This window comes from Roseateles sp. YR242, from assembly GCF_900109745.1.
GTDB lineage: Bacteria > Pseudomonadota > Gammaproteobacteria > Burkholderiales > Burkholderiaceae_C > Roseateles.
Genome location: NZ_FOAV01000015.1, coordinates 56,524 through 113,817 on the forward strand (window position 1 = coordinate 56,524; position 57,294 = coordinate 113,817).

Annotated in this window: 49 protein-coding genes and 1 pseudogene (2 of these 50 cut by a window edge); 23 read left to right on the top strand and 27 right to left on the bottom strand. The window is 65.0% G+C overall.

Annotated features, from left to right (window positions below; translation table 11 throughout):
* Nucleotides 1–169 carry the 5' portion of a methyl-accepting chemotaxis protein gene (locus tag BMY53_RS21655; RefSeq protein ID WP_092948581.1) on the bottom strand. 1,376 nt of this gene lie to the left of the window's left edge, so only the first 169 of its 1,545 coding nucleotides appear in the window; the start codon lies at nt 167–169; the stop codon falls past the left edge of the window.
* 334 nt (nt 170–503) lie between these two features.
* Entirely contained in the window at nt 504–1,226 is a 723-nt protein-coding gene (locus BMY53_RS21660) for a YggS family pyridoxal phosphate-dependent enzyme (RefSeq protein ID WP_092948583.1), read from the bottom strand.
* Between the two features lie 25 nt (nt 1,227–1,251).
* Here BMY53_RS21660 and BMY53_RS21665 point away from each other — a divergent pair, with 25 nt between their 5' ends.
* The 5 genes and pseudogenes from BMY53_RS21665 to BMY53_RS21690 form a co-directional block, all read left to right on the top strand.
* Nucleotides 1,252–2,295 (top strand): type IV pilus twitching motility protein PilT, encoded by a 1,044-nt coding sequence (locus BMY53_RS21665; RefSeq protein ID WP_092948585.1) that lies wholly within the window; start codon nt 1,252–1,254, stop codon nt 2,293–2,295.
* 538 nt (nt 2,296–2,833) lie between these two features.
* Nucleotides 2,834–3,970 carry a PilT/PilU family type 4a pilus ATPase gene (locus tag BMY53_RS21670; RefSeq protein WP_092948587.1) on the top strand — a complete coding sequence of 379 codons (1,137 nt, stop codon included), beginning with the start codon at nt 2,834–2,836 and terminating at the stop codon, nt 3,968–3,970.
* 177 nt (nt 3,971–4,147) lie between these two features.
* Nucleotides 4,148–5,050, top strand: a complete 903-nt coding sequence (locus BMY53_RS21675; protein ID WP_092948589.1) for an NAD(P)-dependent oxidoreductase — start codon at nt 4,148–4,150, stop codon at nt 5,048–5,050.
* A 761-nt stretch (nt 5,051–5,811) separates the two neighbouring features.
* On the top strand, nt 5,812–6,726 hold the full coding sequence (locus BMY53_RS25680; RefSeq protein ID WP_143074179.1) for a hypothetical protein: 915 nt from the start codon (nt 5,812–5,814) through the stop codon (nt 6,724–6,726).
* Nucleotides 6,727–6,914: 188 nt separating this feature from the next.
* Nucleotides 6,915–7,163: pseudogene (locus tag BMY53_RS21690) on the top strand (phage tail protein); the annotation flags it as partial.
* Nucleotides 7,164–7,190: 27 nt separating this feature from the next.
* Here BMY53_RS21690 and BMY53_RS21695 read toward each other — a convergent pair.
* The 3 genes from BMY53_RS21695 to BMY53_RS21705 form a co-directional block, all read right to left on the bottom strand.
* Nucleotides 7,191–7,808: a BON domain-containing protein gene (locus BMY53_RS21695; protein WP_310732126.1), complete on the bottom strand. Its 618-nt coding sequence runs from the start codon at nt 7,806–7,808 to the stop codon at nt 7,191–7,193.
* Between the two features lie 133 nt (nt 7,809–7,941).
* Nucleotides 7,942–8,511, bottom strand: a complete 570-nt coding sequence (locus tag BMY53_RS21700) for an SIS domain-containing protein (RefSeq protein ID WP_092948594.1) — start codon at nt 8,509–8,511, stop codon at nt 7,942–7,944.
* A 60-nt stretch (nt 8,512–8,571) separates the two neighbouring features.
* Nucleotides 8,572–8,961, bottom strand: a complete 390-nt coding sequence (locus BMY53_RS21705; protein WP_092948596.1) for a YraN family protein — start codon at nt 8,959–8,961, stop codon at nt 8,572–8,574.
* Between the two features lie 34 nt (nt 8,962–8,995).
* Here BMY53_RS21705 and rsmI point away from each other — a divergent pair, with 34 nt between their 5' ends.
* The 4 genes from rsmI (at nt 8,996) to htpG (ending at nt 15,039) form a co-directional block, all read left to right on the top strand.
* Nucleotides 8,996–9,895, top strand: coding sequence for a 16S rRNA (cytidine(1402)-2'-O)-methyltransferase (gene rsmI, locus BMY53_RS21710; RefSeq protein ID WP_092948598.1), 900 nt, complete (start codon nt 8,996–8,998; stop codon nt 9,893–9,895).
* 113 nt (nt 9,896–10,008) lie between these two features.
* Entirely contained in the window at nt 10,009–11,472 is a 1,464-nt protein-coding gene (gene tldD, locus BMY53_RS21715; protein ID WP_092948697.1) for a metalloprotease TldD, read from the top strand.
* Between the two features lie 404 nt (nt 11,473–11,876).
* Nucleotides 11,877–13,025 (top strand): 3-deoxy-7-phosphoheptulonate synthase, encoded by a 1,149-nt coding sequence (locus tag BMY53_RS21720; RefSeq protein WP_092948600.1) that lies wholly within the window; start codon nt 11,877–11,879, stop codon nt 13,023–13,025.
* A 112-nt stretch (nt 13,026–13,137) separates the two neighbouring features.
* A complete protein-coding gene (htpG, locus tag BMY53_RS21725; protein ID WP_092948602.1) occupies nt 13,138–15,039 on the top strand; it encodes a molecular chaperone HtpG in 1,902 nt (633 codons plus the stop codon).
* Between the two features lie 55 nt (nt 15,040–15,094).
* Here htpG and BMY53_RS21730 read toward each other — a convergent pair whose 3' ends face one another.
* The 3 genes from BMY53_RS21730 to BMY53_RS21740 form a co-directional block, all read right to left on the bottom strand.
* The gene (locus BMY53_RS21730) at nt 15,095–16,114 is read right to left on the bottom strand and encodes a serine/threonine protein kinase (protein WP_092948604.1); all 1,020 of its coding nucleotides are present in this window, start codon (nt 16,112–16,114) and stop codon (nt 15,095–15,097) included.
* Between the two features lie 56 nt (nt 16,115–16,170).
* Nucleotides 16,171–17,040 (bottom strand): DUF2726 domain-containing protein, encoded by an 870-nt coding sequence (locus BMY53_RS21735; protein WP_092948606.1) that lies wholly within the window; start codon nt 17,038–17,040, stop codon nt 16,171–16,173.
* A gap of 160 nt (nt 17,041–17,200) precedes the next feature.
* A complete protein-coding gene (locus BMY53_RS21740) occupies nt 17,201–18,007 on the bottom strand; it encodes a GNAT family N-acetyltransferase (protein WP_255370322.1) in 807 nt (268 codons plus the stop codon).
* A gap of 444 nt (nt 18,008–18,451) precedes the next feature.
* Here BMY53_RS21740 and rplM point away from each other — a divergent pair, with 444 nt between their 5' ends.
* The 3 genes from rplM (at nt 18,452) to erpA (ending at nt 19,910) form a co-directional block, all read left to right on the top strand.
* The gene (gene rplM / locus BMY53_RS21745) at nt 18,452–18,880 is read left to right on the top strand and encodes a 50S ribosomal protein L13 (RefSeq protein WP_092948608.1); all 429 of its coding nucleotides are present in this window, start codon (nt 18,452–18,454) and stop codon (nt 18,878–18,880) included.
* 9 nt (nt 18,881–18,889) lie between these two features.
* The gene (rpsI, locus tag BMY53_RS21750; protein ID WP_092948610.1) at nt 18,890–19,282 is read left to right on the top strand and encodes a 30S ribosomal protein S9; all 393 of its coding nucleotides are present in this window, start codon (nt 18,890–18,892) and stop codon (nt 19,280–19,282) included.
* 250 nt (nt 19,283–19,532) lie between these two features.
* Complete coding sequence (gene erpA, locus BMY53_RS21755) at nt 19,533–19,910, top strand: iron-sulfur cluster insertion protein ErpA (RefSeq protein ID WP_092948612.1); 378 nt, start codon at nt 19,533–19,535, stop codon at nt 19,908–19,910.
* Nucleotides 19,911–20,095: 185 nt separating this feature from the next.
* Here erpA and BMY53_RS21760 read toward each other — a convergent pair whose 3' ends face one another.
* Nucleotides 20,096–21,217 carry an anhydro-N-acetylmuramic acid kinase gene (locus BMY53_RS21760; protein WP_092948614.1) on the bottom strand — a complete coding sequence of 374 codons (1,122 nt, stop codon included), beginning with the start codon at nt 21,215–21,217 and terminating at the stop codon, nt 20,096–20,098.
* 86 nt (nt 21,218–21,303) lie between these two features.
* Nucleotides 21,304–22,677, bottom strand: coding sequence for a M23 family metallopeptidase (locus BMY53_RS21765; RefSeq protein WP_092948701.1), 1,374 nt, complete (start codon nt 22,675–22,677; stop codon nt 21,304–21,306).
* 462 nt (nt 22,678–23,139) lie between these two features.
* Between BMY53_RS21765 and tyrS the strand changes: the two genes are divergently transcribed.
* The 3 genes from tyrS (at nt 23,140) to BMY53_RS21780 (ending at nt 27,525) form a co-directional block, all read left to right on the top strand.
* A complete protein-coding gene (gene tyrS, locus BMY53_RS21770; protein ID WP_092948615.1) occupies nt 23,140–24,396 on the top strand; it encodes a tyrosine--tRNA ligase in 1,257 nt (418 codons plus the stop codon).
* Between the two features lie 311 nt (nt 24,397–24,707).
* Entirely contained in the window at nt 24,708–26,501 is a 1,794-nt protein-coding gene (locus BMY53_RS21775) for a glycoside hydrolase family 15 protein (RefSeq protein ID WP_092948617.1), read from the top strand.
* Nucleotides 26,502–26,637: 136 nt separating this feature from the next.
* Entirely contained in the window at nt 26,638–27,525 is an 888-nt protein-coding gene (locus BMY53_RS21780; protein ID WP_255370324.1) for a transporter substrate-binding domain-containing protein, read from the top strand.
* Between the two features lie 230 nt (nt 27,526–27,755).
* Here the strand turns inward: BMY53_RS21780 and BMY53_RS21785 are convergent, their stop codons facing one another.
* From BMY53_RS21785 to gspG, 14 genes are all read right to left on the bottom strand, one after another.
* The gene (locus BMY53_RS21785) at nt 27,756–28,874 is read right to left on the bottom strand and encodes an acyltransferase family protein (protein ID WP_177200994.1); all 1,119 of its coding nucleotides are present in this window, start codon (nt 28,872–28,874) and stop codon (nt 27,756–27,758) included.
* A gap of 327 nt (nt 28,875–29,201) precedes the next feature.
* The gene (locus tag BMY53_RS21790) at nt 29,202–32,738 is read right to left on the bottom strand and encodes a S41 family peptidase (RefSeq protein ID WP_092948621.1); all 3,537 of its coding nucleotides are present in this window, start codon (nt 32,736–32,738) and stop codon (nt 29,202–29,204) included.
* 54 nt (nt 32,739–32,792) lie between these two features.
* The gene (locus tag BMY53_RS21795) at nt 32,793–33,692 is read right to left on the bottom strand and encodes a 5'-nucleotidase (RefSeq protein WP_092948623.1); all 900 of its coding nucleotides are present in this window, start codon (nt 33,690–33,692) and stop codon (nt 32,793–32,795) included.
* 39 nt (nt 33,693–33,731) lie between these two features.
* Nucleotides 33,732–34,940 carry a type II secretion system inner membrane protein GspF gene (gene gspF, locus BMY53_RS21800; RefSeq protein ID WP_092948625.1) on the bottom strand — a complete coding sequence of 403 codons (1,209 nt, stop codon included), beginning with the start codon at nt 34,938–34,940 and terminating at the stop codon, nt 33,732–33,734.
* Between the two features lie 2 nt (nt 34,941–34,942).
* Nucleotides 34,943–36,376, bottom strand: a complete 1,434-nt coding sequence (gspE, locus tag BMY53_RS21805; protein WP_092948627.1) for a type II secretion system ATPase GspE — start codon at nt 36,374–36,376, stop codon at nt 34,943–34,945.
* A 19-nt stretch (nt 36,377–36,395) separates the two neighbouring features.
* Complete coding sequence (gene gspD / locus BMY53_RS21810) at nt 36,396–38,663, bottom strand: type II secretion system secretin GspD (RefSeq protein WP_255370325.1); 2,268 nt, start codon at nt 38,661–38,663, stop codon at nt 36,396–36,398.
* A 2-nt stretch (nt 38,664–38,665) separates the two neighbouring features.
* Nucleotides 38,666–39,535, bottom strand: a complete 870-nt coding sequence (gene gspN, locus BMY53_RS21815; protein WP_092948631.1) for a type II secretion system protein N — start codon at nt 39,533–39,535, stop codon at nt 38,666–38,668.
* A complete protein-coding gene (gene gspM, locus BMY53_RS21820; protein ID WP_092948633.1) occupies nt 39,532–40,029 on the bottom strand; it encodes a type II secretion system protein GspM in 498 nt (165 codons plus the stop codon). Before gspM ends, gspN begins: the two co-directional genes overlap by 4 nt.
* Nucleotides 40,026–41,342 (bottom strand): type II secretion system protein GspL, encoded by a 1,317-nt coding sequence (gene gspL, locus BMY53_RS21825; RefSeq protein ID WP_092948635.1) that lies wholly within the window; start codon nt 41,340–41,342, stop codon nt 40,026–40,028. The genes gspM and gspL overlap by 4 nt, the downstream gene beginning before the upstream one ends.
* A 109-nt stretch (nt 41,343–41,451) precedes the next feature.
* Nucleotides 41,452–42,546, bottom strand: coding sequence for a type II secretion system minor pseudopilin GspK (gene gspK, locus BMY53_RS21830; protein WP_092948637.1), 1,095 nt, complete (start codon nt 42,544–42,546; stop codon nt 41,452–41,454).
* The gene (locus BMY53_RS21835) at nt 42,543–43,157 is read right to left on the bottom strand and encodes a prepilin-type N-terminal cleavage/methylation domain-containing protein (RefSeq protein ID WP_177200995.1); all 615 of its coding nucleotides are present in this window, start codon (nt 43,155–43,157) and stop codon (nt 42,543–42,545) included. Before BMY53_RS21835 ends, gspK begins: the two co-directional genes overlap by 4 nt.
* A gap of 89 nt (nt 43,158–43,246) precedes the next feature.
* Nucleotides 43,247–43,630, bottom strand: a complete 384-nt coding sequence (gene gspI, locus BMY53_RS21840) for a type II secretion system minor pseudopilin GspI (RefSeq protein WP_255370326.1) — start codon at nt 43,628–43,630, stop codon at nt 43,247–43,249.
* Nucleotides 43,627–44,085, bottom strand: coding sequence for a type II secretion system protein (locus BMY53_RS21845; RefSeq protein ID WP_092948641.1), 459 nt, complete (start codon nt 44,083–44,085; stop codon nt 43,627–43,629). Before BMY53_RS21845 ends, gspI begins: the two co-directional genes overlap by 4 nt.
* A gap of 36 nt (nt 44,086–44,121) precedes the next feature.
* Nucleotides 44,122–44,556, bottom strand: a complete 435-nt coding sequence (gene gspG / locus BMY53_RS21850; RefSeq protein WP_092948643.1) for a type II secretion system major pseudopilin GspG — start codon at nt 44,554–44,556, stop codon at nt 44,122–44,124.
* 64 nt (nt 44,557–44,620) lie between these two features.
* Between gspG and BMY53_RS21855 the strand changes: the two genes are divergently transcribed.
* Nucleotides 44,621–45,268, top strand: coding sequence for a hypothetical protein (locus BMY53_RS21855; protein WP_092948645.1), 648 nt, complete (start codon nt 44,621–44,623; stop codon nt 45,266–45,268).
* Between the two features lie 206 nt (nt 45,269–45,474).
* Here BMY53_RS21855 and BMY53_RS21860 read toward each other — a convergent pair whose 3' ends face one another.
* Both BMY53_RS21860 and ilvA read right to left on the bottom strand, forming a co-directional pair.
* Complete coding sequence (locus tag BMY53_RS21860) at nt 45,475–46,599, bottom strand: nicotinate-nucleotide--dimethylbenzimidazole phosphoribosyltransferase (protein ID WP_092948647.1); 1,125 nt, start codon at nt 46,597–46,599, stop codon at nt 45,475–45,477.
* Nucleotides 46,600–46,919: 320 nt separating this feature from the next.
* Nucleotides 46,920–48,494 carry a threonine ammonia-lyase, biosynthetic gene (gene ilvA, locus BMY53_RS21865; RefSeq protein WP_092948649.1) on the bottom strand — a complete coding sequence of 525 codons (1,575 nt, stop codon included), beginning with the start codon at nt 48,492–48,494 and terminating at the stop codon, nt 46,920–46,922.
* 508 nt (nt 48,495–49,002) lie between these two features.
* On the opposite strand from ilvA, the gene BMY53_RS21875 reads away from it, so the two are divergent.
* Entirely contained in the window at nt 49,003–49,425 is a 423-nt protein-coding gene (locus BMY53_RS21875) for an OsmC family protein (RefSeq protein ID WP_092948653.1), read from the top strand.
* 93 nt (nt 49,426–49,518) lie between these two features.
* On the opposite strand, the gene coq7 is transcribed toward BMY53_RS21875, so the two are convergent.
* On the bottom strand, nt 49,519–50,136 hold the full coding sequence (coq7, locus tag BMY53_RS21880; protein ID WP_255370329.1) for a 2-polyprenyl-3-methyl-6-methoxy-1,4-benzoquinone monooxygenase: 618 nt from the start codon (nt 50,134–50,136) through the stop codon (nt 49,519–49,521).
* A 418-nt stretch (nt 50,137–50,554) separates the two neighbouring features.
* Between coq7 and BMY53_RS21885 the strand changes: the two genes are divergently transcribed.
* From BMY53_RS21885 to BMY53_RS21910, 6 genes are all read left to right on the top strand, one after another.
* The gene (locus tag BMY53_RS21885) at nt 50,555–51,595 is read left to right on the top strand and encodes a porin (RefSeq protein WP_092948657.1); all 1,041 of its coding nucleotides are present in this window, start codon (nt 50,555–50,557) and stop codon (nt 51,593–51,595) included.
* A 303-nt stretch (nt 51,596–51,898) separates the two neighbouring features.
* Nucleotides 51,899–52,960, top strand: coding sequence for a porin (locus tag BMY53_RS21890; protein WP_092948659.1), 1,062 nt, complete (start codon nt 51,899–51,901; stop codon nt 52,958–52,960).
* Nucleotides 52,961–53,169: 209 nt separating this feature from the next.
* On the top strand, nt 53,170–54,147 hold the full coding sequence (locus tag BMY53_RS21895; RefSeq protein ID WP_092948661.1) for an ABC transporter permease: 978 nt from the start codon (nt 53,170–53,172) through the stop codon (nt 54,145–54,147).
* 1 nt (nt 54,148) lies between these two features.
* On the top strand, nt 54,149–55,363 hold the full coding sequence (locus BMY53_RS21900; RefSeq protein WP_092948663.1) for a M20 aminoacylase family protein: 1,215 nt from the start codon (nt 54,149–54,151) through the stop codon (nt 55,361–55,363).
* 113 nt (nt 55,364–55,476) lie between these two features.
* Nucleotides 55,477–56,454, top strand: a complete 978-nt coding sequence (locus BMY53_RS21905) for an ABC transporter permease (RefSeq protein WP_092948665.1) — start codon at nt 55,477–55,479, stop codon at nt 56,452–56,454.
* A 13-nt stretch (nt 56,455–56,467) separates the two neighbouring features.
* Nucleotides 56,468–57,294: the 5' portion of an ABC transporter ATP-binding protein gene (locus BMY53_RS21910; protein ID WP_092948667.1), read on the top strand. It continues 166 nt past the right edge of the window; the window shows 827 of its 993 coding nt (coding positions 1–827); its start codon is at nt 56,468–56,470; the stop codon falls past the right edge of the window.

Sequence of the window (57,294 nt, forward strand, 5' to 3'; positions counted from 1 at the left end):
TGGCCGCGGAAATCTTCACCAGGCTCGAATTGGCGGTTTGATCCAGGTCGTGGGAGAGGCGGCTGGCGTTGTGGGCGCCATAGGCACCAATGACGATCAACAGCAGGATGAGCAGTGTGTAGCTCAGCGTCAGGCGTTGCCCGATCCGCAAGCGGGACAAAAACGACATGGATTCCCTCGCATGGAATAAGTTCTTGGTAATGAGAAAGCGGCGCAGGACGCACCCTCTGTCTGCAGCGGCTTCGGTGAAATCATCAACGCCCTGGATCGGGGATCGCCATGTCGGTTTTGGAGGGGCGTGAATTCTGACGCGCGACTTGCAACTGAATGAAAAAGCCGTATCGATGTCTTGCGGGTTCACCCTATTAGGGTTGTTACTGCAATGAAAGCAAAACGTCTCCAAATGATGGAAACGCCATGACTTTTGGGGGTCAGTTGTTGCCGTTGCGCGTACGTTCCAGTTCCGCGTGGTTACGGCTTGAGGGCCGGGCGGGCGCCCGGATTCAGGGTGCCGTCGCGGCGGCCTGCGCGGCGGAGGAGGGGCGTTGGCCGAAGATGGCGGAGCCCACGCGCACGAGAGTGGCGCCCTCAAGAATGGCGGCTTCCAGGTCGGCACTCATGCCCATGCTCAGGGTGTCGAGCGCCAGGCCATCCTGGTTGAGTTGCTGCAGTAACCGGGCGAGCGCGCGGTGGGGTTGACGCTGGGCGTCCAGGGTGTCGGCCGGCTCGGGGATGGCCATCAGGCCGCGCAACTGCAGATGTGGCAGGGCTGCCACTTCTCGGGCAATGGCGGGCAGTTCTTCCGGTGTCAGGCCGCTCTTGCTGGTTTCGCCGCTGATGTTGACCTGCAGGCAGATCTGCAGCGGGGGCAGGTGGGCGGGGCGTTGATCGGAGAGGCGCTGGGCGATCTTGAGGCGGTCCACGCTGTGGACCCAGTCGAAGTGTTCGGCCACGACGCGGGTCTTGTTGCTTTGCAGCGGGCCGATCATGTGCCACTCGACCTGGGCGCGGATATCCGCCAGGGCGGCGATCTTGTCGATGCCTTCCTGCACGTAGTTTTCGCCGAAGCGGTGTTCGCCCGCCTGGAAGGCGGCACGCACATCTTCGGCCGGAAAAGTTTTTGTTACCACCAGCAGCGTGACGCTGTGCACGGGCCGCGACGCCTGTTCACAAGCAAGGCCCATGCGGCCGCGCAGCTGTTGTATGTTCTCGGAGATCGTCGCCATAATCGACCAGGCTATTGCTTATCCCATGGACATTACTCAACTGCTGGCATTCTCGGTCAAGAACAAGGCCTCTGACCTCCACCTCTCGGCCGGACTGCCGCCCATGATCCGGGTGCATGGCGATGTGCGCCGCATCAACGTCGAGCCGCTGGAACACCGGCAGGTGCACGACATGGTGTACGACATCATGAGCGATGCGCAGCGCAAGGCCTATGAAGAGACGCTGGAATGCGACTTCTCGTTTGAAATCCAGGGGCTGGCGCGGTTCCGGGTGAACGCGTTCAACCAGAACCGTGGTGCGGGCGCCGTGTTCCGGACCATTCCGTCCAAAATCCTGACGCTGGAGAACCTGAACGCGCCGAAGGTGTTCGCGGAGCTGGCCTTGAAGCCGCGGGGCATGGTGCTGGTGACCGGCCCGACGGGTTCGGGCAAGAGCACGACGCTGGCGGGGATGGTGAACCATCTCAACGAAAACGAGTATGGCCACATCCTCACCATTGAGGATCCGATCGAGTTCGTGCACGAGTCGAAGAAGTGTCTGGTGAACCAGCGGGAAGTGGGGCCGCAGACGATGAGCTTCTCGAACGCGCTGCGTTCCGCCCTTCGTGAGGATCCGGATGCGATCCTGGTGGGTGAAATGCGGGACCTGGAAACCATCCGTCTGGCCCTGACGGCTGCAGAAACAGGCCACTTGGTCTTTGGCACGCTGCACACGTCTTCCGCTGCGAAGACGGTGGACCGGATCGTGGACGTGTTCCCGGCAGCCGAGAAGGACATGGTCCGGGCGATGTTGTCCGAGTCGCTGGTGGCGGTCATCTCCCAAACGCTGTGCAAGACCAAGGACGGCAGCGGCCGGGTGGCGGCGCACGAGATCATGCTGGGGACGTCGGCCATCAAGAACCTGATTCGCGAGAACAAGGTGGCGCAGATGTATTCGTCCATCCAGACGGGTAACAGCCTGGGGATGCAGACGCTGGACCAGAACCTGACCGAACTGGTTCGCCGCAACATCATCGCGCCGTCAGAGGCGCGGGCGAAGGCGAAGTTCCCGGAGAATTTCCCGGGCTGATCGTTTTTGCGTTCTCGGGTTTTTTTGGGGGCCCTTTCCTCGGTTTTCTTTGGGGGAGGGCATTTGTCTTTTCGAGGTTCCCTTGGGGCCTGGGTTTCTGGGCATGCGCCGGAAAGCGCCGGCTCGGCACCCTTTTCCTCCATGTCCCTCCTGTCCCGCTCCGCGGGCCATTCCTTCCTGATACTTACGGAAAAGGGCACCGAACCGTCACTTTCCGAAACCGGTGACTGCACTGGTTGTCATTCAGTGCGGTGCGGTGCAGTGCGGTGACATCGAGTCCCGAAGGTGTCTTTTTCAACCCCCCGTTACCGTTGTGGCAACTACCGAGAGATGTTGCGGTGCGGAAGAGCGGAAAATGTAAATGCGGCAGGTCTGGCCATGGGCAGGGCGTGAGGTCTTGGTCCAAAAGCCAGCTGCGGTCGAATTTGTCGCATCGGGAAATGAGTTTCCCGTGCCACATGGATAGACCGCAAAGCCCCCGCCGCCTATCCTTACCTACTTATTTCGCTACGGCCTCCCGCCCGACAGGACCGCTTTTATGGAACGCGACCAGGCTACCAAGTTCATCAACGACCTGCTGCGCCTGATGGTGTCGCGCAAGGGCTCCGACCTGTTCCTCACTGCGGATTTCCCGCCCGCGATCAAGGTGGACGGCAAGGTCACCAAGGTGTCGCCCCAACCGCTGACGGGCCAACACACCCTGCAACTGGCCCGTTCCATCATGAACGACAAGCAGGCCGCCGACTTCGAACGCACCAAAGAGTGCAACTTCGCCATCTCCCCCCAAGGCATCGGCCGCTTCCGCGTGAATGCCTACATCCAGCAAGGCAGCGTGGCCCTGGTGCTGCGGACCATCCCGGCCACCCTGCCCACCATCCAGTCCCTTGAGCTGCCCGCCATCCTCCAGGAAGTGGTGCTCACCAAGCGCGGCCTCGTCATCCTCGTCGGCGCGACCGGCTCCGGCAAGAGCACCTCGCTGGCCGCGATGATCGACCACCGCAACGAGACCACCTTCGGCCACATCATCACCATCGAGGACCCGGTCGAATTCGTGCACCCGCACAAGAACTGCATCGTCAGCCAGCGGGAAGTGGGCCTGGACACTGAAGGTTGGGAATCCGCGCTGAAGAACACACTGCGGCAGGCGCCCGACGTCATCTTGATGGGCGAAATCCGCGACCGCGAAACCATGGAACACGCCGTGGCCTTCGCTGAAACCGGCCACCTGTGCATGGCCACCCTGCACGCCAACAGCGCCAACCAGGCGCTGGACCGGATCATCAACTTCTTCCCCGAAGAACGCCGCGCCCAGCTGCTGATGGACTTGTCCCTCAACCTCAAGTCCATCGTCTCGCAACGCCTGCTGCCCCGCCAGGAAGGCAAGGGCCGCGTCGCCGCCGTGGAGATCCTGCTCAACACGCCGCTGATTTCGGACCTCATCTTCAAGGGCGAAGTCGGTGAGATCAAGGAAATCATGAAGCGCTCCCGCGAGCTCGGCATGCAGACCTTCGACCAGGCGCTGTTCGACCTGTACGAGTGGGGCCGCGTGACCTACGAAGATGCCCTGCGCAACGCCGACTCGGTGAACGACCTGCGCCTGCAGATCAAGCTCAACAGCGAACGCGCTCGCAGCGGCGACCTCTCCTCCGGCACCGAGCACCTGTCCATCGTCTGATCCTGCCGTCCGGGGCCCCTCGGGCGCCGAGCCGTGCTCCGAGGGTCTGAATGACACGGAGGCAGGGGGCGGCGCCCCTTATGCCCCTTTTGCCCGTTGTGCCGGTTGCGCCACTCAAGGCTCGCGCCCTTGCGCAGCCAAGCCACAATGGGGTCTCCATCCATTTCGGACTCCTCCATGAGCAGCATTGGCCAGCGCAGCTATACCGCCACCCCTTCATTTCGCGTCGCCTTCCTGGGCCTGGGCGTGATGGGTTTCCCGATGGCAGGCCATCTGGCCACTGCCGGACAGCAGGTCACCGTCTATAACCGTTCGCCTGCCAAGGCCCAGGCCTGGGTGGCCGAGTTCGGCGGTGCGTCGGCGGCTACGCCCCGCGAGGCCGTGCAAGGGGTGGACGTGGTGTTTGCCTGTGTGGGCAACGATGCAGACCTGCGTTCCGTGGTGCTGGGTGAGACGGGCGCGTTTGCCGGCATGAAGCCAGGCGCTGTCTTCGTGGACCACACCACCGCGTCTGCGGAGGTGGCACGTGAGCTGCATGCCGAGGCCAAGGCCCGTGGCCTGCATTTTGTGGATGCGCCGGTATCGGGCGGGCAGGCTGGTGCCGTCAACGGCGCGCTGACGGTGATGTGTGGGGGTGACCAGGCTGCTTTCGACACCATCCAGCCATTGGCCTTGCACATGGGCAAGGCCGTGACGCGTGTGGGCGAGGCGGGGGCGGGTCAGTTGGCCAAGATGGTCAACCAGATCTGCATTGCGGGCATTGTGCAGGGGCTGTCGGAAGCCATTGCCTTTGGCCAGCGCAGCGGCTTGCCGATGGAGCTGGTGCTTGACGTGATCGGCAAGGGTGCGGCCCAGAGCTGGCAGATGGACAACCGTGGCAGGACCATGGTGGCCGACAAATTCGATTTTGGTTTTGCGGTGGACTGGATGCGCAAGGATCTGGGCCTGGTGCTGGACGAAGCGCGCCGCAACGGCGCCCGCCTGCCACTCACCGCCTTGGTTGATCAGTTCTACGCCGACGTCCAGGAGATGGACGGCGGAAGGCTGGATACCTCCAGCCTCATCAAGCGCCTACGCTGATCGTCGAGGGGCCTTGCCTAGGCTCCTCCATGCATCGAGTCGCGCCGAACGCGCCGAGCGCCGTTCAAGCGGGGCTCTGCATGGCTGACTTCATGAGAGGAGCCAAGGGGAATGTCATGGTCAGCATTAATGACCACCCCTACATCCGAGCATGTTTCGAAGGTTTCCAGACACAGCGAATTGACTTCTCATTTTCGGTCGGGAACGCACGACGGACCAGCAAGCGCCCAATCAGCAGTGAACTGGTCATTACAAGCTGGGACACGGACCAGTCGTGCGGGCTGTTCTGATCTGAAGTTTCTCATTCCCCTCACTGCTTTCCAGGACGTTTCCACTTCAAACCTCCTTTGGGGGGATATTTTCGAAGGTCACAACTTTGTAAAACCTAGCTCCATTCAGACATTCAGGGAGAGTTTGATGAAGAGGATCTTTAACTGTGCCTGCAAGGCGTTCATCCAACGGCTGCAAACACACCACGGCCAGACTAAAAGGTGCCGGTGCGTTCGCTTGCGGAATGGTCGGCGGTAAGAAGACCAGTTGGGGGCTTGCTTGCTACGGAGCGATTGACTGGCTCGGGTCAAAGGCGGACGATCGGTGCCTATACGATTACGCATCATGCACTGCCAACGGCCTGATTTCCAGTCCGCAAAGTCCGAACTTCTTTTCATCTAGCCTTGATCGACGCGAGCTGACCATTCCGTCGTTGGAGCTGGCGGTTCAGGCCGAGGATTAATCGCCTGTTCTCTGGGAGATTGAGGAAATTGGGGGTCGTTGAAATAAACAAATCAACAATTGCATATGTCGTCATCGGCGCTGCCGTTGCTTTGAGCGTTGCAGCCTATTTCATCGACTCAGTTGAAATTCATGCCTCGGTGGAGATCGCTAAGGAAGTGGCTTCTTCGCCATGGCCGAACCAACGATCCCCCTCGCCCTCCGATCCCAGCCCTGGTACCAAGCAGCTCGGCGGGGGAAATCAGTCTGCGCAGATCGTTCAGTCTCCAAACCGAGTGATCGCTTCTCAGGAAGATTTCGGTCAAGCAATTCTCCGAGCCATTAATGGCGGATCGCCAGAAGATGCAGGCAAAGCCGCGTTGTACATCTCGGCGTGCCAAAGCGCGAATCAGCTCAGAGACGACATAGAGCGACAACGAGGGCGAACCAACATTCCAAACGACAGGATCGGAAGCCTTGCTGCGGGTGCCGAGGATTTAATTCGCCAATGCCAGACTGTCACAGAGGACATGAAGCAGCACAGGAAGCAGCTTGCGGAAGTTGCACTTCTCGGAGGAGTAAAGGGCATCGCAACGTCTTATGCGCAGATTGTGAACTATGCGCCGGAGGCAGCAATGCGAGGACCGTTGCGAACAAGCCTCCAGGCTGATGCTGCGTCTGGGGACTCAGCGGCCATTTTTGGGCTCGCTTTGCATGGCTACGATCTTGGTCTGAGCAGAGTGGAGGCCAGCGCTTACGTTTATCTCGCAAAGGCCACCAGCAAGAACGCCTATCAAACCGAGATGCTGACGATCGCGACAGACAGAAAGGATTTCCTCCAGCTGACGGACAAGGAGAAGCTAGAGGCGGAGGTACTGAAGAAGAGGATGTTGAGCGAGATGCCGAAGAAACCCGGCCAATCCGCACTGGATGGGACGTCGTCAGTCCAGGCGGCAAATGGATGATGAACCCTTCCGGGACGGAACATTCCGTTCCTCCAGCCCAATGCCGGTTGAGTTTCTCTAGCGCGGGCAGACACAGCAGCGCATGACTTCGCGCGAGGCATCCCGCACATTGGCGGCTCATCTCTGGAGCCGCCAGCACGACAGGGTTCGTCCCGGTGCGGGCTCCCCCTTCTATCGCAAGAAGCCCCATGGCACTCGACTCGTACCACCATGGCGTGCGCGTCATCGAAATCTCCGATGGCGTGCGCACCATCCGGACCGTCTCCACCGTCATCATCGGTCTGATTGCCACGGCATCCGATGCTGACGACGCGACCTTCCCCAACAACAAGCCGGCGTTGATCACCAACGTCAACACGGCCATCGGCAAGGCCGGCACGAAGGGAACGCTAGCCGCCGCGCTGGACGCCAACGCGCTGTACAGCCGGGGGCTCACATCATGGCCCGGCCAGCCGGGGCTCACATCATTGCGGAGCCGAGGGGCGCAGATTCGCGAGTTCGGCTTCGGAAATGATTTCCATGGCGCGAACGACCTTGTTGACACCCTTCACACCACGGGCAATGTCGGTGGCCCGCGCCGCTTCACGTTCAGTCACGCGGCCCATGATGTAGACGTTGCCACGTTCCACCACCAGATAAAAAGCGTTGGACACCAGGTCCTTGGCATCCACCAGGCTGGCCTTGACCTTGGTGGCGATGGCCAGGTCATTGGCCCGGCTCGACAGCGAGCTGAGCATGCCCACGCCCACTTCGTTGAGCACGCTGTTCACGTTCTCGACACCGCGGGCGATGTTCTCGGCCGCCGCACGGTCCTCGTCATTGCGGGTCTCACCCGTCAGCAGCACCATGCGGTTGTAGCTGTTGACGCTGATGTGGACACGGTCTCCCAGCTGTTCACGGATGCGGTTGGACGTCTTGAGTTCGATGCCCTGGTCTTCCAGCTGCGTGCCGGAGGTGCGGCGGTCCGTCACCATCAACGCGCTGCCTGCAGCGCCAGCCAGCACCAGCGGCACACAGGCGGTTTGCAGCAGGCTGGCGGTCACAGCACCGGCCAGAATCAGGGCACGGGTCTTGGTCATCATGTTGGATCCTTGGGGAGAGGCTCGGAAGCTCGAAAAAATGGCGAATGCCGCCAATGGTCAAATGCCGGATCAGGGATGGAGGCCGGCGCTCCGCTAAGAACGTGTGAACCCCCACGTCGGACGACGCATGGGGCTACTCAATGGCACCCAGCAGCTGCACGTCAATGGCATCTGCCAGGCAGTGCGACAGCAAGCGGTGTGCCTCGGCCACACGCGCGAAGCGACTGTGAGGCACGCGCAGCTGAACGTCTGTATCCAGAAGCGTCGACCGCCAGTCGTCATCCTGGGTGCCGCTCAGGGCGATGACGCTCATCTCCTGCCCATGGGCCACCTGCAGCAAGGCACCCGCCGCGCCACTGCCCTGGCTTTCGAACAGCAGCAGCAGGTCACCGGGATGGCCCAGCGTCTGGATCTGGCGCATGAGGGCGGAGGCCGGGTCCGGATATCCCTGGGCCTGCGCATCCAGCGCGATGACGGCCAGGCCCGGCCGCTCCTGCTCAAAGCGGCCCGCCAGCAGGGCCGCCGCGTAGGACGCGTCCGCTGCGGAGATACCCAGCCCGGCGCACCAGACACGGCCACCGGCCGTCAGGGCGTCCACCATCATCTGTGCAGCCACGGCGAGCGGGCGCGACAAGCCTTCCGCGACCTGGTAGAGCAGATCGGCGCTCTCGAAGAATTGCTGCTGTATGCGTTGTTCCAACATGAGGCCGGATGATAAGGCCCTGGAGGGTGGCAGGAGCGGGCAGCTGGTGCTGGAAGCGCGTCAGCAGGAAATGGCTGAACAGTCGAAGGCGGCTGGCAGCCATTCGATGCGGTCGCCATCGATGGCCACGACGTCGAAGCGGCAGGGCGGCACCGTGGCCAGGCGGCTCAGGTAATGGGAAGCGGCGAAGATCAGGCGGCGCTGCTTGGTCGGCGCGACGCTGGCGGCCGCGCCGCCATGGGCATCGGCCTTGCGCGTGCGTACCTCGACAAAGACCAGGGTGCCGTCCCGCGCCCGCATGATGAGATCGATCTCGCCGCCTCGGGCATGAGGGCCGCGCGCCACTCGATAATTGCGGGCATCAAGCCGCATGCCCTGGCGGCACAGAAATTCCAGTGCGCGTGTCTCGGCGTCGTCGCCCAACGCCTTTGTGGAGAGCCTCTTGACCATCCCTTCGTCTCCCCAGACATCCCTGCCTGACCTGATGAGTGCCGCCGCCGCCGCTGCCGCCGGCCAGCAGCAGTATCCAGCGGGCACGCTTTACCTGGTGGCGACACCGATCGGAAATTTGTCCGACATCACCCTGCGCGCCATCCACACCCTGACCCTGGTGGACGCCGTGGCCTGCGAGGACACCCGCGTGAGCGCGCAACTCCTTCGCTGGCTGGGCCAGCACAAGCCGCTGGTCGCCCTCCATCAGCACAACGAACAATCGGCCGCCCAGGCCCTGGTGGCGCGGTTGCTCCAGGGCGAACGCATCGCCTATGTGAGCGATGCCGGCACCCCCGCGGTGTCTGACCCCGGCGCCTTGCTGGTGGCCGCCGCACGTGAGGCCGGCATCCGGGTGTTGCCCCTGCCCGGCGCGAGCAGCACCGTGACGGCCGTCAGCGTGGCGGGAGACACCCGCGCCCAAGGGTTCCAGTTCGTCGGTTTCCTGCCCACCAAGGCCGCCGAGCGCCGCACCATGGCTCAGACACTGACGGGCAAGGGCCACAGCCAGGTGCTGTTCGAAGCGCCCCACCGCATCCGCGAGCTGATAGACCTCCTGGCCGAGCTGGCACCCGAACAACTGCTCACCGTTTGTCGTGAATTGACCAAGCAGTTCGAGACCGTTTACACCGCGCGCTGCGCCGACCTGCCCGCCTGGATGGCCGCCGACCCGCAGCGCGAGCGCGGTGAATTTGTGCTGGTGCTGCATGCGGCGCCCGCCGAAGACGATGCCGGTGAGCTACCGCCGCAAGCCCTGCGCGGGTTGCGCGTGCTGATGCGCGAGCTGCCCCTGAAGCAGGCGGTCAGCCTGGCCGCAGAGCTGAGCGGCTGCCCCCGCAATGCGCTCTACCAGCAGGCGCTGGCCTGGAAAGCCGAGGCCGATCCGGAAGAGTGAGGGTCAGCTTCGCGCCCCGGCGTCGGGCTGCGCGCGCTGCCTGACCCGCATCGGTTGGCCCTGGGGCGGATATGGGCGATGCGCCGAACCGGGCACCTGCCTACAATCAGCCCATGATTTCGCGCGAACCCACTCTCGCCCGTCTGGTCACCGCCCGTGCCCAGTTGTTGGAACCCTTCGGCCTGACCGATGCCTCGCTGGCCCAGGCCTTGCGCCTGATCACCGAGCACCGGGTGGACGATGCCGACCTTTACTTCCAGACCACCCGCGCCGAGGGTTGGAGCCTGGAAGAGGGCATCGTGAAAAGCGGCAGCTTCTCCATCGACCAGGGCGTGGGCGTACGCGCCGTGGCCGGCGAGAAGACCGCCTTTGCCTATTCGGACGACATCTCCGAAGCCGCCCTGCTGGATGCCGCCCGCACCGTGCGTGCCATCGCTTCGGCCGGCCAGAGCAAGCGGGTGAAGGTGCCCAGCGAACCGGTGGTGGCGGCCAGCCGTGCCCTGTACGGTGAAGCAGACCCCATCGCCAGCCTGGACAGCACCCAGAAGGTCGCCCTGCTGGAGCGCACCGAACGCCTGGCCCGCGCCAAGGACCCCCGCATCGCCCAGGTCATGGCCGGCCTGGCAGCCGAACACGAAGTGGTGCTGATCGCCCGTGCCGACGGCACGCTGGCCGCCGATGTGCGGCCGCTGGTTCGCCTGTCCGTCACCGTGATCGCCGAAAGCAATGGCCGCCGCGAAGTGGGCTCCGGTGGCGGCGGTGGCCGCTTCGGTCTGGCCTATTTCACTGACGAGATGATCGCCTCCTATGTGGATCAGGCCGTCACTGCCGCTCTCACCAACCTCGAGTCCCGCCCCGCTCCGGCTGGCGAGATGACCGTGGTGCTGGGCCCGGGTTGGCCCGGCGTGCTGCTGCACGAGGCCGTGGGCCATGGTCTGGAAGGTGACTTCAACCGCAAGGGCTCCAGCACCTTCGCCGGCCGTATTGGCGAGCGGGTGGCCGCCAAGGGGGTCACCGTCCTGGACGATGGCACCATCCCCGACCGCCGCGGCTCCCTGAACGTGGACGACGAAGGCTGCGCCTCGCAGCGCAATGTGCTGATCGAGGACGGCATCCTCAAGGGCTACATCCAGGACGCCATGAACGCGCGCCTGATGAAGGTCAGCCCGACCGGCAACGGCCGTCGCGAAAGCTACGCCCACCTGCCGATGCCGCGCATGACCAACACCTACATGCTGGGCGGGGACAAGCACCCCGAGGAAATCATCGCCAGCATCGACAAAGGTCTCTACGCCACCAACTTCGGCGGCGGTCAGGTGGATATCACATCGGGCAAGTTCGTCTTCTCTGCCAGCGAAGCCTGGTGGGTGGAAAACGGCAAGCTGCAATACCCGGTGAAGGGCGCCACGCTGATCGGCAACGGGCCGGATGCGATGAACCGCGTCTCCATGATCGGCAACGACATGAAGCTCGATACCGGCGTGGGCGTCTGCGGCAAAGAGGGCCAGAGCGTGCCTGTGGGCGTGGGGCAGCCCACTCTGCGCATCGATGGGCTGACCGTCGGCGGCACGGCCTGAGTCGGCTGCCGCAGCGCCAGCACCAGTATCAGCGCCTGCAATCTGCGCATCACCGGATGCGCAAACCTCTCACTGAAACCCCTCCCTGGTTTTGATCAAGGATCGGCGCATACGTCGTGCGCCAGTCACACCTGGCCTATTGACGCGCCATGATGGTCACGGGCAATATCAACGTCATGCGTTTCGTCGGCAAGTTTTATTTTGCGTACTTTTGGTTCTCGCACCGCCCCGGCGGAGGAGAGGCGAACGCATAAGCAGGCGCCAAGAATCCTCAAGAAACCGCCGGGTCCACCACCCGGCGGTTTTTTTTCGCCGGTACGTGGACACTGAAGGCGATGTTGCGGAGTCAGGGTGCCCCAAGGCCGGCCAGCAGCGGCCTCACACACAACAGGAAATCGTCATCCATGAATGCCAAGTCCACTCACCAGTACGGTACCGCCCAGGAGGCGGAGCGCTGGTATTCGCCGCAGGACAAGACCAGCCAAACCGACGACGAACGCATCCTGGACATCACGCCCTTGCCGCCCCCCGAACACCTCATCCGCTTCTTCCCCATCCGTGGCACCGCCATGGAGCAACTGGTGGTGGGAACCCGTCAACGCATCCGACGCATCATGTCGGGGCAGGACGACCGGCTGCTGGTGATCATCGGCCCATGCTCCATCCATGACCCCGCTGCGGCGCTGGAGTACGCCCGCAAGCTGGTGGCGCAGCGCGAGAAGTATGCCGACACGCTGGAGATCGTGATGCGGGTCTATTTCGAGAAGCCGCGCACCACCGTGGGCTGGAAGGGGCTGATCAACGACCCCTACCTTGATGAGAGCTATCGCATCGACGAGGGCCTGCGCATCGCCCGCCAGCTGCTGCTGGACATCAATCGCCTGGGCATGCCGGCGGGTTCGGAGTTCCTGGACGTGATCTCGCCGCAATACATCGGCGACCTGATCTCCTGGGGCGCCATCGGCGCGCGCACCACCGAGAGCCAGGTGCACCGCGAGCTGGCCTCGGGCCTGTCGGCCCCCATCGGCTTCAAGAACGGCACCGACGGCAATATCAAGATCGCCACCGACGCCATCCAGGCGGCCGCGCGGCCGCACCACTTCCTGTCCGTGCACAAGAACGGCCAGGTCGCGATCGTGGAAACCGCCGGCAATCCGGATTGCCACGTGATCCTGCGCGGTGGCAAGGCGCCCAATTACGACGCCCAGAGCGTGGGCGTGGCCTGTGCGGACCTGGAAGGCGCCAAGCTGCCCACCCGGCTGATGGTGGACTGCTCACATGCCAACAGCAGCAAGAAGCATGAGCGGCAGCTGGACGTGTCACGGGACATCGCCGGCCAGATCCGCGAGGGCAGCCGGCAGATCTTCGGCGTGATGGTGGAGAGCCATCTGCAAGGTGGTGCGCAGAAGTTCAACCCTGGCAAGGACGATCCGTCCCAACTGGAGTACGGCAAGAGCATCACCGACGCCTGCCTGGCCTGGGACGACTCGCTGGAGGTGCTGGACGTGCTCAGCCAGGCCGTGGCAGCCGCAAGGTCGCATCAGCTCTCTTGAATTTGCCAAGCCGCGCCCCAATTGCTGAAGCAACCGGGGCGCGGCGGGTCCGCGCGAGGACAATCGTCCTTTTCCCGACCCAATCCATAAACGGCAAATTGCTCGACGAGTGATGGACAAACAAACCCATTCCTTCCAAGCCGAGGTCAAGCAGATCCTGCATCTGGTGACCCATTCGCTCTACTCCAACAAGGAAATCTTCCTGCGGGAGCTGGTGAGCAACGCCTCGGACGCCTGCGACAAGCTTCGTTTCGAAGCGCTGGACAACAACGCGCTGTACGAAGAACAGCCCAACCTGGAAATCCGGGTGTCGTTTGACGCGGCTGCCCGCACCGTCACCATCAGCGACAACGGCATCGGTCTCTCCACCGAAGAAGCCATTGCCCACCTGGGCACCATCGCCAAGAGCGGTACCCGTGAATTCATGGCCCGCCTGGAAGGCGACCAGAAGAAGGACGCCAACCTGATCGGCCAGTTCGGCGTGGGTTTCTACTCCGGCTTCATCGTGGCGGATCGCATCACGGTGGAATCCCGCCGTGCCGGCCTGCCGGCCGATCAGGGCGTTCGTTGGACGTCCGAAGGCACGGGTGATTTCGAAGTCGAATCCATCACCAAGCCCGGTCGCGGCACGGATGTGGTGCTGCACCTGCGCGAGGGCGAGGAGGAATTCCTCAAGACCTGGCGCCTCAAGTCCGTCATCAGCAAGTACTCCGACCACATCTCCCTGCCCATCCTGATGCGTAAGGAAGAGTGGGACGCCGACAAGGCCGAGCAGATCATCCTGGACGAGTGGGAGCCGGTGAACAAGGCTTCCGCCCTGTGGACCCGCAGCAAGAGCGAGGTCACACAGGACGAATACGACAGTTTCTACAAGCAGATCAGCTACGACACGGAAGCCCCGCTGGCGTTCACCCACAACCGGGTGGAAGGCCGCAGCGAATACACGCAGCTGCTCTACATCCCGGCCAAGGCACCGTTCGACCTGTGGAACCGCGACAAGCGCGGCGGCGTGAAGCTCTACGTCAAGCGCGTCTTCATCATGGACGACGCTGAGGCGCTGATGCCGGTCTATCTGCGCTTCGTCAAGGGCGTGATCGACTCTGCAGACCTGCCGCTGAACGTCAGCCGTGAGCTGCTGCAGGAAAGCCGCGACGTGAAGGCCATCCGCGAAGGCTCGACCAAGCGCGTGCTCTCCATGCTGGAAACGCTGGCCAATAGCGAGGACGTGTCCGACAAGGACAAATACGCCCGCTTCTGGAAAGACTTTGGACAACTGCTGAAGGAGGGTGTCGGTGAAGACACCACCAATCAGGAACGCCTGGTCAAGCTGCTGCGTTTTGCCTCCACCCATGCCGACGAAGGCGTGAGCTTCCAGGACTACCTGGGCCGCATGAAGGAAGGCCAGGAGGCCATCTACTACATCACCGCCGACAGCCTGGCCGCTGCGAAGAACAGCCCGCAGCTGGAAGTCTTCCGCAAGAAGGGCATCGAGGTGCTGCTGTTGGCGGACCGTGTGGACGAGTGGATGCTCTCCCACCTCTTCGAGTTCGAAGGCCACTCGCTGCAGTCGGTGGCCAAGGGCTCGGTGGACCTGGGCCAGCTGCAGGACGAAGAAGAGAAGAAGAAGGCCGAGGAAGCGGCCGAGACCTTCAAGCCCATGCTGGAAAAGCTCAAGACCGCGCTGGAAGGCAAGGCCAAGGACGTCCGCGTGACCACGCGCCTGGTCGATTCCCCGGCTTGTATCGTGGTGGAAGAGGGCGATATCAGCGGCCATCTGGCGCGCATGCTCAAGCAGGCAGGCCAGAACGCACCGGCCTCGCAGCCGACGCTGGAGGTGAACCCCGAGCACGCGCTGGTGCGCAAGCTGGGTGACATCAGCCAGCAGGAAGGCACTGATGCGCGCTTCAAGGATCTGGCGCTGGTGCTGTTCGACCAGGCACTGCTGGCCGAAGGCGGCTCGCTGGAGGATCCGTCGGCCTATGTGAAGCGGGTCAACGCGCTGCTGCTGGGCTGAGGATTGACGCCACAAACAAAGGCCGGCATCGAAAGGTGGCGGCCTTTGTGCTGTCTCAGTCCCAACTGGGCATGCCTGACGCCTTGTCCGCCTCGGTCCGCATCACGTCCAGTTGATCGTTCAGCTTGACCACCTGGTCGCTCCAGTAGTTGGGCGTGCCAAACCACGGGAACGCCAGCGGGAAGGCCGGGTCGTCCCAGCGGCGGGCCAGCCAGGCACTGTGGTGGATCATGCGCTGGGTGCGCAGCGCCTCGATCAGGCGAAGCTCGCGCCAGTCGAATTCACGCACGCTTTCATAGCCGTCCAGCAGCGCATCCAGTTGCTGGCGCGCGGCCTCCGGGTCGCCGGACAGCATCATCCAGAGGTCCTGCACCGCCGGGCCCTGCATGGCGTCGTCCAGATCGACGAAGTGCGGGCCACGGTCGGGGGTCCACAGCAGGTTGCCGGGATGGCAGTCGCCGTGCAGGCGCAGGCTGCGCAGATTCGGCTGCGCGTCGAAGGCCGCCTGGATGGCGTCAATGCAGCGTTGGGCGGCGTCATGCCACTGCGGAGCGATGTCGGGCGTCAACGTGTCGCTGGCCTTCAGCCAATCACGCGCCTCGCGTGCCGGTTGCGCACTGTGCCAGGCCACGCGATGTTCAAACGGCCGTTGCTGGCCGACATCATGCAGACGCGCCAGGAAGCGGCCCAGCCAGCGCAGGACTTCCGGGTCTTCCAGCTCAGGCGCGCGGCCACCCTGGCGGGGGGACACGGCGAAGCGGTCGCCCAGCACATGCGCCAGGGTCGTGGCCTGGCCGTCCACCTCCAGGGTGAGCGGCGCCACTACCGGCACCTCCGCTTCCACGAGTTCGCGGGCAAAGCTGTGCTCTTCCAGGATCTGCGCATCGCTCCAGCGGCCGCCGCGGTAGAACTTGGCCACGACCGCGCTGCCGTCCTCGAGATAGGCCTGCAGCACGCGGTTCTCGTAGGAGTTGAGCTGCAGCAGCCGGCCATCGGGGCGCAGGCCCGCATGCTCGAGCGCGTCCAGCATCCGTTCTGGCGTGAGGTGACCGAAGCCGGCCGTAGGTGTGGTCATCAGAAAAAAGAAACGGCGCTGACGCGCCGCTCATCCGGAATACAGAAGTCGCTAGCTTAGCGCCGCAGGTAACGCGGTGCGTCGACCACAACGCCGGCAATGTCGTTCTCGCCGTCGTCCAGGAATTGGGAGTCCGGCATGGACGAGTCGCTGCCGGCCACGCCACCACGCGGCCGGTAGCCGCGCTGTCGCGGCTCGACAGCATGGGGCGGCGGCGCTTCTGCCGGGGCATTGAAACTGTCGAAGCGACTGTCAGGCGCAAAGAACGAATCGCTGAAAACGGGCGACTCGTTCCACAAGGTGTTGCGCGAGGCCACCCGGCGGGACGCGGCGGACGCAGTCGCTGCCGCTGGGGAGGCCGCTGCGGCCGGGGCAGGGGCCACCGAGGGCCGCGCCGGCGTTGGACGCGCTTGCATCGGTTGCGGGCTGCGGGCGCTCTGGTTGCTGTACGGCACCAGCAGTTGCAGTTCCGAGACCGTCGGCATGTTGTCGGCCGACAAGCGCAGGTAGCGGATGCGACAAGCCGCCAGCACCTCCTGCTTGATCTGCAGGCTGCGAGCAGTCCCTGGGCGCTCGGTTTCCAGATCTACCGCCGCCAGCACACGGCCATTGGGGCTGCAGATGGCGAAGTTCACACTGATGCCGCCCAGCAGGTCATACCAATAGCGCACGTCCCGAGCTTCGGTCGGCTGGCAGAAACGCACCAGCGGCAGCTTGGCCATGACGACGTGATGGGGCAGCGCCTCGCGCAGGAGACGGAAGACGCGGCGTTCGTCCGCGCTGAAAACGGGTCGCGCCGTCAGCGACCATTCGGTGGGGAGCGGCTTGCGACGCCGCTGCGGGCGGCGCAGCAGCAGGACGACCAGCAGGCTGAGCATCGCCAGCCCGCACAGTCCCGCAATCAGCCACGGCAGCGTGTTCTGCATGTTCCAGGATTGGAAGAGGAGGGCACTGCAGCCGTCGTTGTGACGGAACGCACATCTTGAGTCGTGCCCGGATCGGCGCGAATGTAGCCGAAACTCGTTACAAAATGCATCCCGCCCCACCCCCCTGGATCAGGTGGCAGGCCAATCTTGTGCTGTACGACTATTGCTTGGCGGACTTGCCGGACGCCTTGCGGCTGATCTTGGACTTCACTTCGGCAACGCCGTCGATGAAGTTGCCCAGCGTGTGCAGGTGGCGTTTGAGCTGGAAGTCCACTTCGGCCATGTGACGCTCTAGCGCCTCGTCCACATGCGAGGACACCGAATCGGGCGGCAGGCGCAGCCAGGCTTCGGATTCACTGCCATCACGCTCCACCTTGGCGCCAGCCTTGCGGGCGATGGCCAGCATGGGGCCGTTTTCGCTCAGGGCGTGGATGAAGAGCGTGTCGATGCCGCGATTGCGGGCGTGCAGGGCGGCGCGCTCGAACAGCCGGCCGCCGAAGCCCCGTCCGCGTGCAGCATTGAGCACCGAGACACCAAATTCCGCCATGGCCGGGCGGCCCTTGATCTGTGGCGTGGGTTCGTAGGCCAGATGTGCCACGGCGATCAACTGCAGCTTGCGGTTGAAGATGCCCAGCACTTCATCACGCGAGAAATTCAGCCCGTCAACGTATTTCTGGATCTGCTCATCCCGTGCGGCATAGCCGAATCGCAGGTAGCGGTCTCGCTCGGCGAGCGACAGCAGGTGCTGCGCAATGCGGCGACGGTGCCGCCGGCCCAGCGGGCGGATGGGAACCCAGTCCGCCCAGCGACGCCAGAATTCGGGCATCCAACGGGATGCCTGTGCGGACAGGCGCTGCGGCAGCCGCACGGGCACCGGCTCCGACGGCACCTGACGGTCGTGTCCCTGCGTGGCCTGGGGGGTCAGGGCAGGGGGGCCGTCGGCGGGCGGGGGCGGGGAGGCGGTCATTGGCAGCTAAGTGATTACCCGGATCGTAGCCAAAGTGCGTCTTTCGCCAAGAGGGTTCATCCGGTATGGCGCTGAAGTGTGACGAATCTCCGGTCGCGGTGTTGGGTCCGTGCTGGATGATTTGGTGAAATGCCCGGCCTGTGCCCGAGGGGCTTCTCGCGGATTTGGTTTTTTGGACTCTTCTGATAGACTCGCGGGCTTTCCCCGGTTTCATGGCAGCCGTGGGACACTTTTGTGAGAGGCCGCACGGCATTTCTGTCCAACTTTTGAGTCAGCTCCTGTGAGCTCTGAGTCTCTGAGTGGGTCAGATTGCAAATAAGCGGCACCGAGCGAGGTGGGGCGTTGGCCCGACGTGCTGTTGACGGATGCTTCTGGGTTCAACTTCCGGGTTGATGTTCAAGGGGTGTGTTGTCCAGCTGATTTGCCTGATTTTGAAAGACTCTCATGAAGACCTTCAGCGCCAAGCCGGCCGAAGTGAAGCACGAGTGGTTTGTGATTGACGCCACCGACAAGGTGCTCGGACGTGTTGCCAGCGAAGTGGCACTCCGTTTGCGCGGCAAGCACAAGGCCATCTACACGCCTCACGTGGATACCGGTGATTTCATCGTCATCATCAACGCAGAAAAGCTGCGCGTGACCGGTAACAAGGCCAATGACAAGGTGTACTACCGTCATACCGGCTACCCTGGCGGCATCCGTGCCACCAAGTTCAAGGACATGCAAGCCAAGTTCCCGGGCCGCGCCCTGGAAAAGGCTGTCAAGGGCATGCTGCCCAAGGGTCCTCTGGGCTACGCGATGATCAAGAAGCTGAAGGTGTACGCGGGCGACACGCATCCGCACACCGCCCAGCAGCCTCAAGTGCTGGAAATCTAAGGAGCGGTGATGATCGGAAACTGGAATTACGGTACCGGCCGTCGCAAGTCGTCGGTGGCTCGCGTCTTCATCAAGAAGGGCACGGGTCAAATCGTCGTCAACGGCCGCTCGATCGAGCAGTACTTTGGTCGTCAAACCTCGATCATGATTGCTCGTCAAGCACTGCTGCTGACGAACAACGGCGAGGCCTTTGACATCAAGGTCAACGTGCACGGTGGTGGCGAATCCGGCCAAGCCGGTGCAGTGCGCCTGGGTATCACCCGCGCCCTGATTGACTACGACGCAGCCCTGAAGCCCGAACTGAGCCGCGCCGGCTTCGTCACGCGTGATGCGCGTGAAGTCGAGCGTAAGAAGGTCGGTCTGCACGGTGCTCGTCGCCGGAAGCAGTTCAGCAAGCGCTGATCGAACTTCCTGGAACTGCCCCGGGTCATCCCGGGCGGCTCCAAGCCAACAAAAGCCGCTGTTTCAGCGGCTTTTGTTTTTGTGGACGCAGGAAGTGATCTTTCGCCTCACGCCTCGTGCGCTTTGATGCCGGTCGGATGTGCGGCCTGCCTCATTGCCAACAGGGCTTTGGCTCGCGAGGGCGGCGCGGCCAGGCGGGCTTTGCCATAATCCCCACCATCTACCGGACTTATCCATCCAGGATCCCAGCATGAGCACAGCAGTTCTCGAATCTCCCGCCACCGAAACCGGCGGCATGCCGGCCCCGCTGGTCTTCACCGACGCTGCGGCAGAGAAGGTGCGCGAGCTGGTGCTGGAAGAAGGCAACCCCGACCTGAAGCTGCGCGTGTTCGTGCAGGGTGGCGGCTGCTCCGGCTTCCAGTACGGCTTCACCTTCGACGAGGCGGTGAATGATGACGACACGCAGATGACCAAGAATGGCGTCACGCTGCTGATCGACGCCATGAGCCTGCAATACCTGATGGGCGCCGAGATCGACTACAAGGAAGATCTGCAAGGTGCCCAGTTCGTGATCAAGAACCCGAACGCCCAGACCACCTGCGGTTGCGGCTCGAGCTTCTCGGTCTGAGCCTGGTCTGAGCACGGGGTCTGAAGTGCTGCGTCCTACCTGCCTCTGCAAGGCGGGAGCGGGCATGTGATGAACCGCCTTCGGGCGGTTCAGTCGTTTCTGCGTTGATGTCCGAAGCGCAGCAGGTCCAAAGCGCATGTCCTGAGCCCGAGGACCCGCTCGCCGGCGTCCACTTCAGGTGCTGATCAAGCGGGGGTGTAGCTACCCAGCACGCGTTCACCGCTGGCGCCTGTCACGGCGGGCAGGTTGCCGCTGAGGTGTCGCACCCAGCGCATGGCCAGCCAGGCAAAAGCGGCCCCCTCCACCTGCATCGGTGGCAGGCCTTGCGCCTCGGTGGTGGAAACGATCAATCGGGGGAGCAGGACCTGCAGGCGCTGCAGCAGGTGCCCATTGAAGGCGCCGCCCCCACAAACCATCAAGTGCTGCCAGGAACCTGGCGCAAAGCGTGCCAGGCTGTCCGCCACGCAGCGTGCGCTCAGTTCCAGCAGGGTGGCCTGCACGTCTACGGGCCGGGCCTGTGGAACATGTCGGGCGAGGTGATCGTCCAGCCACTGAAGGTGGAACAGATCGCGCCCGGTGCTCCTGGGGGGCGGCTGCTGGAAGAAGGGTTCTGCCAGAAGTGCCGCCAGCAGGCTGGGGAGGATCTGGCCCTGAGCCGCCCACTGGCCGCCGGCGTCATAGTCCGTGCCCTGGTGGCGTTGAACCCATCCGTCCATCAGGCAGTTACCCGGGCCGCAGTCGAAACCGCCGCTCGCACCATCGGCCTTCAGCAGGCTGACGTTGCTGATGCCGCCGACGTTGAGCACCGCCACATCCGCATCGGCACGCCCGAACACGGCGCGATGGAAGGCCGGCACCAGCGGAGCGCCCTGGCCACCGATGGTGAGGTCCCGGGTGCGGAAGTCGTGGACCACGCTGATCCCGGACAGCTCGGCCAGCAAGGGGGCATTGATCAGTTGGAGCGTGAAACCGACGCCATCAAACTCCCCCGGACGATGCCGAACCGTCTGGCCATGCGCGCCGAGTGCACGAATTTCCCGGGGGGCCAGGCGTTGCGACAGCAGCAGCGTGCGGGTGGCTTGCGCATAGCTTCGCGCCACGGCGCTGCCGGCCAGTGCCGCGCGCTGCAGCTCGTTGTGGCCGGCACTGTTGAGTGCCAGCAGTTCGGCTTTCAGGCTGGGGTCAAAGGGCGCGTAGGCGTGGGCCAGTGCTTGAACCGACCCCTTGCTGTCCGCGCTGAGCAACACGGCATCCACACCGTCCAGCGAGGTGCCGGACATGAGGCCGATGTAGTGCTCGACGGCCATGGTGGAGGGTGGGTCAGAACCGGAGGTGGAAGCGGCAGGAATGGCTCGGGCGGCAGGTGCCCGCCCGAGTAGAGGTGGTGGCGATCTTATTCGCCAACGACACCGTCGCCCAGCGTGGCTGCGGCCTGCAGCTGGGTCTTGGCGGCCGCCAGCTGTGCCTGGAAGGCGCCACGAGCGCTCGCCGGCAAGGCCACAGCTTCAGAGGCGCGGGCGATGACGCGCGGATCCTGCTGCTTGCCGCTGACGCGGAATTCAAAGTGCAGGTGCGGGCCGGTGGCCCAGCCGGTGGCGCCCACGGCGCCAATCTTCTGGCCTTGCTCCACACGATCGCCGCGTTTGACGTCGATACGGCTCAGGTGGCCGTACACCGTCATGCGGTCGCCGTTGTGCTTGATCTGGATGACGTTGCCGAAGCCGTTCTGCCAGCCGGCAAACGCCACCTGGCCGTCACCCACCGTTCGCACCGCTGTGCCGGTGGGGGCGCCATAGTCGATGCCCTGGTGCTGGCGCCACGTCTTGAGGATGGGGTGGAAGCGCATCGCGAAACTGGAGGTCACGCGGGAGAATTCCATCGGGCTGGCCAGGAATGAACGGCGCTTGCTCTCGCCATCAAACCCGTAATAGCTGCCCTTGCCGTTGGCGCCGTCCTTGAACCAGACGGATTGGTAGCTCTTGCCGTTGTTCACGAACTCCGACGCGAGCAGGCGGCCGGCGCGGCCGTCCCAATTGATGGGTTCGCCGTCGGCGGTCTTGACTTCGTAGACCAGCGAGAAGCGGTCGCCCTTGCGGAGCTCGCGGTGGAAGTCGATGTCGCCCGAGAACATGTCCGCCAGTTGCGAGGCAATGGCGTCCGGGATGTTGGCTTCGTCGGTGGCGGCAAACAGCGAGCTTCGGATGGTGCCGCTGCCCAGGCGGACCTGGTTTTCCAGCGCCACGGTCTCCCATTTGGAGACGAAGTGGTCACCCTCGCGAGTGATGCTCAGCCGGGTGAAAAAGCTATCCTGCTGCTCAGGCGTCTCGGCGGCGAAACGGGCCACCAGGCTCTGCACCTGGCCGCTGGCGGTGGCCGTGACCTGCACGCGCTTGCCCACCCGGCCTTGCAGCAGGCGCTTGGCGGTGGGGTCGTTGCGCAGGAAGAGCGCGGCGGCGGGGTCGAATGCGCCCATGCGCTTGAGCAGGGTGTCGGCCGTGTCCGCAGCGCGGGTGAGGTCGGTGCGGGAAAGGCCGGGGTCGAAGCTGGCCAGTTGGGCCAATTGCTCGTCCAGCGATTGCGGGACGATGGCTTCGGTGATTTCGTGCTGCTGCAGATCCGCCGCGTCAGGCGCCAGCGGCGCAATACCGAAGGCGGTGACGGCAAAACCGCCGAGCACACCGACCACGGTACCGGTCAGGGCGCGCGGGTGACGAGAGGCAAACGCCTCGGCAGTCGCCGTCAACGCCTTGCCACGAGCCATCAACATCTTGCCGTGAGCCGCCAGCGCTTCAGCGCTGCCCAGCGAGCGCTGTACGCGCTTCCATTCCTCAGACCAGTTCATCACGCGCAAAACATCCTGCAGACGGTAGGTGACGGAACCCACAAGCCCCCGGCCAGCCGACATGGCGTCCGGCCGGAGCGTGCGGTCGATACAGCGGGCGCTGACCGATTACCTGGACGATGCCTGACCGTGCTGCTGGCTTTGGCGTTAGTCTTGACCCCACCCAGCGTGGCCGTGGAACGGACCTGGCGACAGGGGGCTCGGCAGGTGGACGCCGAGGCGTCCACTAGAATCGGCAGCTTTTGCAGGCCTGAGGCCAGGAACGGTTTTTGCCATCTGTCCCGCCCTGCAAAACTGCAACAAGTATAGCGACGGGTCCTCTCGCAACATGCTAGAAAACCCGATAAATCAAGACTTTATGTAAACCCCGTGCGGGTGATGTAGACCATGTCCGAAGCCCGAACCCCCTCTGCAACTTCTTCCGAAAAACCGGAATTTGCGGTCACTGACCGTGTTCAGCACGCGCTGGCGCAGTCGCTGCGTGGGTGTGATGAGCTGCTGCCCAAGGACGAGTGGCTGAAAAAACTGGCCCGGTCCGAGGCCACCGGGGTGCCGCTGCGCATCAAGCTGGGTCTGGACCCCACGGCGCCGGACATCCACCTCGGCCACACGGTGGTGCTGAACAAGATGCGCCAGTTGCAGGACCTGGGCCATCAGGTGATCTTCCTGATCGGAGACTTCACCTCCATGATCGGCGACCCCTCCGGCCGCAATGCGACCCGCCCGCCGCTCACGCCCGAGCAGATCAAGCACAACGCCGAGACCTACTACAAGCAGGCCAGCCTGGTGCTGGACCCCACGCGCACCGAGATCCGCTACAACAGCGAGTGGAGTGACCCCCTGGGCGCGCGCGGCATGATCCAGCTGGCGGCCAAGTACACCGTGGCCCGCATGATGGAGCGGGACGACTTCACCAAGCGGTTCGCCGCCGGCACGCCCATCTCCGTGCACGAGTTCCTCTACCCGCTCATGCAGGGCTACGACTCCGTGGCGCTGAAGTCCGACCTGGAGCTGGGCGGCACCGACCAGAAGTTCAACCTGCTGATGGGGCGCCACCTGCAGGTGGAATACGGCCAGGAGCCTCAGTGCATCCTGACCATGCCGCTGCTGGAGGGGCTGGATGGCGTCGAGAAGATGTCCAAGTCCAAGAACAACTATGTGGGCATCACCGAGCCGGCCAACAGCATGTTCGCCAAGATCCTCTCCATCAGCGATGTGCAGATGTGGAAATGGTATGACCTGCTGAGCTTCCGCAGCCTGGACGAGATTGCCGCGCTCAAGCGCGAGGTGGAGGGCGGCCGCAACCCCAAGGAGGTGAAGGTGCTGCTCGCCAAGGAGATCACCGCGCGCTTCCACAGCGCCCAGGCGGCAGACGAGGCGCAGGCCTATTTTGACAACCGCGCCAAGGGCGGCATTCCCGACGACATCCCCGAAGTGACGCTGACGGGGGCGCCGCTGGGCATCGGCGCGCTGCTCAAGCAGGCCGGCCTGGTGCCCTCCACCAGCGAGGCCAACCGCATGATCGAGCAAAGCGGAGTGAAGATCGACGGTGACACCGTCAGCGACAAGGGCCTGAAGGTGAATGCCGGCCAGATGGTGGTGCAGGTGGGCAAGCGCAAGTTTGCACGCGTGACGCTGCGTTGACGCGGCCGCTGGTTCCATGACCGCAAGGGAGGCTCCGGCCTCCCTTTTTTCATGGCACGTCGGTGCCTTGGGCGCCTCTTCATCACTCCTCGCGTCCTCGCGGGCGGGATGCAGCGGTTTCCTAATCCCCTGAAATGCGCTGGCTGTTGATTGAAAGCAGCGCGACAACGAGATACACCTGTGCCAAGGCACGTTTCCTGCCGTCTGGTGTCGGTGCCTCCCAGGGTCTCTGGCGGGGCGCGCTCCAGGTGTTGCGTTGTCGGGGCTGCAGTGGCGGCCCGCGCCCACCGGATCAGAAAGGGGACTTGGATATGGATGCGGCATCGCTGAAGCTGGGGTTGGTCGGCAATTGCGCGGTCAGCGCCCTGATCGACGATCAGGCCCGTGTGGTCTGGGCCTGCGCGCCCAGATTTGACGGCGACCCGATGTTCCACGCGCTCATCGACTCGCCCGACGGCGTGGGACCCGACGGCACGTTCCAGGTCATGCTGGAGGATTTCTCGCACAGCGAGCAGTCCTACGACCATGGCACCGCCGTGCTGCGCACACGGCTGCACGACACGCGTGGCAATGCCATCGAGGTCACCGATTTCATGCCGCGCTTCTTCCTGCATGACCGGCCGTTCCGGCCGATGATGCTGGTGCGGCGTATCCGTCCGCTGGAGGGGCGCCCGCGTGTGCGCATCGTGCTGCGGCCGGTGGTCGATTGGGGCGCCTCCAAACCGGTGCGCACCCGCGGCAGCAACCATATCCGTTTTGTCGGCCCGCGCTTTGTGGTGCGCCTCACCACCAATGCGCCGCTCACCTATGTGCTGGACGAGACGCCGTTCTCGCTGGACATGCCGATGAGCTTCATCTTCGGCCCGGACGAGACCCTGGACCGCGGGGTGGAAGATGCCGCGCGCATGTTGGAGGAGCAGACCGTCAACTACTGGCGCGACTGGACCCGCCGCCTGGCCATCCCGCTGGAATGGCAGGACGCGGTGATCCGTGCGGCCATCACCCTGAAGATGTGCCTGTACGAGGAGACCGGCGCCATCGTGGCTGCCATGACCACCAGCATTCCGGAGGCACCCGGCACCCAGCGCAACTGGGACTACCGCTACTGCTGGCTGCGCGACGCCTTCTTTGTGGTGCGGGCCCTCAACAGCTTGTCCGAGACCGGCACGATGGAGGACTACCTGCGCTGGCTGCGCAACGTGGTGGCGCAGTCCAGGGACGGGCACGTGCAGCCTCTGTACGGCATCGGGCTGGAGAACCGTCTCACCGAGCAGACGGTCGACCACCTGCGGGGTTATCGCGGCAATGGCCCGGTACGGGCCGGCAATCAGGCCTATGAGCACTTCCAGCACGATGTCTATGGCAATATCGTGCTCGGTTCCGCCCAGGCCTTCTTCGACCATCGCCTGCACCAGCGCGCCGGGCTCAACGAGTTTGCCCTGCTGGAACGTATTGGTGAGCAGGCCTATGCCATCCACGACAAGCCAGACGCCGGCATGTGGGAGCTGCGCACCCGCTCACGGGTGCACACCTCGTCCGTGTTGATGAACTGGGCGGCCTGTGACCGGCTGGCCAAGATTGCGCAGGTGCTCAACGAGCCGCGTCGCGCCACCTTGTGGCGGGAGCGCGCCGACGTCATTCGCCAGAAAATCCTGGACAACGCGTGGAGCGACCATCGCAAGGCCTTTGTGGAAAGCTTTGGCGGCAAGGACCTGGATGCCAGCGTGTTGCTGATGGCGGAGGTCGGTTTCATCGACCCGAAGGATCCGCGTTTCGTGAGCACGGTGGACGCGTTGCAGGCTTCGCTCTGCGATGGTCCGCACATGCGCCGCTACGAGGCACCGGACGACTTCGGCCGCCCGGAAACCGCCTTCAACATCTGCGCCTTCTGGCGCATCGATGCGCTGGCCCGCATCGGCCGCACCGATGAGGCACGCGAGATCTTCGAGGCGCTGCTGGCCTCGCGCAACCACCTCGGCCTGCTCTCGGAAGACACGCACCCGGTCACCGGCGAGCTGTGGGGCAACTTCCCGCAGACCTACTCGATGGTGGGCATCATCAACGGGGCAATGCGCTTGTCCAAGCCGTGGGATTCGCAGATCTGATGTGCCTGCGGCGGCCAATCGCCCAGCGGCGCTGACAGGCCCTTGTCGCCAGGCCGGCTTTGCGCGCAAATCCAACGCTTGCCGGCACGCACCTGGGCCATGTCGTCCCGGGGCTGGTGCTGGCCGGAGTTGATGCATGCGTACCGACCTGATGTCCTCCCCTGAGGCGACGACGAGCCCACGTCGGCGCCAGTTCTGCGCGCTGGGCCTGGCGGGCGCGGTGGCTGTGGGGCCCCTGATGCTTGCAGGATGCGCCACGCCGGCAGGCAACGCTGTTACCGAAGCCGCTGCACGCGCCGAGTTGGGCCGCAGCGGCCGTCTGCGTGCCGCCATCAATCTGGGCAATCCCATCCTGGCTCGCCAAGGCGCGCGGCCGGGCGCGCCGGAGGGCGTCTCGGTGGATCTGGCGCGCGAAGTCGCGCGCCGGCTCAACCTCGAACTGGAGCTGGTGGAGTTCCAGGCCGCCGGCAAGGTGGTCGAGGCCGCGACGGCGGCGCAGGTGGATCTGGCCTTTGTGGCCATCGACCCTGTGCGCGGCGCCGGGCTGGATTACACCGCGCCCTATGTCGTGATAGAGGGCGCTTACATGGTGACCGACACCTCCCCCCTGAAACGCAACGAGGATGTGGATCGTGTCGGCGTCCGCGTGGCAGTCGGCCGAGGCAGCGCCTACGACCTGTTCCTGACGCGGGAGCTCAAATTCGCGCTTCTGGAGCGGGCACCCACCTCCCAGCAGGTGACGGATCTTTTCCTGTCCGGCGGGCTGGAAGTCGCCGCTGGTGTGCGGCAGCAGCTGGAAGCGGACATGCGCCGCCTGGCGGGTACCGCCACGCCGCCCTTGCGCCTGCTGCCCGGCCGCTTCATGGCCATCGAGCAGGCCGTGGCGGTGCCCAAGGGCAGGGCCGCAGCACAAGCATGGTTGACCGATTTCTTGGAGGAGATGAATGCCTCCGGCTTCGTGGCCGAGAGCCTGAAGCGCCATGGCATTGATGGTGCGGCGGTGGCGCCGGCCAGGCGCCGCTGATCGTTGGTGGGTGGTGAACGGACGGCGCTGGACGGACGGTGTTGAGTGTTCAGGGTTCGGTACTGAGCGCTCAGTACCAAATGCTCGGGGCTAAGTGCTCGGTGCCAAGTGCTTGGTACCAACCGCTCGGTATTGAGCGCTCAGCATTGAGCGGACCGTGTTGAGCGGACCCTGCCGAACGGCCGCACCACGCCTGCGGCCGTGGCCGCGTCGTGAGGTGTCGTTGCCTATCAGGGCCGTGTCATCGACACCGGTAGCTCCGGCCTGCGTTTCCCATTGCGCTGGCGCATCAGCAGGACGGTGAGTGGCTTCTCCAGCAGGAAATAACAGAGCACGCCCGCGACCACCCCTCCGCCGACCAGCAGAACGGCCACCAGATCCGCCCCCAGCGAGAGGTCGAACTTGCGGATCGCCCGCTCCGCATAAGGCATCACGCCCTGGTAGATCACCAGCACGTGCACCAGGTAGATCGAATAGGAGGCGTTGCCCAGCAACACCACCAGCTTGGGCCATTGCACCCGATCTTCCAGCCGCAGCACACCGATGAAGATCAGCGCCGCCGCCACGCCAAAACTCAGCGGCCGCCACGGCGTGTTCATGAGCCCGAGATAACTGGCGGTGGCAAAGAGCACCGCGCCGGCGGCGATCATCGCGATGGAGACGGCGATGTGGCGCCCCTTCCAGTTCACGAATTTCGCAATCGCCGCACCGAACAGGAACTCGAGCGTGATCGGGTCCGACAGGAACCCGTGCCAGACACTGGCCTCGGGGAGCAGTTGACCCAGCACGAATGCGGCCGCCAGGATGGTGCACAGCGCGCCGAACAGCTGGCGGCGTGCCACCACGATGGCAGCGGCAAAGCACAGGTAGAACAGCGCCTCGTAGCTCAAGGTCCACCCTACACCGACGATGGGCTGGATGTAGTGGTGCTCGTTGAAGGAAGGCAGGAAGAGGAACCCGCCCAGCCGCTGCGCAGACAGGCTGAAGCCGCGCTCGCCCGTGGCATACCACTGCAGCAATGCCGGTTTGAGCGCAAAGAGCGTGACCAGCGCATACATCGGCCACACCCGCAGCACCCGTTGCTGCAGGAAGTGCGACACCGGCCGCCGGCCCTCCACATAGCTGCCGGAGATGTAGACCATCAGGAAGCCGCTGAGGATGAAGAACACATCCACGCCGCCCGCGCCGGCCTCCACCAGCCAGTCCGGAAACACCGAGGGCCCCAGATGCATGGCCTCCGGCGCCTTGACCGTGGTGGCGCGCAATGCATGGTGAATCACCACGGCAAGCGCGGCAACAGCCCGCAGGGCTTGCAGGCCGACGATCTCCCGGTCTTTGGAATTGGGCATTCGGGTCCTTGTCCGGTCAGTGCCGAACTGGCTTGGCTCGGCGATGGATGCTAGGCGTGGCCGGCAATACCCGGCGTCAGCAACTGTGTCCATCCGTGAGGGACGTGCGGGGCGGGCGCCGGCGGGCACCCGCGCGCAGGGGCAATCGGCGCTCCCCGGGTGAAGCGGCCGCCTGGGCAAAGAGAAAGCGCTGAAAAGAAAAATCGCCCAAAGAAAGCGCCCAAAGAAAGCGCCCAAAGAAAGCGCCCAAAGAAAGCGCCCAAAGAAGAGCGCCCAAAGAAAAAGCGCCCCGAGGGCGCTTCGTCATTCTTTGCGGTTACCCATTCATCATTGGGTGATCGGCCGCGGATATGGCCCCGGCTTCGGCGTCAGCACTGGCGCTTCCTGGATCCGCTTCCTGAGCCAGGCCAGCGCGATGTCCAGTTGCGCATCTTGGCCATTGGCCGTGGCACGCGGCGGGTTGTCCACCCGGATGTCCGGGGTCACGCCCTTGCCTTCGACGATGAAGCTGCCGTCAGCCAGGATCTGTCCGTCCTGCGCCGCACGCATCATGCCCTTGTCCACCAGCCAGTTGCCGTCGGAGAGCCAGACACCGGCCCCCGAGGTCGTCACGCCGATGACCGGGCCCAGGCCCAGGCGCTTGAAACCTTCGGTGAAGGTCTCGCCGTCGGAGTAGGTTTCCTCGTTGGCCAGCACCACCACATGCCCGCGGAAGGTCTGTTGCATGTTGGGGTAGGGCTTGGAGCCCGCCGGTGAGCGGGGCTGCCAGAAGGCCCAGGCGCGGCGCGACAGCTTCTCCAGGATGAAGCTGTCGATATTGCCGCCGTTGTTGTGGCGCACGTCGATGATCAGGCCGTCGCGCTCGCTCTGTGCATAGAACTCGCGCGCGAAATCGGCGATGTCCTCGGCCCCCATGGCACGCAGGTGCACGTAGCCGATGTGGCCGCCGCTGGCCTGGTCCACAGCCTTGGCCTTGCCATAACGCCAGTCGTCCACGCGCAGCCGTGATTCACGGCGCAGGTCCACCGGCGTCACCACCACCGGCCGTGACTGGCCGCCGGGCTCCTGCAGCTGCAGCAGCACCTGCTTGCCGGCCTGGCCGCGCAGGCCCTCGGTGGGGTCGGGCCATTGGGTGGCGTCCTTGCCGTTGATGGCCGTGATGACCGAGCCCAGCGGGATGTTGAGGCCCGGTGCGGCCAACGGGCCGGCTTCAGAGGGCAGCTCCGGGTCGCCGCTGTAGATGCGGCTGATCTTCCAGCCCTTGCTGTCTCGCTCCAGCAGCGCGCCCAGGCCCGCCCAGCCGGGTTCCCCGCCTGACTGCCGAACATCGCCAGGGCGCACCGCACTGTGCAGCAGGCTGATCTCGCCCAGCATCTGCGCCATCACCTCGTTGAGTTCTCCGCGTTCGGTCACGCGCTCCACCAGCGGCGCGTACTTGGCACGCATGGCCAGCCAGTCAACGCCGTGCATGTCCTTGTCGTAGACGTAGTCGCGCTGCATGCGCCAGCCATCGGCAAACATCTGGCGCCATTCGGCCTTGGGGTCCACCGCGATCTGCCAGTCGCTCCAGTTCACGCGGGCCTTGTCCAGCTCGCCAGGCAGCTTGGGGCCGGCATCCACGATGAGGATGTCCGGGGCGGTCGCACCGGCGGCAACCTTGCGGATCATCAGCTTCTTGCCGTCGGCGCTGAGCTCGAAGGTCTGCACCTGCTCCGCCACGGTCTCCGCCTTGGTCTCCTGCGCAGCGATGGGCAACTGCTTCAGCACCTTGCGTTCCAGCAGGTACAGGCGCTTGGCATCCACCCGCAGGTCGTCGTAGTTGCCAGCGGCCAGCGGCACTTCATAGAGGCGCTCCGCCAGGCCGTTCAACTCGATGGCGGGTTTGGCCTTGGCGGCACCGTCCGCCTTGGCACTGGCGGACGTAACCTTGTCGTTCTTCTCGCGGGAGGCCTTGTCGTCGGCCTTGTCCTTCTTGTTGTCCTTCTCATTGCTACGTTCCTCGTCCTGGGCCTTGGCGCTGGCGGACTGCAGCTCATCGGGCGCGGCGAACGGGAAACGCAGGCCGGGCTGCAGCGCCAGCGCATAGACCTTCCATCCGCGATCAAACTGCGGCCCCATGTTGCGGTCGCCCCAGGGCGCGCCATTGGCGCTGACCACAAAGCTGCGTCGGGAGAGGAAGTACAGCCACTGGCCATCCGGGCTGAAGCTCGGCGCGGCCGAGGCGTAGCGGTCGCTGGTGAGCTGATGCGCGTGCTGGTCGGTCACGCTGTAGAGCATCAGCTGCGTGCGATAGACGTTGGAGGTGTTGCGGACATAGGCCAGCGCCTTGCCATCGGCCGACCAGCGCATCTGCTGGATGCCGTCGCCGGTGATGTCGCGATCGATCTCACGGGTGGCCGCGGCCTCGTCCCGGGCCTGCAGATCGGTGAGGAAGAGGCGGCCTTCCTTGTCGTCGTGGGCGATCCAGCGGCCGTCCGGCGAGGGCAGCAGGTGCTGGCGCATGGCGGTGGCGCCGGTGGTGATCTGCCGGGCCTCACCCGTGCCGTTGGCGGCCAGGCGCCAGATCTCGACTTCACCGCTGAAATCGCACATCGAGAAGACCGCGCGGCTGTCCGCGCTGAAGGTGGCATCACGGCAGCGGCCGGCGTTGTCCAAACCCTTGGGCACACCGAGTTCGGCGCGGCGCAGTGGGCCCACGCCCTGGGTGGCCAGATGGCCGCGGCTGGTGAGCACCACACGCTCGCCATCCGGCGAGAGCGCGACGTCGGTCAGGAAGTCCTGCGGCTTGCCCACCCAGCGGCGGCGCACTTGGTCGTAGTCGCTGCCCAGTGTGAAGGCGATCTTCTGGCCTTGCTGAGCCGGGCTAACGGCGGAGGCATTCAAGTCCAGGCGGAAAAGGTCCGCACCCAGCGCATAGACCACCTGTTGCCCGCTGATGCTGGCGTGGCGAATGTCCCAGCCCTGGTGGTGGGTGTGCTGGCGCAGGTCCGAGCCATCGGCGGCCACCGACCAGAGGTTGTAGGTGCCATCACGGTCCGAGAGGAAGGCCACGCGCGCCTGGCCCTGCGCATCGCGGTAGGGCATGGGGCGGCGGTCATTGCTGCCTTCGGCGACCAGGGGGCGGGCCTCGGCCTGGCTGTCGAGGTCCATCACCCACAGGCGGGCGATGGCGCCGCCCCGGTACTGGCGGGCGTTGTCGTTGCGCAGGCCGTTGCGGGTGAAGTACAGGCGTTGCCCGTCATCGCTGAGCGCGCCGTCAGCCGCCTGGCCGACGGGCAGGGCGCGGCGTTGACCGGTGTCAATGTTGACGAGATAGAGCTGGGTGCCGGCTTCACCCCGTTCGGTGGCACCCGTGTAGAGCACTTCGTTGCGGCGGGTGATGCCCCACACACGCACGGCACCGGTGTCCCAGCTCAGGCGCTTGGGAACCCCGCCGTTGGCCGCCATCACGTAAACGTCACCCACGCCGCCGTCGTACTGACCCACGAAGGCCAGCCAGCGCCCATCGGGCGAGAGCGCGGGGTGGGTCTCACTGCCGAGATGAGTGGTCAGCCGCTGGGCGGTGCCCCCTTGCAGGCTGGCGCTCCAGAGATCGCCCTCCGCCACGAACACCACGCGGTCACCTTGCAAGGTGGGCTGACGGTAGAAACCTTCGGCGGGCGTGGGGATGGCCGAGTCTGCCGCTGCGGCCGAAGCGGATGTAGCAGCAGTAGCAGCCGTAGCGGCGGCCCTCACGGCCGTGGTTGATGTGCTGGCATCAGCGGGCGCTGCGGCTGCAGGAGCCAGGGCGGTCAGGCCACAGGCGGACGCGGCGGCAGCAGCCACGATCGACAGACGGGCGAGGCCCGGAAAGGTGAAGCGCATGGCGGGTCAGGGGGCGGCTGGAGGGAAGCGCCCATTCTGACCGGGGCGGGCGCTTCAGTGATTCGTCACACCCGTGGTCACATGGCCGGACGGCACATGAACCACGGCACTTTCGATGTGGCCGACCTGGTCGTCGAAGAAGAAGTCAGGCTCGAATTCCCTGAGGAACTCCCCCTTGGCGAGGCCGCCGAGGAACATGGCCTCGTCCACCTCCACCTCCCAGTCCATGAGTGTGCGGATGGCGCGCTCATGCGCCGGGGCGCTGCGGGCCGTGACCAGGGCGGTACGGATGCGCATGGGGCCGGTGGGCGCATGCTGCAGGCGTTGCAGTTCGTGGAGCACCTGCTTGAACGGGCCGGCGGGCAGCGGCGTGAGCTTGCGCTCTCGCTCGTGGGCCTGGAAGGCATCCAGCCCGTCGCGCTGGAAGACCTGTTCGGCCTCGTCGGAAAACAGCACCGCATCGCCGTCAAAGGCGATCCGCAGCTCTTCCGGATAGGCGGCCGACGCTCGTGCGGACAGCGGAAACACCCGCGCGGCGGCCACACCGGCAGCGAGCGCCGAGCGCACGTCCTCCTCATTGGCCGACAGGAACAGATGGGCCTTCAGCGGCCGCAGATAGCGCCACGGGCTCTGGCCGCGGGTGAACACCCCCCGCAGGATGGGCAGCCCGTAATGCTGGGCGGAACGGAACACCCGCATGCCGGAGATCGGGTCATTGCGGGACAGCACCACCACCTCCACGCGTGGCGGTTGCCCGGGGGTATTGAACGCCAGCAACTTGTGCACCAGCGAAAACGCCGTGCCGGGTTTGGCGGGTTGCTCCAGGCGCTGCTGTTGCAGCTGCATGTAGGCACGGTCGTCGCCGCCTTCGAAGAGGCGGTTTTCCTCTTCGAAGTCGAACAACGCACGCGATGAAATCGCTACGACCAGTTGGCCATCAAGATTCGCAGGCATGCCCCATGATAGCCAGCGCGTGTCGCGCCGGCCGTGGCCTTACTGCGTGGCCAGCTTGTTCATGTCGATGATCGGCAGCAGGACGGACAGCACGATCAGCATGACGACCCCGCCCATGGCCACGATCAGCAGCGGCTCCAGCAGCGTGGCCAGGGTCATCGCGCGGCGCTTCACCTCGTTGCCCAACTGCCGGGCGGCGCGCTGCAGCATGTCGGGCAACTGCCCCGTCTGCTCACCCAGCCGGGCAAACATCGAGAGCAGCCCCGGGAAACGCTTCTTGCCCGCCAGTGCCGCACCCAGCGGTGCGCCCTCACGCACCTGGACCAGGGCATCCATCGCATCGGCGCGCATGGCATGGTTGGAGAGGGTTTCGGCCGCCGCCTGAAGCGCTTTCAGGATGGGCACACCCGCACCGGCCAGCATCGCGAGCGTTCCGGAGAAACGTGCCGCGTTGTAGCCGCGAGCAATGCGGCCCACCACCGGCAAGTTGAGCCAGGCCGCATCAAAACGCTGGCGCGGACCTTCCTTCTTGAGGATCTGGCGCACCGAGATGCCGCCCGCCACCAGCACGGCGATGAGCAGCAGGCCCCAATTGCGCAGCAGGTCGGAGGTGCCCATCATCAGCCGGGTCAGCAGCGGCAGGGTCTGACGGGTCTGGGTAAAGACCGCCGCCACCTGCGGCACCACATAGGTCAGCAGGAAACCCACCGCCAGCAGCGAGATGAAGCAGACGATGATGGGGTAGGCCAGTGCCCCAAACAGTTCGGCCCGCAGGCGCTGGCTCTCTTCCAGGTCGTCCGCCAGGCTTTCCAGCACGGGGCCGAGTGCACCGCTCTGCTCGCCGGCAGCCACCACGGCGCGATAGACGTCGTCGAATTCGCGTGGCGCGATGGCCAGCGCTCGGGCGAAGGGGGAGCCGCCGTTGACCTCGGCCTTGAGCGACGACATCAGGTCCCGCTGGCGGGGTTCGTCGGACTCATCCGCCAGCGCGGCCAGCGAACGCTCCAGCGGCAGCCCGGCCGAGACCAGACCGGCCAGTTGGCGGGTCCAGACAGAAAGCCCGGCGCCATTGAACACGCGGCGCGACCAGCGGGTCTGTGACCGGGGCGCGGCCACCGGCTGCACGTCCATGGGCACGAGCCCCTGCGTGCGCAACTGGGCCCGCGCTGCGCGTGGGTTGTCCGCTTCCAGCAGGCCCTGGCGGGGCTTGCCGGCGCTGTCCAGCGCTTCGTATTTGTAGGCGGGCATAACTACTCGCGGGTGACGCGCAGCACTTCGGCTTCGGAGGTGACGCCGGAGGCCACCAGCCGGTCCCCGTCCTCGCGCATGGAACGCAGGCCATTGGCGCGCGCGGCCGCCAGCAGATCGGCTTCGGCGGCTTGGCTGTGGATGAGGTGCCGGGTCTTGTCGTCGCAGACCATCAGCTCATACACGCCGGTTCGGCCCTTGTAGCCGCTGGAGGAGCAGTTGGTGCAGCCCACGGGGTGGTAACGCGTGCCACCGCCGGGCAACGGCTCGGCCGACTTGCACACCGGGCAGAGCTTGCGCACCAGACGCTGCGCCAGCACCCCCAACAGGCTGGAGCTGAGCAGGAAAGGCTCCACGCCCATGTCGGTCAGGCGGGTCACCGCGCTGACAGCATCGTTGGTGTGCAGCGTGGCCAGCACCAAGTGGCCGGTCAGGGAAGCCTGGATGGCAATCTGGGCGGTTTCATAGTCCCGGATTTCACCGATCATGATGACGTCCGGATCCTGCCGCAGGATGGCGCGCAAGGCCTTGGCAAAGGTCAGGTCGATGCGGGCATTGACCTGGGTCTGGCCGACCCCGGACAGCTCGTATTCGATCGGGTCTTCCACCGTCAGCACGTTGGTGGTGGAGGTGTCCAGCGTCTGCATCGCCGCGTACAGCGTGGTGGTCTTGCCCGAGCCCGTGGGGCCGGTCACCAGCACGATGCCGTGGGGTTGCTGCACCAGCCGCTGGAAGCGCTCCAGCCGCTCGCCGTCCATGCCCAGCGCGGTCAGGGTGAAGCGGGATTCCGACTTGTCCAGCAGACGCAGCACCGCACGTTCACCGTGCGCCGACGGCAGGGTGGAGACCCGCACGTCGATGGCGCGGCCGCCGATGCGCAACGAGATGCGGCCGTCCTGCGGCAGGCGCTTCTCGGCGATATCCAGCTCGGCCATGATCTTCAGCCGCGAGATCAGTGCCGCGTGCAGCGCGCGGTTGGGGCGCACCACTTCGCGCAGCGTGCCGTCCACCCGGAAGCGCACGCTGCTTTCGCGTTCGTACGGTTCGATGTGGATGTCGCTGGCGCCGTTGTTGGCCGCCTGCGTGAGCAGCGCGTTCAGCATGCGGATGATGGGCGCATCATCGGCCGCTTCCAGCAGGTCGGCCACGGCGGGCAGGTCCTGCATCAGGCGCGAAAGATCCACGGCGCTTTCGACCTCGCCCACCACCAGGGCGGCGCTGTCTTCACCGCCGGCATAGGCCGCCTGCAGCCGGGAAGCCATGTCGGCAGGGCTGATGCATTCCACCCGGTGTGGGGTGTGCACGCGCTGCAGTTCGGAGAGCGTGCCCAGGCTGGCCATCGGCGTGGCCCAGAGCGTGCGCTGCTCGCCGTCGTCCTCCAGGAGCAGTTGCTGGCTGCGGGCGAAGGCGTAGGGCAGGGGATGGCGGGTGGCCATGGCTCGTGTCCTTCTTCGCTCAGCGGGCCGGCTCGGAGGCGGGCTGCGTGGGTGCCAGCACTGGCGGCGTGGGCAGAATCGGCGAGGATGCGGGCTTTTCGGGGATCAGTGGAGCGCCGGTGTTGGGCAGGACCAGTGTCTTGGCAGGTTGCACTTCCTGCTGGTAAGCGCGGATGGCGTCGTAGCGGTCGACCGTGATCTGGTTGGAGTTTTCCGGGGTGCGAAGCACCACGGGGCGCAAGAAGATCATGAGGTTGGACTTGGTGCGCTGACGACTCTGATTCTTGAACAGGTTGCCAATCAACGGGATGTCTCCCAAACCGGGGACCTTATCTTCGCCGTCGCTGTATTCGTCCTTGAGCATGCCTCCCAGAACGAGGACCTGACCGTCTTCCAGCGTCACAGAAGTTTCCACCGCACTCTTGTCCAGCGTGGCCCCACCTTGATTGTTGGAGGTGCCATCCACCACGCTTGAGTTCTCCTGATAGACCTTGATGCGCACGGTGCCGTTTTCACCCACCTGCGTCTTCACCTTCAGGCGCAAACCAACGTCTCGGCGCTCATAGGTCGCGAAGGGGGTGGTGGTACTTGATCCTGTCGTCGTCGCAACGTTCCCGGTTTGCAGCGGCACGTTGCGGCCGATGATCATGTCGGCTTCTTCGTTGTCCTGTACGACCAGCGAGGGCGTAGAGAGGACGTTGGTTCCGGCAAGTTGCTCAAGCGCGTTGGCCACAGCGCCGAGTGTCAGGTAGTTGCCGATCTTCTTGACCACGCCAAGGTTCAGACCCTGCGGAAGGGCCCCTGAGGCCAATGCGCCACCAATCGATACCGTAGAAGTACTGTCGACCCCTACAGCCGTAGCGGCAGTGAGGTTGAGAATATTGCTGTAGCTGCTGCCATAGTTGGTACCAATGCCGACAGAGCCGAACAGGTTTTGCCACTGCACACCGAATTGACCGACCTTGCTGACGTCGACCTTGACCACCAGCGCCTCGATATAGACCTGGGCCCGTCTGGAATCCAGTTGCTCGACCACTGCACGGATCTGGCGGTACATGGGCTCCGGCGCGGTAATGACCAGCGAGTTGGTGGCCGGGTCCGCCTGCACGAAGCCGCCGGTATTGACTTGCGCCGCGGCAGACACCTGGGTAGACGCATTGGAACCGCTTGAGCTGCTGGACGAACTGCCGGAACTGCCGCTGCTGAAGGAGGAGTTTCCACCGGAGAAGCCGCCATTGGCGCTGTTGCCGCCTCCGGCATTGCCAGAGCCGCCGGTGGCCAGGCCGCCGACGGTGCTGTTGCCACCACCGGAACCGCTGCCACCGCCCGCTGCTGCGCTGTTGGCGCTGAACGCAGCCCGCAGCACCGTGGCCAGGCGCACGGCGTCCGCGTTTTTCAGGTAGATCACGCGGATGTTGCCGTTGGAGGCATCGATGCCGGGCTGATCCAGCTTGGCAATCATGGCGCGCAGCTGCATCAGCTTGGCGGGATTGGAGGCCCGCACGATCAGCGAGTTGCTGCGCGGATCCGCCAGCACGCTGGTGCCGCCCGTGGCGCCACCGCCGCCACCCGGCTGGCCCGGTACGCCGCTGCCACCTTCGGACAAGCGCTGCACCAGCTGCACCACATCCGAGGCCACGGCATTGCGCAGCGGGATCACCTCGATGTCGGTGTTGGAGGGCTGGTCCAGTGCCGCGACGATGCGGCTGATGCGCTGCAGGTTCTCGGCGTAGTCGGTGATCACCAGGCTGTTGTTGCCCGGGTTCGCATTGATCGTATTGTTGGGTGTGATCAGCGGACGCAGCACCGCCACGAGGTTGTTGGCGTTCTCGTGGTTGAGCTTGAAGATCTGCGTGACGATCTGGTCACCGCGCTGGCGGCTTTCCGTGCCGATGGAAACACTGCCGGTCTGCAGTTTGGCTTCCGCTTCCGGCACCAGCTTGAGCAAGCCGCCCGCATCCACCATGGCAAAGCCCAGGCCGCGCAGGGAGGCCAGGTAGCTCAGATAGGCCTCCTGCACCGGTACCGGCTGCTCGGCAGTCAGCGTCATCGTGCCCTTGACGCGAGGGTCCACCAGGATCGGCTTGCCCAGCGCGGCCGAGATGGCCCGGGACACGGCTTCGATGTCGGTGTTGACGAAGTTCAGTGTGACGGGCGTGCTCGGCTTGACCGCTGGCTGGCGGCGGGTGCCGGACGGGTTGTTCTGCTGGGCCTGCACCGGCAGGCTGGCGGCGATCAGGCTCATGGCCAATGCCAGGGCCGTCGGTCGCATCATGTAGTTTTTCATGCTCATCCCACCGAGATGATCGAGCGCGCTCCCTCGCGGCGCCCGATGATGTTCAACAAGTTGGCCAAAGCGGCCTCACTGCCGGGTGCCGCACTGGCGTCACCACGGAATTGCACGCGATTGCCCAGGCTGCCCTGGCCATTCAGCTGAAGCGGGCCCTGCAGCGTCTGCAGCATGAGTTGCGGCGTGGTCGAGCCCAGCACGCTGAGGCGGTAGCTGCCCAACGGGTCCACGGAAGAGAGCCGCGAGGACATGTCCAGCAGGTCCAGCTGGATGATGCCCTGGACCTGCCAGCGGCCCTGGTTGCGCTCGACGCGGAACTGCTGGGCGCTCAGCGCGAGGCGACCTTGCGGGGCCAGCGTGTTCCAGGGCGTGCCCAGGCCGCTCAGCCAGGAGGCCGGCCATTGGATCCAGGGGCGGTCACTGCCCGTCTCGGGCAGGCGCAGCGCAAGATTACCCAGACCCACCCGCAGGGTCACCGCTGCGTCCGGGCGGATGCAGCAATCCTGGTTCAGGGTGAGTTGCAGCCCGGCGCCGCCGGAGATCCAGGCCGGGCGCAGCGACCAGAAGAGGCGGTCCGGCAGTTCGCTGGCATCGCGGCTGCCGGCACCGGCGCTCAGGATGACGCGGGCGCTGCCGCTCCAGATGCTGCCGCGGGCATCCGCCAGCAGCAGGCGTTGCTGGGTGGCCGAGGCCAGTGCCGAGGCCAGCCAGGTGGCGGGTGCCCAGCAGACCAGCGCCGTCACCAGGCCCAGGATGGCGCCGGCCCAGGCCCAACGCCGGCTGGGCGGCTTGGGAATGGGCAGCGGCACCGGGCGCGCCAGGCGGCGAGCGGTGGACGCGGAGATGGTTCGGCTCAGGCGGCGGATCATGTGCCGGAGGCGCTGGGCAGCACCACGGTGAGCCGGCCGCTATAGCCTTGGGGTCCGGATTGCAGCTCCACTTCCTGAGGCCGCGCACGTGCGGACTGCCGCGCCTCGGTGAGCCAGGTGGCCAGGGCCGCGCCGGTAATGCCCCGCAGGCGCAACTGGGCCTGCGGGCCGGTCAAGGTCAGTTCGGCATTGGGCCCCAGGCGCTCGGTGGCACTGCGCAGGGCGGTGATGGACTGCTCCTGCGGCACCGGCAAGGCATCCTTGAGCTGCTGGGCCTGCTGGGCCAGTGCACGCATCTGCCGCAGTTCGCTGTCCAGGCGGTCAATCTCGATGGGTGCCTTGGCGAGCGTGGTCCATGCGGGCGAGATGGCGATCAGCCACAGCAGCGCCACGGCGATGGCGCCGGCTGCCATGCGCGTCATCTGCCGCTCACGCGGCTGGGCGGCCTGCCAGCGTTCTTCAAGCTGGCGCAACCAGGGGGGAGAGCTCTTCATCGTGTGGTCGGCCGCAAACTCAATTGGAGGGCATCGCCTTCGTCGCTGACACGCAGGTTCGGGTTCTGACCCAGGCGGTCACGCATCTGATCACGGATCGGCCCGGGCAGGCCGGTCAGTAACAGGCGGTTGGATTCATAACGCAGCCCCTGCAGCGGCGGTTGGCCGGGCGGCATGGCCCGGGCCACGGCGGCCAGCAGGTCTTCCAGGTCTCCGGGGCCCACCTGGCCGGCGCGGGCACGGGCGGTTTCGGTCTCGCGCTGCATTTGTGCCGGGGCGTCCCGGATGGTGCGAACCTGCGGGAAGCTCTGGCGCAGCAGGGTTTCCTGCTCCACGTGGCGGGCGTTCACGGCCCGGCGCTGCTGGAAGGCCATGACGTTCAGGCCGATGATCTGGACGACCACCAGGCCGATCACGCCCCAGCGGAAGGGGCGCCAGTCGGGCGTCTGCATGACGTGCCAGGCGCGGTAGACACGCTGCCAGCCACGCTGGCGCGGTGTCAGGTCGAATTGCAGCAGGTTGATCGGCGCCAGGCGGGCGGCCCAGGCGCGTTCGGTGTCGTTCACCACTTCCACCGGGCGGCCCAGCCAGCGTTCGGCCTCGGCGGAGACCACGGGGCTGGCGGTCAGCTTGGCTTGTTCCCACCAGCTCTCCCCCAGCCAGGTGCGGACACCGGTGCTGTGCATGGGGAAGCTGGCGATGCCCGAGGGTGTCCAGGCGCGCAGACGGGGCTGACCATCGCTGCCCTGGTCCACATGACCGCCCAGCAGTTCACCGGGCCAGGAGAGCGGGAGCAGGGATTCCAGCAGGAGGCCGGCGGCCTGGAAGGCCTCCAGATGGGAGCGCAGCGGGTCGCGGGCGATGGCAGCGACCCAGCGGGACGGGTGTTCGCCGTCATCCAGCTGGGTGTCCTGATGGCCCGGGATTTCGGTCGGGGGCGCATCCAGGCGGGCGGCCCGGGCGGCTCGGGCGGCGGCCAGGGCCTGCTTGGCCGGCGCGTCGACGTCCATGATGGCCAGGTGCAGCCGTTCCGGATCGTCCAGCAATTGTTCTTCCAGCACCCCGGACAGCGCACTGCGCAGCTTGGGGCCCTTGAGGGCCAGCGGCAGCCGTACGGTGTGCCAGCTGATGGCGGCGTCACCGATGAGGGCAATCACCCGGTCGGCCTTGGGCATGGCGGACAGCGACGCGCGCTCGCCACGCCCCCCCGTCCGGGCCGGGGCCTGGGCGTCGGGGCTGAACCAGAATTCGTAATCTTGGGTGCCAGCCGCTGGTGAGAGCGGGGTGGGCAGCAGGATGAGCAGCGTACTCATGAGAAGGCGGATTCTAGGAGGGCTCCGCGACAGAACGGCGGCAGAAGCCTCCGCACAAGCCCCTATGTGGGGCGATCGTTACGTCTGGGCGCAATTCCGGGGACTGGGCCTACTTGCCTGGGAAGGCCTGCAGGGATGTGGATTGTTGAATGTACTGGCGGTCGAGCACCTTGGTGATCAGGCTGGTGTCCCGCCACACCAGGGAACGCATGGTAACCAGCCGGTCCTCCAAACGAAGCTGCCCTGTGACGAAGAAATATTGGCTGGTCGTCTGGCCCAGGCCGGTCAGGTCCACCGATTGAGGAATGTAGTTGCCGAGATCGGCGCTGGTCACGCCCTTGGCTTCGCGGGCGCGAACGATTTGATCAGCAACCGAAAGCGTCATGTTCGCATCCAGCGCGGCGAGGACCTCGCGAGGCGCCGTGTTGATGTTCACCGGTGTCGGCGTGATGAGCTTGGCGTTGGTTTGGCTGGGCGGCAGGATGACCACCAGTGGCTTCAGGCGATCCACCTGCTCCTGGGTCAGGCCCAGCCAGGTGAGCTGGTCCACCCGCGTTGGCAGCAGCGGCGAGGTGCCGTTGGTGGTGCTGCCGGTGGACCCGCCGGTCGTGCTCCCCGATCCCGTGGCGGTTTCGGTGGTGGAGACCGGGAAGGCTTCGCGCAGGCGCTTCTGTACGTCGCTGGCCAGGCTGCTACTGAGCCCGGCCGCCTGGAACAGACGCTGGGCGATGGCCAGCTGCTTGGGAGGATTGGTTTCCTCCACCGGAATCAGGTTGTAGAGGTTGTAGCGCCCCTGGGCGTCTTCAATGCGCCCGGACAGGTAGGCCTCCGGGCCGCTGTCGGCGGAATGGTTGTCGTCAGTAGCTAAAAAGCTGGCCAACTTCGCTTCGGCCAGCGGCACGGCCCAGACCTCGCCGTTGTAGTCGACCGCATTGGCCCCGGCGGATTTGTTGGCGCGCATGTCTTCCCGCAGGATCAGGCGAGCCCAGTCGAGTGCGCCCTGCAGTACCCAGTCTGACTGCGCGCGTCCACGCTCGGCCGATTCGATCTGGATGCTGCGCGCCTGGCGCCATAGCATGGCCGCCGCGATGGTGGTGACGAGGGTGACGATGAGCAACGCGGTCAGCAGCGCGGCACCCCGGGCGGCTTGGTGCCGAAGCACCGGGAGACCGGGTGACCGGGCGCGGCGATAGCCCGCGCTCACCGCGTGCCTCCGGCCGGGACGATGACTTCGCGAACCAGCTCACCGTTGTAGCCGTCACCGCCGCCAAACTGCACTTTCATGCGCACGCCGCTCGGGACGGTCTTGGTGACGCCGTCATCCTGGTCGCCACTGGACTGGGCATTGCTCCAGGCGGTGTTCCGGAAGAAATAGACCTGCCAACCCAGCACCCCGCCGACACCCGGCGAACCGCTGATCTCCTGGCCGGCCAGTTGCTGGCTGCGGAACCAGGCGTCCTGCAGGCCGCTGATGGTGGTGGTGGCCGGGGAGGCCCAGCGGGTGAGCCTGCCGTCCTTCACCTGCCAGGCGACCATCTGCATGCCGCCCGCGCAGCGGCGCGTCAGGCGCAGGGTGGCGCCGTCAAAGGTGAGGGCGTTGACCTGCTTGCTGTCCTGCACTTCACGCAAGTCCAGCTCCCATTGGCGCACCAGCGTGTTGATGGTTTCCGCACTGTCCATGTGGGCCTCGGTGGCGTCACGCGTGGTGCTCAACGCCGACACGGCCCGCCAGGCCATGACACTCATCATGGCCATGATCACCAGCGCCACCAGCACCTCGATCAAGGTGAAACCACGCCCTCGGGTGGCCCGCATTGGGGCGCGCGCTGCCGCTTGATACATGGACAACCTGACTACGCTTGACCTGGCTGACCTGGCTGACTTGATTGGTGGGGTCTGGCGCATCAATACCTGCCAATCACGGTGGTGATGCTGACCAGCGCCTGGCCATCGGTGTCGAACACCCGCAGCTCCACGCGCCGGAAATTGGGGTTGGCCGTGGTGGCCACCTCGGTTCTGCCGCTGAAGCTGTGGCCCAGCTGGGTGCAGGAGAAATCCGAGTTGCCGGTGCCGGGAAAGGCCGTGTTCAAGCGGATCTCGGTGAGTTCGTTTTCGGCGCACCACTGGGCCATGCCGTTGAGGGACAGGCGTTGCGCGTTGTTGGTCATGGTGGCGGCCGCGCGCATGCCGGCGGCCAGGCACAGGCCCACGATGGTGAGCGCCACCAGGACTTCAATGAGCGTAAATCCGGCCACGCGGACGGTCGGCCGTGCCGGCGGCCGCATCATTGCGCGTTCCCCCGATCCAGGGTGAAGGGCCGCAGGCCGTCCGTCACGAGGGCGATATGCGCGTCGCCCCGGGTCAGCACGATGCGCTGGGCGCCGATGATGGGCTCCGGACCCAGGCGGACACTGCCGTTGTTTTCTCTTGGCCCCTCGACATTCACGCCGGGCTCCTCGCCCAACCAGGTGCGGTTGAGTTTGAGCCGTTGCACCAGGTCGAGCGGCAGGCCGGTGAAGCGGAACTGGCCCTGATCGGTTTGCCAACGGACGTCCAGGGACGCCGCTCGGGCTTCGGCACGGGCGGTTTCCAGCACGCTGGCCAGATGCAGGGCTTCACGCTCCAGATCGGCACCGCCCGTATTGCGCAGCGACACCGCCACGGTGGCACTGGCCACCGCCACGATGGTGATGGCCACCAGCAGTTCGATCAGGGTGAAGCCGCGGCTGCGGCGCTTGGTCATGTTCGCCTGGCGTGGGAAACGAATCGGCAGGACCGGTCAGTCCCAGGAACCGATGTCGGCGTCGTTGCCTTCGCCGCCCGGCTTGCCGTCGGCCCCCAGGCTGTAGACATCGATCTCGCCCTTCAGGCCGGGGCTGTCATATTGATAGGGGTTGCCCCAGGGATCCTTGGGCAGCTTCTCGATATAGATCTTCCAGTTGCCCGGAACGGTGCCGCTGGTGGGCTTGCTCACCAGGGCACTGAGGCCCTGGTCGCCCGTGGGGTAACGGCCGTTGTCCATCTTGTAGAGCTTGAGCGCCTGCACCAGCGTGGTCACGTCCTGGCGTGCGGCGGTCTTGCGCGCATCGGCCACGTGGTTCATGACCGCTGGCACCACGACGGCGCCCATCACGGCCACGATGGTGATGGCGACGATCAGTTCGATCAGCGTAAAGCCGCGGCTGGCGCGGCGCGAAGAAAACTTGCGTTGCATGGTTTTGCAATCCTGGCGCTGGGCTGCCCGTCTGCGGCCCGTTGCGGTGAATCATAATCGGCGCATGCATGCACGTTGGTTAAGCTTCGTGATCTGGGCGCTTCTGGCGGCCAGCCTGGCCTATTGGTCGCTGATGCTCATGTCCCGCGGGCCTGTGGCGCCGGGGCAGGTGCAGCCGGCGCTCTCGTCAGGCGCCGCTGGCGACTGGACTCGCGTATTCACTCAGGAAGCTCCGTCCGCTGCGGTGGAATCGGCGTCTTCGCGCTATCAACTGCTGGGCGTGGTGGCCCCGTCGGCCAACCAGGCTTCCGGTGAAGGCGTGGCGTTGATCTCCGTCGGCGGGGGTTATGCGCGCCCGTTCCGGGTCGGACAGGTGGTGGATGGTGACATTCAGTTGCTGGAAGTGAGCCGTCGCGAAGTGGGTCTGGGGCGCGGGAGTGCGGTGTCCATCCGCCTGGCCCTGACGCCAGTGGCGGGCGCTCCGTCGCCTTCGCCCCTGCCAGCCATGCCGGGCCAGCCGCCGCAGGGCATGCAGCCGCCACCGGGCCAGGGCATGATGCCCCCGGGGACGCTGCCCCCCAACCAGCAAGGTATTTCGCTCAACGCCCCACCAGGCAGCGCCATGGGGCAGGGCGGCTCGCCGCTGGCCGTGAGCGGCATGTTGCCGTTGGGCGGCCCCCAACAGCCGCCGGACAACGCGGTCACGCATTGATCGGTGGTTGCCCGGCCAATGAGCCGGGTTGACCGGGTTGACCCGTGGTGCACCTGTGGTTGACGACCGTATGACCTGGGCCGGGATGCTCCCGGACTGAGGCGCACACGCCACGTAGAACGGCGATAGGCGCCATCGTCACCGCTGGTTTCAATTTTGGCCCGGCGTCCGGGCCTGGCGCTCGGCCCGGCTCTGACGCTGGGAACTCAGCGCTTCGAAGGCAAGCCCGACGATGGGCTGTTGAGTGCTGCAGAGGCACTGGGAGTGGTCCCGGCAGCCTGGGTTTGAAGATCCGTGGGACGACTGTGGATCGGGCCGTCGGGGATGTCCTGGACCTCCGTCAACAAGGCGGCGGCACAACGCACCATGGGCCAGGCCAGGGGCGCACCCGTGCCGTCACTGCAGTCCATGCCCAACTCCAGCAACGCGGCGGCGTGGAAGAGCGCGAGTGCTTCGTCCAGGCCACGGTGCGTGGTGCTGCGGCAGAAGACGGCGTAGTCCGTCACGGGGGGCGCAATCAGCGACGCCACCTTGAGCGCAGCGCAGGCGGACATACCGTCCACCAGGATCAGTTGTCGCTTGCTCGCCGCGACCAGCATCGCGCCCACCATCACCGCCAGCTCGAATCCACCAAAAGCCGCCAGCACCGCCATCGGCTCCTCCACCTCGCGGTGCCGGGCCTGCGCGCCGTGAAGCACCACCAGCAGGTGGGTCAGATCTTCTTGCGGCATGTCCGGGCCGGAGATGAGGAAGTCCCGTACAGGCATGTCCATGAGGCGGGAAAGCACCAGGGCGGCCGCCTCCGTGGCCCCCTGGCCGAGCCCGGCACAGGCCAGCACGTTGCTGCTGAGGTGGTCCGAGATTTCCATACCCACGCGCACACCTGCATGGGCCTGCTCGACCGTCATGGCCGGACCGACACGGGAATTGCGGGTGCCGTGGGCAATCTTGCGGGCCAGCAATCCGGGTTGTGGGCTCAGCGGTTCCGCAATGCCGCAGTCCACCACGGTCACATGCATCCCCTGGTTGTTGGCGAAGACGGTGGAGGGCAGCCGGTGCTGCAAGGCCAGCAATGCCTGCTCGCGGGTGGTGCGGCCATTCGGCAGCTTGACCCCATCGACGGCCAGGCCGTGGTCGCCCGCGAACAGCATGAGCGTGGGCACATCCAGCTCGGGGGTCAGCGTGTTCTGGATCAGGCCCAGGCGGACCGCCAGTGGTTCCAGCTCCCCCAGCCGTCCGGCAATGGCGCTGCGTTGCTCAAGACGGGCACGCAAGGCGCGCTCAAGCTCCGGGTTCAGCGTGGGCGAGATCAGCGACTGGTGGATGGACATGGTCGGACGCAAAGGAAGCGGCGGGTGTGGCGGTCGTGAGCCGCCATCACAGGGGATCATGCCGGGCGTATTCCGCTCGCGGTCATGATCGACATTGTGCGGTGGCGCACAATGCTGCTTCCCAGTCAAATGCAGGACGCCCCCTACGTGGGGGTCATGCTGTGCGCCCCTCGTCCGTGGACGTGGTGGCGACCCGACGCTCCTAGGGTGACCCCTAGGGAACATCGGCCGCGAGGAGTCATGCGGCGGTCCCCTGGTACGCGTCTTGAGGGCTCGCAGGCGCGATGCAGCGCTTCGTCAACCGAGGGGGCAACGCAGCATCAACGCAGAAACAGCCGGTAGACCGGGTTGTCCGTCTCCTCGGTCCACGGGTAGTTGAGTTGCTCGGCGAACGCCGTGAAGGCCTTGGCGTCTCCCTTGGGGACCTGAAGACCCACGAGGATGCGGCCGTAGTCCGCGCCCTGGTTGCGGTAGTGGAAGAGGCTGATGTTCCAGTCCGGATGCAGGTTGGACAGGAAGCGCATCAGGGCGCCAGGCCGCTCAGGGAAGACGAAACGGAACAGTCGCTCGTTTTCGGCCAGTTCGGTGCGGCCGCCCACCATGTGGCGGACATGCTGCTTGGCCAGTTCGTCGTCGGTGAGGTTGACCGTCGGGAAGCGATGCTTCTCAAACTGCCGGGCCAGCTTCTCCGCCTCCTCGCGCTTGCTGATGCTCAGGCCGACAAAAACGTGGGCCAGCTTCTGGTCGGAGATGCGGTAGTTGAATTCGGTGACGCTGCGGGGGCCGATGAGTTCGCAGAAGCGGCGGAAGCTGCCGCGTTCCTCGGGGATGGTCACCGCAAACAGGGCTTCGCGTTCTTCGCCCACCTCCGCCCGTTCCGCGACGAAGCGCAGTCGGTCGAAGTTCATGTTGGCGCCGCAGGTGATGGCAATGAAGGTCTGGCCCTTCAGGCCGTGCTGGGCCGCGTATTGCTTGATGGCCGCCACGCCCAGGCCGCCTGCGGGTTCCAGAATGCTGCGGGTGTCCACAAAGACATCCTTGATGGCGGCGCAGACGGCGTCGGTGTCCACCACCACGTAGTCATCCACCAGTTCCCGGCAGATGCGGAAGGTTTCCTCGCCCACCAGCTTGACGGCGGTGCCGTCAGAGAAGAGGCCGACATCGGAGAGCGTCACACGCTTGCCGGCCTTGATCGAACGCACCATGGCGTCCGAATCTCGGGTCTGAACTCCAATGACCTTGATGTCCGGACGCACGGCCTTGATGTAGGCCGCCACGCCGGAGATCAGGCCGCCGCCGCCAATGGCACAGAAGATGGCGTCTATCGGGCCCGGATGCTGGCGCAGCACCTCCATGGCGATGGTGCCCTGGCCGGCAATGACGTCGGGGTCGTCAAACGGATGGACAAAGGTCAGGCCGTGCTCGCGCTCCAGCGTCAGGGCGTGGTCATAGGCGTCGGTGAAGGATTCCCCCACCTGCACGACCTCACCGCCCAATGCCTTGACGGCCTCGACTTTTACGCGCGGGGTGGTCACCGGCATCACGATGACGGCGCGGCAACCGAGTTTGCGGGCTGATAAAGCAACACCCTGGGCATGATTTCCGGCGGAGGCGCAAATCACCCCTTTGTGGAGTTGCTCGGCCGTCAATTGCGCCATTTTGTTATAGGCACCGCGCAGCTTGAAGCTGAATACCGGTTGCTGGTCCTCGCGTTTGAGCCAGACCTTGTTGCTAATTCGCTTGGAGAGATCCGGGGAGAAGTCCAGTGAGGTTTCTTGTGCCACCTCATATACCCGTGCATTCAAAATACGCTGCAGATAGCTTTGATCTGCAGGTAATAGCGCCGGATGGCGTGTGGATGTGGACTTGCGCGGGGCGCGCCGTGGGCCGGCCATTGAATTCCCTCCATGCCGCTAAAGGGCGGCCGATGATGATAAGCCGTGGTTTGTTCAGGGCTGTGGGTAGCGCGAGTGCTGGGGAGGGAAAGGTTTCGCCGTTGAAGGAGGGCGGGTTGCCTCGGGTGCCGCGACTCGGGGCGGATATCGGACACTGGGCGCCCGCCCTACACGCCGAGGCGATGGACCGCCGGCGAAGCGCGCGATGGACGAAAAAAAGCCCGAGGCCTTGGGAGCCTCGGGCTGAATCCACCATGGAGGCGGTGGAGGAGACAAACGGTGCGGACGCTGTGTACGGCAGGGCTTGAGGTCCTCCAATGATGACCTCACGTGAGGCCTTCAGGGACAAGCACGGTACCGGTACGGGTAGCGCTATCGCATGCCTAGAATTCTAGGGCGGAGCATGTTGCGCTGCAATATTTTTTCTATGACTTATCGTTGGAGACAGGTCTCTAATGAGCAATATCACCGGCCCTTGTGCGGTCTGTGATGCGACGAGGAACAAGGGATGGAATGCACGATCGACTGGATGGGCAAGGACGGCATGAGCTTTGCGGCCACCACAGGCAGTGGGCACCTGGTGACCATGGACGGTGCACCGGATGGCGGCGGGCGCAACCTGGCTCCACGTCCGATGGAGATGGTGCTGCTGGGCACCGGCGGATGTACGGCCTATGACGTGGTGCTCATCCTCAAGCGCGGACGACACGATGTGCGCAATTGCCGGGTGCAATTGAAGGCTGACCGGGCGGACAGCGACCCGAAGGTGTTCACCCGCATCCACATGCACTTCATCGTGGAGGGGCGAGACCTGGCCCTGCCGGTGGTGGAGCGTGCGGTGAAGCTCTCTCACGAGAAGTACTGCTCGGCCAGCATCATGTTGGCCAAGACTGCCGAAATCACCACCTCAGTGGAACTGGTGGAAGTCTGAGACCTGCTCCCCATGCCTTGGCCCAGGGGGGGGAGGGCGGTCAATGAAAGCAGCCGCCACGCGCTTCTATCTATATGTGTAGATAGATGGCATTCAAATCCGATGGGCGGCGGTTGTCATCACCTTGGCGGCCATTCGCATCAGGCCTTTCACAGGAGCAGGCAGGTCGACCGCTCCGCGGGCACGGGCATCTTCGGCATGCTGCACCTCTTCGTCCCTCATCTGCGCGACGATGGCCCGGGAGCTGTGATCCCCAGCCGGCAGGCGGGACAGGTGATTGTTCAGGTGGGCCTCCACCTGGCGCTCAGTCTCCACCACAAAGCCCAGGCTCACCTTGTCGCCCACCAGGCCGGCGACTGTGCCAATGGCAAACGCCCCCCCGTACCACAGCGGGTTGAGCAGGCTGGGTCGGTCGTTCAGCTCGCGCAGGCGCTGCGCAGTCCAGGCCAAATGATCCAGTTCCTCCTGGGCGGCATGTTCCAGGTGCTGGCGCAGCGCCTCGTCCTTGGTGGTCAATGCCTGCGCCCTGTACAGGGCCTGGGCGCAAATCTCGCCGACATGATTGACACGCATCAGCGCAGCGGCTTCGCGGCGCTGCTGTTCGTCCAGGGGTGCATCGGCAAACTGCCCTTGTGGGGTAGGGCGCGACATGGGGGCGACGCCGGCCAATGTTTTCAGACTGTGGTCCAGTGTGGATATCCACGCATCCAGCCGAGTGAGTTGTCGGGGTGTGGAACGACCAGCGGAAAACGAGGCGCCGGGGCGAACTTCACTGGCCGTTGGCGTGCCGGTGAAAGTGCCGGCCTGTGTGTCTGTACTAACGCCAGCGTTGATGTCAGTGCGGGTAGAAGCAGTCATCTTGTGCGCCTGGTCATGCAGTGAAGGGCAGTTTAGGGGCATGCGACATACCCGCTTCGAAGGGGCGGCTTCGCATTTGTGCGAATGGGTGATGACACATTTTTTAATCGCCTACGCGTTGCTTGCATCCAACGAAATCAGGACTTTTCCGGGGAGGTTGCTGGTCAGGCCCGATCGGACCTGTTGCAATACGGCACAGCTTCATTGCAGGAGCTTGGTTTGAGGAGACCCCGGTGGGCCCCGAACCTCATTGAAGATCTAGGAGTCTCTAATGAAGAAATCTCTCGTCGCGCTGGCTGTGCTGGCTGGCTTCGCCGGTGCCGCTTCCGCTCAATCGTCCGTGACCCTGTTCGGCGTCATTGACGTCGCCGCTCGGTACACCAAGGGCAATGGCAACAACGTCAAGCAACTGACCAACGACGGCAGCAGCTCCAGCCGTTTCGGCGTCCGTGGCGTTGAAGATCTGGGCGGTGGCCTGAAGGCTGGCTTCTGGCTGGAAAGCGCCCTGTCGGCTGACAACGGCACGGCCGGTGACACCTCCACCACCCCCAACAAGTTCTGGAACCGTCGTGCTTCCGTGAGCCTGATGGGTGACTTCGGTGAAGTCCGCCTGGGCCGGGGCAAGACCTCGACCCGTCTGGTCGTAGACGACTTCGACGTCTACAGCACCACTGGTCTGGGCGACGTGACCCGCGTGTACAACACGCTGGGCAGCGGCACGCTGACCATCAACCGTGCTGACAACCTGGCTCAGTACTTCCTGCCGGGCGACCTGGGCGGTGCCTATGGTTCGTTCGACGTCGCTGCTGGCGAAGGTACCGTGGGTGCCAAGTCCTACGGCGGCCGTCTGGGCTGGAAGGACAGCGCCATCAACGTGGCCGCTGGTTACCAATCCACCGAAGCTGCTGGCGGTGCCAAGTTCAAGCAACTGTCCCTGGGCGGTAGCTATGACGTGGCCGGCGTGGTCAAGGTCAGCGGCCTGTGGAGCCAGCTGAAGTTCAATGCCTTCAAGCAGAACATCTACACCATTGGTGCCGTGGCCCAAGTGACCTCCGCCGGTTCGGTGCTGGCCCAGTTCAGCGATGCTGAAACCAATTCGTCGGCTGACCTGAGCAACACCGCTGCCGGTGATGCCAAGTTCTACACCGTGGGCTACCTGCACAACCTGTCGAAGCGCACGTCGGTGTACACCACCGCTTCGCTGATCGACAACAGCGGCCGTTCGATCTTCCGCGTGCAAGGCAACGCCGTTGTTCCCACCCGCGGCGGCAAGTCCGGTGGCTTCGACGTCGGTATCAAGCACAGCTTCTAATCCCTCCCGGATTAGCACTCGTGCAAAAGCCGCCCTTCGGGGCGGCTTTTTTTCGTCCCTACGGAATGCAACAGCACCAGCAGGGGGGCAAACCGGGTGTTCGGGAGAACGGTGAAACCGCTTCCACCTCACCTTCATATCTGCATTCCTTTGGTGCAAATACGCACCTAACAAGGGCGTAAATGTCTCCAATTTGACAGGGTAAGTGCGTGTGGGCGATCTGCAACGCGAACGATCTTCAGTTCGAACGTTCCCGCAGAATCGATCACGGCGAACGACCACATCAAACAAAGGAGACATCGCATGAAAAAAGCCGCCATGGCGCTCGGCCTGCTGGCCGCGTCGATCGGGTCTGCCTGGGCTCAGTCCAGTGTCCAGCTGTATGGGATCGTTGACGTCGGCCTGCGCTGGACGAGCAACGCCAGCGTCGGGTCCTCGGAAAAGCAGGTCATCCCGGGCGGCATGTCCCAGAGTCGTCTGGGCGTTAATGTGAACGAGGACCTGGGCGGCGGGATGAGAGCGCTGGTGAATCTGGAGCACCGGCTCAATTCGGACAATGGCACGGTCGCCGCGGCGGACTTCTGGCGGCAGTCCTGGGTGGGCATCCAGTCGGCCGACTTCGGCCGCATCATGCTGGGTCGCCAGTACAACATCCTCTTCGACATCTACACCTCGACCTACGCGTCCTTCAAGTATTCGCCCTACATCGAGGCCTACAAGCCGGAGATCGGCCTGTCCATGGGCGCTCGCCAGGACAACATGGTCAAGTACCTGGTCGAGAAGGGTCCCGTGCGCGGCGAGATCCAGGTGTCCGCTGGTGAACGAAATTCGCAGAACAAGTCGTACGGCGGTCTGCTGCGTTATGCCGAAGGCGAGATTGCAATCGGTGGCGCCTTCCTGACGGTGGAAGACACGCTGGGCAAGAAGGTGCGCGGCTATACGGCGGGTGCCGGCTACACGAGTGGCCCGTGGTATGCGAACGTCTCCTGGGCCACCAACAAGTTCGACCAGGGTGGCCTGCTGGGCGCGGCCTACACGTCGGGCCTGCTGGGTAACGTGTTGAACACGGCGGCCAACGACGTACGCAAGCGCGACATGGTGTCCGTGGGGGCGACCTACCAGTTGACGCCCCAACTGAACCTGGGCGGCCACTATTGGTATGCCCAGCAGACGCATTACTCCGCGCTGCTGGCCAACACCAAGAGCAAGGGCCACTACCTGGCGTTTGTGGCGGACTATGCCTTCTCCAAGCGGACGGACGCCTATCTTGAAGTGGACTACACCAAGCACGACGGTGCGGTGCGCTTCTCCAACGGCGCAGAAAAGCGCGGCGGCGCCATCCTCGGTCTGCGTCACCGCTTCTGAACGTCCTTCGGCGCTGACCCCAACACCGCCCTCCGGGGCGGTTTCTTTTTACCTGTCGCGTCACGCGCACGGTCACGCGCACGTTATGGACTTTCCCACTTGCCCCCGAGGGCAAGCGTCCCGGATGATGGCCACTTTACAAGTGCGCCCCTAGGGCCGGGTCGTGCCGGAGGCCAAAAGCCAAACGGCAGGTCGGCGGGCCAGACCACATGCTGGTGTTCATTCTTCGCCGCCTGGTGCAGGCCGTGGCCGTCATGCTCACGGTGGCTTTTGTCGCCTTCATGCTGTTCCAGTTTGTGGGTGACCCGGTCAGCAGTCTGGCCGGACAGGACGCCACGCCGGAGCAGCGCGAGCAGATCCGTCACGACCTGGGCCTGGACCGCTCATTCATGGTCCAGTTCGCCACCTTCGTTGGCAATGCTGCGCAGGGGGAGTTCGGCATCAGCCTGCAGCAGCGGCGCAAGGTGTCGTCACTGCTCATGGAGCGGGTGCCGGCCACGCTGGAACTCTCTGCCGTCGCCGCCGTGATTGCACTGCTGGCGGCAATTCCACTGGGTGTTTATGCCGCGCTGCGGCGCGGCAGTGTTGGCACGCAGATCGCCATGGCGGTCTCGCTGGTTGGTGTGTCCCTGCCCACCTTCCTGATCGGCGTGCTGCTGATCCTGGTGTTTGCGGTGCAACTGCAATGGCTGCCCAGTAATGGCCGGGGCGATGTGGTCACCCTGGGCGGCTGGACCACCGGCCTGCTCACGCTGGATGGCCTGCGCCATGTGCTGCTGCCAGCCATCACGCTTTCCGTCTATCAGCTCACCCTGATCATGCGACTGGTGCGCTCGGAGATGCTGGAAGTGCTGCGGGCCGATTACATCAAATTCGCCAAGGCCCGTGGCCTGAGCAACCGCGCCATCTACTTTGGCCACGCGCTGAAGAACACGCTGGTGCCCGTGATCACCGTGACCGGTTTGCAGGTGGGATCGCTGATTGCCTTTTCCATCATCACCGAGACTGTCTTCAACTGGCCGGGCATGGGCCTGCTGTTCATCCAGGCCGTGCAGTTCCCGGACATTCCGGTCATGGCCGCCTACCTGTGTCTGATCTCGATGATCTTCGTCGTGATCAACCTGGTGGTGGATTTGCTGTACTTCGTCGTGGATCCACGCCTGCGCGTGGGCGGCGGCGCCCACTGACATGAATGCATTGACAAGCGCTGCGGCCGGTAGCTACCAACGCCTGATGGAGGGCCGCGGTGATCTGGTGGCCTTGCGTCGTGAATTGCACGCGATGCCTGAACTCGGCTTTGAAGAACGCCGCACGGGCGCGCGCATCGTGCAGGCGTTGCGAGCCTGTGGCGTGGACGAGATCCACGAAGGCATCGGCCGCACCGGCCTGGTGGCGGTGATCCACGGCCAGCCAACGGCGCAACCGGGCACGCCACGCCTGATGGGCCTGCGCGCGGACATGGACGCCCTCCCGCTGCGAGAGCAGAACGACTTCGCCTGGAAATCCGCCACGCCGGGTCTGATGCATGCGTGTGGTCACGATGGCCACTGCGCCATGCTGGTGGGAACGGCCCGCTACCTCGCCCAGACCCGGCGTTTCAGCGGCACCGCCGTGCTGGTCTTCCAACCAGGAGAGGAAGGTTACGGCGGTGCGCGCGAGATGATCGCGGACGGCTTGTTCGATCGCTTCCCGGTGGAGGCCATCTACGCCATGCACAACTGGCCGCATCTGCCGCCAGGCAAGATCGGCCTGAACCGTGGCGCCATGATGGCAGCGGCGGACCGCGTGCAGATCAACATCCAGGGGCGAGGCGGCCATGGTGCACATCCGCACCTGAGCGTGGACCCGGTGCTGATTGCCGGCCACATCATTACGGCCGTACAGAGCCTGGTCTCGCGTAATGTCGCGCCGGTCGAGCAGGCCGTCGTGAGCCTGTGCGCCATGCAGGCAGGCGACCTGGGGGCCTTCAGCGTCATTCCGGAACTGGCGCAGCTCACCGGCACGGTGCGCAGCTTCAAGCCCGAGGTCCAGCAGCTGCTGGAGGAGCGACTCACTCGCCTGGTGGAATCGGTGGCATTGGGTTTCGGCGCCAGTGCCAAGGTGGACTACCAGCGGCTTTACCCGGCGACCGTCAACAGCGCGGCGGAAGCGGACTTCGCGGTCCGCGTGGCGCAGTGGCTGGTGGGGCCGGAGAACGTGGATGACGAGTTGCCACCCAGCATGGGTTCGGAGGACTTCTCGTTCATGCTGCAGGCTCGCCCCGGTGCCTACCTGCGCCTGGGCCAGGGCGGGCCCTGCGGATTGCACCAGCCGCGTTATGACTTCAATGACGAGATCCTGCCGGTGGGCGCCGCGCTGTTCGCGGCCCTGGTGGAGCAGGGTCTGCCCCTCGATGCGCACTGAGCCATGTTGAAGGCGTGCGCCTGCCCCCTCCACGGTTTCCATCAATTCAATGCGCCGCTCACCCGTCAGCCGGGCGAGCGCGCAGGCCTGCCTTCTGACGGAGTGTCCACCGCATGAGTTCCACCGCGCCGCCCCCGGTGCCACCCAACCCACCACCGTCCCCGACCGCCACGCCTGCGGCGCCTGGAGCCCTCCGTCGGTTCTTCGATGGGGATGTCTGGCACTCCTTCACCCGTTCCCCGGTGGCCATGCTGGCGGCCTTTGTGGCCCTGTTCTGCCTGGTCTGTGCTGTCTTCGCGCCATGGATCGCGCCGCATGACCCCTTTGACCTCACGTCCGTGGATCTGATGGATGCCCGTCTTCCACCGGTGTGGGTGGAGGGTGGTACCGGCAAATACCTGCTGGGCACGGATGACCAGGGGCGGGATCTGCTCTCCGCCATCATGTATGGCGCCCGCATCTCGCTGGTGGTGGGTTTTGCCTCGGTGCTGATGTCCATGGTGATCGGTGTGGGCCTGGGCTTGCTGGCGGGCTTCCTGGGCGGCAAGGTGGATGGTTTCATCATGCGTATCTGCGACGTGATGCTGTCCTTCCCTGCCATCCTGGTGGCCTTGCTGGTGGATGGCATCGGCCGGGTGGTGCTGCCGGACACCCATGGCGCGCTGGCCTTTCTGGTGCTGGTGTTGGCCATCTCCCTGACCGGGTGGGTACAATACGCGCGCACGGTGCGTGGCTCCACGCTGGTCGAGCGCAACAAGGAGTATGTGCAGGCCGCCCGTGTCATTGGCGTGAAACCACTGGCCATCATGTGGCGGCATGTGCTGCCCAATGTCACCGGTCCGGTGCTGGTGCTGGTCACGCTGCAGGTGGCGTCGGCCATCCTCATCGAGGCCACGCTGTCCTTCCTGGGCGTGGGCGTGCCGCCGACGACCCCATCGCTGGGCACCCTGATTCGCGTGGGCAGCGACTTCCTGTATTCCGGGGAGTGGTGGATCACCATCTGGCCCAGTGTGATGCTGGTGATGATTGCCCTGTCGGTGAACCTGCTGGGTGATTGGCTGCGCGACGCGCTCAATCCGCGCCTGCGCTGAACCGGGAGCCCGCATGCCTGCATTGCTTGAAGTTCGTCATCTGCGCGTGGAGTTCCAGACGCGCCACGGCACCCTGGTGGCGCTGGACGATGTGTCCTTTGATATTGCGCCCGGCGAAGTGCTCGGGGTGGTGGGGGAGTCCGGCGCCGGCAAGTCGCTGACCGGCTCGGCCATCATCGGCCTGCTGGAGCCCCCCGGCCGGATTGCCGGCGGGGAGATCCTGTTGGAAGGGCGCCGCATCGACCAGCTCACCCAGGAGCAGATGCGTCATGTGCGCGGACGCCAGATCGGCGCCATCTTCCAGGACCCACTGACCTCGCTGAACCCGCTCTATACGGTGGGGCGGCAATTGGTCGAGACCATCACGACCCACCTGAAGCTGAGCACGCGCCAGGCGCGGGCGCGCGCTATCGAGTTGTTGGCCGCCACCGGGATTCCCGCGCCGCAAGCGCGGGTGGATCAATATCCCCATCAGTTCTCTGGTGGCATGCGCCAACGTGTGGTGATTGCACTCGCATTGGCCGCCAACCCCAAGCTGATCGTGGCGGACGAACCCACCACCGCGCTGGATGTGTCCATCCAGGCGCAGATCATTGCGTTGCTCAAGCGAGTCTGCAGCGAGCAGGGGGCGGCGGTGATGCTGGTGACACACGACATGGGGGTCATTGCCGAAACCTGCGATCGCGTCGCTGTCATGTATGCGGGCCGCATTGCGGAGATCGGCCCGGTGCAGGAGGTGATCCACCGGCCCGGCCATCCCTATACGGTGGGCCTGATGGGTTCCATTCCGGCGATGGATGAGGACCGCGAGCGGCTGCTGCAGATCGACGGGGCCATGCC

Bases quoted from the DNA above. Each gene is read 5' to 3' on its own strand.
- BMY53_RS21660 (WP_092948583.1), bottom strand. From the start codon at position 1,226: ATGGCGACGATCTCCGAGAACATACAACAGCTGCGCGGCCGCATGGGC.
- BMY53_RS21665 (WP_092948585.1), top strand. From the start codon at position 1,252: ATGGACATTACTCAACTGCTGGCATTCTCGGTCAAGAACAAGGCCTCT.
- BMY53_RS21670 (WP_092948587.1), top strand. From the start codon at position 2,834: ATGGAACGCGACCAGGCTACCAAGTTCATCAACGACCTGCTGCGCCTG.
- BMY53_RS21675 (WP_092948589.1), top strand. From the start codon at position 4,148: ATGAGCAGCATTGGCCAGCGCAGCTATACCGCCACCCCTTCATTTCGC.
- BMY53_RS21695 (WP_310732126.1), bottom strand. From the start codon at position 7,808: ATGATGACCAAGACCCGTGCCCTGATTCTGGCCGGTGCTGTGACCGCC.
- BMY53_RS21700 (WP_092948594.1), bottom strand. From the start codon at position 8,511: ATGTTGGAACAACGCATACAGCAGCAATTCTTCGAGAGCGCCGATCTG.
- BMY53_RS21705 (WP_092948596.1), bottom strand. From the start codon at position 8,961: ATGGTCAAGAGGCTCTCCACAAAGGCGTTGGGCGACGACGCCGAGACA.
- rsmI (WP_092948598.1), top strand. From the start codon at position 8,996: ATGAGTGCCGCCGCCGCCGCTGCCGCCGGCCAGCAGCAGTATCCAGCG.
- tldD (WP_092948697.1), top strand. From the start codon at position 10,009: ATGATTTCGCGCGAACCCACTCTCGCCCGTCTGGTCACCGCCCGTGCC.
- BMY53_RS21720 (WP_092948600.1), top strand. From the start codon at position 11,877: ATGAATGCCAAGTCCACTCACCAGTACGGTACCGCCCAGGAGGCGGAG.
- htpG (WP_092948602.1), top strand. From the start codon at position 13,138: ATGGACAAACAAACCCATTCCTTCCAAGCCGAGGTCAAGCAGATCCTG.
- BMY53_RS21730 (WP_092948604.1), bottom strand. From the start codon at position 16,114: ATGACCACACCTACGGCCGGCTTCGGTCACCTCACGCCAGAACGGATG.
- BMY53_RS21735 (WP_092948606.1), bottom strand. From the start codon at position 17,040: ATGCAGAACACGCTGCCGTGGCTGATTGCGGGACTGTGCGGGCTGGCG.
- BMY53_RS21740 (WP_255370322.1), bottom strand. From the start codon at position 18,007: ATGACCGCCTCCCCGCCCCCGCCCGCCGACGGCCCCCCTGCCCTGACC.
- rplM (WP_092948608.1), top strand. From the start codon at position 18,452: ATGAAGACCTTCAGCGCCAAGCCGGCCGAAGTGAAGCACGAGTGGTTT.
- rpsI (WP_092948610.1), top strand. From the start codon at position 18,890: ATGATCGGAAACTGGAATTACGGTACCGGCCGTCGCAAGTCGTCGGTG.
- erpA (WP_092948612.1), top strand. From the start codon at position 19,533: ATGAGCACAGCAGTTCTCGAATCTCCCGCCACCGAAACCGGCGGCATG.
- BMY53_RS21760 (WP_092948614.1), bottom strand. From the start codon at position 21,217: ATGGCCGTCGAGCACTACATCGGCCTCATGTCCGGCACCTCGCTGGAC.
- BMY53_RS21765 (WP_092948701.1), bottom strand. From the start codon at position 22,677: ATGTTGATGGCTCGTGGCAAGGCGTTGACGGCGACTGCCGAGGCGTTT.
- tyrS (WP_092948615.1), top strand. From the start codon at position 23,140: ATGTCCGAAGCCCGAACCCCCTCTGCAACTTCTTCCGAAAAACCGGAA.
- BMY53_RS21775 (WP_092948617.1), top strand. From the start codon at position 24,708: ATGGATGCGGCATCGCTGAAGCTGGGGTTGGTCGGCAATTGCGCGGTC.
- BMY53_RS21780 (WP_255370324.1), top strand. From the start codon at position 26,638: ATGCGTACCGACCTGATGTCCTCCCCTGAGGCGACGACGAGCCCACGT.
- BMY53_RS21785 (WP_177200994.1), bottom strand. From the start codon at position 28,874: ATGCCCAATTCCAAAGACCGGGAGATCGTCGGCCTGCAAGCCCTGCGG.
- BMY53_RS21790 (WP_092948621.1), bottom strand. From the start codon at position 32,738: ATGCGCTTCACCTTTCCGGGCCTCGCCCGTCTGTCGATCGTGGCTGCT.
- BMY53_RS21795 (WP_092948623.1), bottom strand. From the start codon at position 33,692: ATGCCTGCGAATCTTGATGGCCAACTGGTCGTAGCGATTTCATCGCGT.
- gspF (WP_092948625.1), bottom strand. From the start codon at position 34,940: ATGCCCGCCTACAAATACGAAGCGCTGGACAGCGCCGGCAAGCCCCGC.
- gspE (WP_092948627.1), bottom strand. From the start codon at position 36,376: ATGGCCACCCGCCATCCCCTGCCCTACGCCTTCGCCCGCAGCCAGCAA.
- gspD (WP_255370325.1), bottom strand. From the start codon at position 38,663: ATGAAAAACTACATGATGCGACCGACGGCCCTGGCATTGGCCATGAGC.
- gspN (WP_092948631.1), bottom strand. From the start codon at position 39,535: ATGATCCGCCGCCTGAGCCGAACCATCTCCGCGTCCACCGCTCGCCGC.
- gspM (WP_092948633.1), bottom strand. From the start codon at position 40,029: ATGAAGAGCTCTCCCCCCTGGTTGCGCCAGCTTGAAGAACGCTGGCAG.
- gspL (WP_092948635.1), bottom strand. From the start codon at position 41,342: ATGAGTACGCTGCTCATCCTGCTGCCCACCCCGCTCTCACCAGCGGCT.
- BMY53_RS21835 (WP_177200995.1), bottom strand. From the start codon at position 43,157: ATGCGGGCCACCCGAGGGCGTGGTTTCACCTTGATCGAGGTGCTGGTG.
- gspI (WP_255370326.1), bottom strand. From the start codon at position 43,630: ATGATGCGGCCGCCGGCACGGCCGACCGTCCGCGTGGCCGGATTTACG.
- BMY53_RS21845 (WP_092948641.1), bottom strand. From the start codon at position 44,085: ATGACCAAGCGCCGCAGCCGCGGCTTCACCCTGATCGAACTGCTGGTG.
- gspG (WP_092948643.1), bottom strand. From the start codon at position 44,556: ATGCAACGCAAGTTTTCTTCGCGCCGCGCCAGCCGCGGCTTTACGCTG.
- BMY53_RS21855 (WP_092948645.1), top strand. From the start codon at position 44,621: ATGCATGCACGTTGGTTAAGCTTCGTGATCTGGGCGCTTCTGGCGGCC.
- BMY53_RS21860 (WP_092948647.1), bottom strand. From the start codon at position 46,599: ATGTCCATCCACCAGTCGCTGATCTCGCCCACGCTGAACCCGGAGCTT.
- ilvA (WP_092948649.1), bottom strand. From the start codon at position 48,494: ATGGCCGGCCCACGGCGCGCCCCGCGCAAGTCCACATCCACACGCCAT.
- BMY53_RS21875 (WP_092948653.1), top strand. From the start codon at position 49,003: ATGGAATGCACGATCGACTGGATGGGCAAGGACGGCATGAGCTTTGCG.
- BMY53_RS21885 (WP_092948657.1), top strand. From the start codon at position 50,555: ATGAAGAAATCTCTCGTCGCGCTGGCTGTGCTGGCTGGCTTCGCCGGT.
- BMY53_RS21890 (WP_092948659.1), top strand. From the start codon at position 51,899: ATGAAAAAAGCCGCCATGGCGCTCGGCCTGCTGGCCGCGTCGATCGGG.
- BMY53_RS21895 (WP_092948661.1), top strand. From the start codon at position 53,170: ATGCTGGTGTTCATTCTTCGCCGCCTGGTGCAGGCCGTGGCCGTCATG.
- BMY53_RS21900 (WP_092948663.1), top strand. From the start codon at position 54,149: ATGAATGCATTGACAAGCGCTGCGGCCGGTAGCTACCAACGCCTGATG.
- BMY53_RS21905 (WP_092948665.1), top strand. From the start codon at position 55,477: ATGAGTTCCACCGCGCCGCCCCCGGTGCCACCCAACCCACCACCGTCC.